We start from the raw sequence: 53,081 nt of genomic DNA, 5'->3' as shown, positions 1-53,081 counted from the left end.
TGTTGTAACGACATGTTTCTAGTTTAAAATTATTTGCGCCAAAGATACAAAAAGTTAAGGAAAATTTTTCTTCCGTAATGATCAGAAATACTGTTTAAAGAATGGCTTTAAAGAATTCTTTTTGCATGCAGATAAGCTTTATTCCAGTATTTTTCTTTCAATGATGAGATGATAACGCCTTTTGTTGTGGAAGCGTGAATAAATTTTACTTCGCCGTCATTTCCGATATCATGAACGATTCCTACATGGGAAACTCTTGTCCCGCCGGCTGTTGCAAAGAATAAAAGATCTCCGGGCTTTACTTCTCGGATATCTATCGTGTTTCCGGTTTCGGCCTGGTCTGATGATCTGCGCGGAAGTTTATAGTCGTTTTCTTCAAAAACCTTTACGGCAAATCCGGAGCAGTCAAATCCTGAAGAGGTACTTCCTCCGAACTTGTATGGTGCGCCCAGATATTTTTCGGCGTCTTTAAGGATTTCGTTAATAGATTTTGAAACTTTGCCGTTGAATTTCGAGTCCAGGTTTCTGAGGCTTTCGGTATTTGAGATAGCTTTGCTTCCGGGGCTTTTATTTGAAGCCACTTTTTTCGAACTTCCACATGAAACGGTAAGTAAAGATACAATGAGCAACGAATGAATTGTTTTACAATTTAAAATTTTATAATTCAGACACTTCTTCATATTTCTTTGTTTTACGGGCAAACTGATTACAAATATAAATAAATTATGTTTTTCTTATCTTCATTTTGTGGTATGAAATTGATAAAACCTGGCAGAAATAAAAAAAGCTATTCGTCTGAATAGCTTTTATATTTTGAGTGATTGTATTAATTGGATGTTTTTTCACCTTTCCATGTTCCGGATCTGGTAGGCGTCGGAACTGCATTTACCCAGGTTCCGTTTCCTTTTTTATCCCTGGTAAGTGTTCCCTTAAATTCTCCGTCCGCAGGAGAACCGATTGTAGCATTGAGTTCGCCGGATTCGGTAAGAGTTCCTGAAATGTAATAATTTTCCGTAGTCTGTTCAGAATCCAGTGTTCCGGTTACTTTACCGTCGCTTGCCACAACGATGTTCCAGCTTCCTTTTTCTGTTCCCGAATAGGTTCCGGCCCAGGTGCCGATGAAGTCGTAGATGGTATCTTCATCTTTGCAGCCGATGAATAAAAAAGCGGTGAATACAAGTAAAAATAATTTCTTCATAGTCTTTGTTTTATAAACAAATATGGAGAATACGGGTTTTTTAATGAAATTCCTTATCTCCTGATTAATAATTGGTTGTATTTTGATTTTCTTGTAAAAATAGTCAGTTTTTGCCTGCTTTTCTTCTATTTTTAATTATTTCCAAAGATAATAAAATATCTGGAATGAACTATTGTTGCTGGAAAAAAATAGTAATTTCCTTATTATTATTAAAGTTGGACGGATTTTATTATTCTAATAATTTTAATTTCCATTGATTATTTTAAAATCCCTGAAAAATTGACAGTTAGCTGTAATTGTCATTTTCTTCTCAAATAAAATTTAACAAAATGTTTGCACATATAGTTTAAATAGTTATTTTTGTACCGCTTTAAAAACAGCAATATGGGGAATTAGCTCATCTGGCTAGAGCGTTAGACTGGCAGTCTAAAGGTGACGGGTTCGATCCCCGTATTCTCCACAGCAATTAAAAAAACGCACATTATTTAATGTGCGTTTTGCTTTTTATATGGTTTTTTACTTTTCAGTAAAAATTATTTCCATCCTCCGCCAAGAGCCTGATAAAGCTCAACGGCAGCTCTCATTTTACTGTATTCTGCATTGGTAATATTCAGTTCTGCATTCAGTGAGTTTACGCTGGCATTCAATACTTCGAGGTAATTGGCCATTCCGTAGTTTACCAGTTCCTGAGAATATTCAACAGAGTTTTTGTAAGCATTCAGCTCCTTTTGTTTTAATTCAATAAAAGAATCCTGCACAGAGAATACTCTTATGGCATCAGAAACTTCTTTTCCAGCCGTAAGAACCGCTTTTCTGAAATTCAGATACGCTGTTTCCTGGTTGGCAAGACTTACATCATAATTGGTTCTGATAGCTCTTCTGTTTAAAATAGGCTGTGCCAGACCGGCCACAACATTGGCGAACAATGAGTTTACACTGAATAAATGGTCAATATCTACCGACTGCACTCCCCCGCTTCCGGTTAGTCTTAAAGTAGGATAAAACTGTGCCTTCGCAGAATTGGTTAGCTCAAAAGCATTGATCAGATTGTACTCCGCTCTCATCACATCAGGACGGTTGGCCAAAAGTTGTGCCGGATATCCAAGCTTAACATCAATTGGCAGGCTCTGGCCTTCCAGTGTGGATCTTTCTATAGTATGCGAAGGTTCTCCCATCAGAAGGCTTATGGTATTTTCCAAAAGCTGGATCTGGGTATCGATATCGATCAATAAAGATTTTGCATTAAAGACCAATGCTTCACTCTGCTGTACGGCAACTTCGGTTAAGGTTCCTGCAGTTTTTAAAGCTCTCGTTGTTTCAAGATTTCTTTCGCGCACCGCAATGGTTTCATTGATGATTCTTTTCTGTGCATCAAAAGTAAGAAGCTGATAATAAGCCGAAGCTACGGATGCTACTAAATCACTTTTTACGGCTTTATGTGCTGCAATGGTTCCAAGATAAGCGGCATACTGCGCTTTTTCCTGTGATTTCAGTCTTCCCCAGATGTCTGCTTCCCAGCCGATGCTTGCTGTGATATCAAACTGATTCACATATCTTCTTTCCCCGATAATCTGTCCGAACTGTGTGTTGATAGACTGGGTCTGAAAAGTATAGTTTGGACCTACAGATAAAGTTGGCTGATAAGCCGCTTTGCTTTGTTTCAGATATGCTTCTGCAGAAGCTATACTTTGTAAGGCAATTCTTATGTCAAGATTGTTTTCCAACGCTTTAGAAATGTGTCTCTGAAGGATAGGGTCCGTAAAGATTTCTTTCCAGGAAACATTGGCGATATTGGTGCTGTCTGAAGGAAGCATGTCTGTGCGGTACAGTTTTTCATCGACCACATTATTGGGTCTGTTGTATTCTTTTCTGGCCATGCAAGATGATACAACTGCCAGAAGTACCACTGAAAAAGAGAGTCCTTTTATAATATTTAAAATATTCTTCATTATTTGAAGTTTAAGGTTTAAAGTTCAGGGCCACCGATCAGTATTAAACTTTTAATCTGAAAACCCTGAACATGCTTAATTATTCTGCTAAATTGATGTCCTCTTGTTTAATAGGTTTCACTTTCTCCTGCAGGTATTCGAAAATAACATATAGTACAGGAATAACGAAAAGCCCTAAAATAGTACCTATCAATAAACCGATTGCCGCTCCTGTAGCGATGGATCTGTTACCAACGGCCCCGATTCCGCTTGCTAATACCAATGGTAAAAGTCCGAAGATAAATGCAAATGAAGTCATCAGGATAGGTCTTAACCTTGCTTTTGCAGCGTTAATAGCAGACATGACGATTGTTTCCCCATGATGTCTTCGCTGAACGGCAAATTCCACAATTAAGATGGCATTTTTCGCTAAAAGCCCCACCAACATAATCAATGCAATCTGGAAATAAATATTGTTTTCCAGTCCCATGATTTTCTGCCCGAAATATGCTCCCATTACCCCAAGAGGAAGAGATATTACCACAATCAGCGGAAGAATATAACTTTCATATTGTGCCGAAAGAATGAAGTAAACGAAGATCAAACTTAAAGCGAAGATAAGCACGGTCTGAGATCCGGAATTCAATTCCTCTCTGGTCAATCCGGTAAACTCAACATCATAATTCTGGTTTAATGTTTCTTTTGCTACCTCCTGAACGGCTGTAATTGCATCCCCGGAACTAAATCCTGCGGAATTGGCTCCCGTTATTTTTACGGAGGTAAACAAGTTATAACGGCTTACCGACTGCGGTCCGTATGCTTTATTTAAAGTAACGAACTGGGAAATAGGAGACATTGCTCCTGATCCTGTTTTTACATACAGTTCATTCAGGTTTTCAATTTTCTGTCTGTTTTCAGGAAGAGCCTGCACCATTACCCTGAACTGTTTTCCGTACTTCGTAAAATCTGCAGTATAAATTCCTCCGATGTACCCTTGCATGGTTGCAAGAATGTCACTTACAGAGACGCCAAGCTGTTTGGCCAAAGGAACGTTAATCTGCATTTCATATTGCGGATATTTTGTGTTGAATGAAGTCTGTGCAAATTCAATTTCAGGTCTTTGCATCAGCTTCCCGATAAATTCATTCGTTTTATTATCCAGGTCAACATATTCGCCTCCTGATTTATCCAGAAGAACCATCTCGAAACCGGCGCTGCTCCCGAATCCGGGTACACTCGGTGGCTGGAAGAATACTACTTTGGCATCCGGAACAGCTCCCGTAATCCCGAACAGTCTTTTAGTAATGTCTTCTGATGTCTGCCCATCCTTTTTCCTTTCATCAAAAGGTTTCAGCTTCACGAAGGCAAGACCGTTATTACTTCCGTTTCCGGAAAGGAATCCTCTACCGGTTGAAATGGTAACGTTTTGAACCCCCGGAACTTTTAAGGCTTTTGCCTGAAGCGTTTTCAAAGCGTTGTACGTTCTTTCCATGGAAGCGCCCGGAGGAAGCTGAACATCGGTAAAGATAATCCCTCTGTCTTCCGTCGGTACGAAACCTTTTTTCATCGTGGTACTTGCCCAGTATAAAATTCCTCCTGTAACGGCAAAGATGATCAGGGTAACCCATTTATGTCTTAAAAGGAAAATAAATCCTCTTCCGTAACGTTCTGTGGTTGTTCTGAAAGCAATATTAAACTTATAGAAAAACTTCTGTATAAAATTTAAATTCTTATATTCCGTATGATGTGCATCGTGAGGCTTTAAGAATAAAGAACATAAAACCGGACTTAAAGTCAAGGCATTAATTGCAGAAATAATAATCGCTACAATAAGCGTAATCCCGAACTGCTGGTAGAAAACTCCGGTAGGTCCCGTAATGAAAGTTACCGGAATAAATACGGATGCCATTACTAAGGTAATTGAAATAATAGCTCCCGTAATTTCATCCATCGCCTCAACGGTTGCCTTTTTCGCATCGGAAATTCCGTTTTCCATTTTGGCATGAACGGCCTCGACGACGACGATGGCGTCATCCACCACAATACCAATAGCGAGAACCAATGCGAAGAGCGTTAATAAGTTTAAGGAATATCCGAATAAATTCAGGAAGAAAAACGCACCCACAATGGAAACCGGAACTGCAATAGCAGGAATAAGCGTTGATCTGAAATCCTGAAGGAAAATATACACTACAATAAATACAAGAATGAATGCTTCAATCAATGTATGAACTACTTTGTCAATTGACGCTTCAAGGAATTCATTGGTGTCAAAGTTAAACGTATATTTAATCCCTTCCGGAAAAGTTCCTTCTGCAGATTTCAGGTATGATTTGATATTTTTAATGATTTCCTGAGCATTAGAACCCGGCGTCTGGAAAATCCCCATACTGATGGAAGGATAGTTTCCGTTTTCACCGATTCCGGTATAAGACTGTCCTGCCAATTCTACTTTAGCAACATCTTTCAGCATCAGGTTTTGTCCGTCTCCTAGAGATTTGATGATGATATTATCATACTGTTCTTTTTCGTTGAACTTACCAACATATTTAATGATATATTCAAAAGAGCTTCCGCTGTTCTGTCCGATAGAACCGGCTGCCGCTTCTCTACTCTGTTCATTGATGGCATTGGTAACATCAGTTGGAGTAATGCTGTAGGCCGCCATTTTTGCAGGATCCAGCCATACTCTCATGGAATAGTTTTTACCCCCGAAAACGTTGGCATCACCTACTCCATTAATCCTTTTTAAATTCGGAATAACATTGATATTTAAAAAGTTCTGAAGATATACATCATCTAGGTCTTTATTTTCAGAATAGAAAGACATATACATCAAAGCACTGGTCTGCTGTTTCTGGGTAACAACTCCTGAACGTGTCACCTCACTTGGAAGCAATGGAGTTGCTCTTGTTACTCGGTTCTGAACGTTTACTGCTGCGATATCAGGATCAATTCCCTGTTTAAAAAACACCTGGATATTGGCTGAACCGTCATTTCCTGCACTGGAAGTGATATAATCCATACCTTCTACCCCGTTTATCTGTTCTTCCAAAGGAACGACTACACTTTTCATTACAGTTTCCGCATTGGCTCCGGTATAGTTGGCCGTAACACTTACGGTTGGGGGAGCAATGTCCGGATACTGTGTCACCGGAAGTGCAGTAAGTCCCAGTACCCCGAGAATCACAATCAAAATTGAGATTACGGTAGATAAAACCGGTCTGTTTATAAAATTTTTAATCATTTTTTAGAATTTCGGTTTTATAGATTGAACAAGACTATCCATTTTTACAGGTTGCTTTTTAACAGCAGTTCCTGGCTTAAGTCCACCGATTCCTGCTGCAATTACCGTTTCTCCTTTATTAACACCGGATTTTATCAGTGCCATATTATCAATTCTGTCGATCACATTGACAACAACATTTCTTGCAGTGTCGCTCTTATCAACTTTATATACGTAGACAATTCCCTGCTGTTCGTAAGTAGCGCTTTCCGGTACAACCAGTACGTTGTCATAATGTTGAGGAAATCTTATGGTTCCACTGTTTCCGTTACTAAGGAGCTTTTGGGCATTGGTGAAGGAAACCCTGAATTGTATTGTCCCTGTTGTAGGATCAATTTGTCCTGTAATGGCTTCTATTCTTCCTTTTTCAGGATAAATACTTCCATTGGCTAATTGTAGCTCTACCATGGGAAGATTTTTAATTTTTTCCGGCATGGTAGCCCCTACAGATTTTTCAAGAAAATCAAAATATTCCTTCTCGTTCATTGAAAAGTATGCGTAGATTTCTGAAGTGTCTGAAATGGTGGTTAAAGGCGTCTGATCTGATGGTCCGACAAGACTTCCAACCTTTAAAGGAAGTTTACCGATTACTCCTGAAATAGGAGCGCGGATAATGGAATATTGGATATTGGCTTCTACTCCTTTATAATTGGCCACCGCCTGGCTTTTAGCCGCCTGAGCCTGTTTCAGCTGTGCCTGAGCCTGGGCTAAATTTGCCTGAGCAGTCTGTAACTGTACATTACTGATGATATTTTTCTGCACCAGGGGTTTCAGTTTATTTACCTCTACGTTTGCTGCACTTACAGCAGCCTGAGCAGCGGCAATGTTAGATTCGGCAGCACCGATTCCTGCTTTTGAAGCTGCTGCATTTTCGTTCAGGATATTGGTTTCAAGCCGGAATAAAGGCTGTCCTTTGGTTACGTACTGTCCTTCGTCTACCAAAACCTGTGTGATATATCCCTGGATTTTGGCACGTACATCATTGTTTACCTTACCCTGGATGGTAGCCGGAAAAGTCTGATAACCCACTATATTTTTCGCTTCCACGTTTACAACAGGATACGGTTTCGGGCCGTCCTGCTTAGGAGCTTCTTTTTTGCAGGCCACTAAGGAAAGGGCAGCAAGAGAAAGTATAACTAGCTTATTATTCATTTTATAGTTTATTAAGAGATTCCTGAATATTTATTATATTTTTATTTAAAAGCGCTTTATAAGCTTCTATTTTTTCATCGTAACCATTATGATTTTTCTTAAAATGGTCCAGGTCGTCTAAAAGTTTTAATTCGTCTTTCATTTTCTGTACTATTTTTTCAAATCTGATTTTTTTATAGCCGTCATTGATGAAAAAATACCGTTTGCGTTCGTCCATCTTGTTGTGGTCAATAATCAGTTCAGCATTTAATAAAAGCGAAATACTTGTTGATACGGAACTTTTACTGGCCGAAAATACTTCCACAAATTCATCAAAAGGAATACCTACTTTATCATAATCGAATAACAGGTAAGCATATATTTTTGATGCCAGAGGAGGTATATTGAAAACTGTGCCATAGAATTTTACAGCATCCTGGAAAATTTTCTCATCAATTTCTATACTCTTATGCATTGTATATAAATTTTGAGCAAAAATAAAAATTAGTTCTGAACTAAACGAACAAACCTGATAGAGTTTATAAATTTTACTTTTTTTAAAAAATCAATGAAGTTGGATTTAACTTTTCCTTTAAATTATAATCTTCTCAAATGCTTTCCTGATTCCGCCAGCCAGATAAACTTCCCCGCAATAAGTGTAGCCTTTGCTTTCAAGAATTTTCAGCATGGCCATGTTATCGAAATTGGTATCTACTTTAATGCTCTGAATTCCATGAGATTTTGTAAATTCTTCAATATGGTCAAATAGTTTTTTTGTCATTCCCTGCCCGGCAAATTTTTCATCCACCGCTACTCTGTGGACCACAACGAATTCTCCATTGCTCAGCCATGCTCCTTCAATTGTACTGTAAGCCGGTTCGTCATTTAAAATAAGAGCAGCATATACTGCAATTTCTCCGTCTACGGTCATAACATATCCAAACCCTTTTTCTATATCACTTTCCACGGTAGTACTGTTGGGATATCCCTGTTGCCATTGGTCGCTCCCGTCTTTTCTTCTTCTTTCTATCGCCTGCTGTAAAATGTCCCAGATAACTTCTCTGTCCGTCATTTCCGCTTTTCTTAATTGGGTTTCTGAATTCATTATTGTGAAAAATTTTAATTAATAAGATTATTTTGTTTTAAATATGCTACTTCGTAAACGCTAAATTATGATGCTTAGACTGACACTGCATGAATAATTAATTATTCAATGTTTGCTGATGGTTTTGAACTATTATTATTCAGTTGTGATGTAACCAAAAAAAACCGAAAACTAATTGGTATTAATTTTCGGTTCGAAGTAGTAAAATTTAAAATTATGAAATTGTTTTATTGATTTTCATTTTGCTGGAGATAGGCATCAATTACTTCAAATGCTTTTTTTTCATCTTCCAGTTTTACCAATACTTTCAGCGACGTTGCCGTAGGCGTAGTTGTAAAAGTAAGGTAGTTGTTTTCTACGGCATTGGTAATGTTCGCATCATCCAGTTTGGATTTAATCAGCTGAATTTCTGCAGGTTTATCACTTTCAAAAACGGATACTCTTGTACTTCTTTCCATGTTCTGTTACGTTTGAGTATCTAAATTTATGACATTTTTTTTAAAATTACAAATCCGTAATTTAAATTTTATTAATGTTATTCTCAATTTTATCCAGTGCAAGCCTGATTTCCTCCCTGGTCACATTAAGATGTGGTCTGAAACGCAACGACTGATCTCCGCAGGCCAGAATAATCATTCCGTCTTTCCAGAGCTCGTCTCTCAGAGTATTTCTTTGCTCATGAGTGACAAGGTCAACAGCACACATTAATCCTCTTCCTCTTGCGTTGGTTAGTTTTTCAGGATATTTTTCGGCAAGGCTTTTTAAGCCTTCAAGAAGGTAATCGCCCATAACTCTTGCATTTTCAACAAGATTTTCCTTCTCAATAACTTCCATTACCAGCTGGAAACGGAGCATGTCTATAAAATTACCTCCGAAAGTAGAATTGATTCTCGAGCTTTCACGGAAAACATTATCAGGAACTTCATCAAACTTTTCTTTATTGGCCAAAATACCGCAAACCTGCGTTTTTTTCCCGAAAGAGATGATATCCGGTTTTGCGGTGAAGTGTTGAAATGCCCACATTTTCCCGGTAATTCCAATTCCTGTCTGCACTTCATCAAAAATAAGAAGAACTTCATTTTCATCGCATATTCTTCTTAATCCTGATAAAAATTCATCCCTGAAATGGTTGTCTCCACCTTCTGCCTGGATCGGTTCTATGATGATACATGCCACTTTATTCGGATTCATTAAAATAGCTTCTTCAATATTTAAGAGAGCCAGCCTTTCGTTTTTAATTGTTTCCTCCAGGTTTTCTTCCGTTATCGGGAAGGTAAGTTTAGGATTCAGGATTCTTGGCCATTCGAACATCGGAAAATACTGATATTTCCTTGGATCTGAAGTATTTGTAAGACTTAATGTATATCCGCTTCTTCCGTGGAATGCCTGTCTGAAATGAATACATATTCCAGCTTCTATATCAAGTCCTTTTTCAAAATTCTTGCGTGTTTTCCAGTCGAAGCAAGCTTTCATGGCATTTTCAACAGCCAATGCTCCGCCTTCAATAAAGAAAGCATACTGCAATTCTTCAGGGATCACTACTCTTTCGAAAACTTCCAGGAAATGAGCATATTCTTCAGAATATACATCAGCCAGTGTCGGTTTGTTCACTGCCATTTTTCCCAGCCATTCAGATTTTTCCATGAGGTAAGGATGATTGTAACCGATGGATGCTGAGGCAAACATGGAAAACATATCCAGATATTCTTTATTGGTGAGTTTATCGTAAAGCCATGATCCGTGCGATTTTTCGATATCCATTACGAAATCGAATCCATCGGCCAGAACGTGCTTTCCTACTATTTCTTTTACTTTGTTTACTTGTATGTCAATTGTTTCCATTTTAATTAATCTTAGGGTTGATTAAATAAGTTAATGATGTTGAAACAAAGAGATTTATGTTATTTAAAAGTTGACAATTTTTAATTTTTAAATCTCTGAATTTCTAAATATTTTTATATTAAAGGTCAAACTTGATTCCCTGTGCCAGAGGAAGGTTTGTTGTATAGTTGATGGTATTTGTCTGTCTTCTCATATAATATTTCCAGACGTCTGAACCGGATTCTCTTCCGCCGCCGGTTTCCTTTTCTCCACCGAATGCACCACCGATTTCCGCACCGGATGTTCCGATATTTACATTGGCAATACCGCAGTCTGAACCTGCATGCGAAAGAAATAATTCTGCCTCTCTTAAATTCTGCGTCATGATTGCAGAGGATAAACCTTGCGGAACATCATTCTGAATGGCGATGGCTTCTTCTAATGTTTTATACTTGATAAGATATAAAATCGGGGCAAAAGTTTCGTGCTGAACGATTTCGTAAGAATTTTTTACTTCTGCGATACATGGTTTCACGTAGCATCCGGATTCATAGCCTTTTCCTTTCAGTACTTCTCCTTCCACAATGAATTTTGCGCCTTGTTTTTTACCTTTTTTAATAGCTTCCTGGTACATGTTTACGGCATCTGTATCAATAAGAGGCCCTACATGATTGGATTCGTCTAAAGGATTTCCGATTTTAAGCTGTCCGTATGCTTTTACCAAACGATTTTTCACTTCATCATAAACACTTTCGTGGATGATCAATCTTCTTGTTGAAGTACATCTTTGTCCGGCTGTACCCACCGCTCCGAAAACAGCTCCGATAATTGACATATTGATGTCCGCATCCTGAGTAATGATAATCGCATTATTTCCTCCCAGCTCCAGGATAGATTTTCCGAATCTTTGGGCAACATTTGCAGAAACCATTCTCCCTACTCTTGTAGAACCGGTAAATGAGATTAAGGCTACTCTTTTATCATCAACCAGTTTTTGTCCGATTTCATGATCTGCAACCAAAACACTTGAAATTCCTTCGGGAAGATTGTTTTCCTTTAAAACTTCATTCATGATATTCTGGCAGGCAATTGCACAAAGCGGTGTTTTTTCTGATGGTTTCCAAATGGTGACGTTTCCGCAGATCCATGCTAAAGCAGTATTCCACGACCATACGGCAACCGGAAAATTAAAAGCGGTAATAATCCCGACGATTCCCAGTGGATGATATTGTTCATACATTCTGTGCCCCGGTCTTTCGGAGTGCATGGTATAACCGTGAAGCTGTCTTGAAACCCCCACTGCAAAATCGCAGATATCGATCATTTCCTGAACTTCGCCTAAGCCTTCCTGCAGGGATTTTCCCATTTCATAAGAAACAAGTTTACCAAGATCGTTTTTGTACTGTCTTAATTTCTGGCCAAGCTGCCTTACGATTTCCCCTCTTTTGGGTGCAGGAATGAGCCTGAATTCTTTAAAAGCATTTTGCGCAGCTTCAAGAACTTTTTCGTAATCAGATGTTCCGGAAGTTTTCACTTTTGCAATTAGATTTCCGTCTACCGGAGAATAGCTTTCTATGGTTTGCCCTGATGCAAAGTATTTTCCGCCTGTTGAAGTCCCCTTATTTTCATTCTTAATTCCTAGATTTTTGAGCGTGTTTTCAATCCCAAAATCTTTTACTTTTTTAGACATAAAAATTTTACTTTTCGTTTTCCCTAAAGTTAAAAATATTAAACGAACTGCAAAATTTAAATTTTTTTAACGGATTTTTTATTTGGACTAATTATAAACATGACTATATTTGTATGGTAATCTTTTGACACACAGAAATGGAAAGCTCTCAGGAAAATAATTCGAAGTTTAAAAAATGGTTTAAGCGTGTTGGATGGGCAGGATTTGCCTTCTTTACCATTAAAGGGCTGATTTGGCTGGTAATATTTTACTTTGGGGCAGATACGCTTCAAAGTTGTATAAAATAAAAAGCCGAGAAATTTTCTCGGCTTTTGTTTGTTTGTATCATCTTATTCTTTTTTCTTCCTCCCGGAATGGAGCAAGCTTTGATGAAGCAGAAACTCAATTTGTCCGTTTACACTTCTGAATTCATCATTGGCCCACTTTTCAAGAAGCTTATAGGTAGACTCATCAATCCTTAAAACAAAAGATTTTTTGCCTTTATTTTCGGAAGTGTTATGAGTTTTTTCTGATTTCATTCTTGTTAACTTTTTCTGACGTTTGTATAAACAAAATTCTGATCTTGATTTAATTATAAAGTGTCCCGGCATTTAAAATAGGTGTTGCCGCTTTTTCACCACACAAAACAACCATTAAGTTGCTCACCATTGCGGCTTTTCTTTCGTCATCGAGCTCCACAATATTTTCTTCGGAAAGTTTCTTTAATGCTAAATCTACCATTCCTACGGCTCCTTCCACAATTTTGGTTCTTGCCGCAACAATAGCTGTAGCCTGTTGCCTCTGAAGCATGGCGCCTGCAATCTCCGATGCATAGGCAAGATGGGAAATTCTAGCTTCCTGGATAATAATTCCTGCTTTTGAAAGACGCTCTGTAAGTTCTTGTTCCAAAATGGCATTGATTTTTTCCCCGCCTTCTCTTAATGTAATCGGTGCATGATCGTCCTCCAGGTTGTCATAAGGAAAACTCATTGCCAAATGACGTACCGCAGCTTCGCTCTGCATTTTTACAAAATCAGAATAACGTTCAACATCAAAAGCGGCTTTGTAAGTATCGCCAACTTTCCATACGATAACGACAGCAATTTCGATGGGATTTCCCATTTTGTCATTTACTTTCAGTGTCTGGCCCTGTAAATTTTCGGAACGAAGACTGATTCTTTGGGAAGAATATAAAGGATTAATGAAAAACAAACCGTTATCTTTTACGGTGCCGACATATTTCCCGAAAAAGTTCAGTACTCTTGAATGGTTCGGCTGAATTATCATCAGGCCTTTCAGGAAGAAACAGAATACAATAAAGGCAACTATTGAAAGAACAACAAATGTGATATTCTCATCAACTCCTATTGCGAACAGGTAAATTGAAGCAATGAAAAGTCCAAGACAGATTACTAAAGTAATATATCCGGACATCGGTTTAAGGATTTTTTCCATGATATTGATTTTTAATTTTGATATTAATTTGATATCATAAAGATATGATTTTTTTTACATTAAAATTATTTATTTTAAATTTTTTTGATTTGAATTAAAGAAACAAAAGTTCAGGCTTGGAATCTGAATGCTAAAATTTTAATACAATCCGTAAAATCCCTAAAACTTGCGCGAATCAGACATTTGTCCTTCGGTTTAAATTAAATAGTCAGTATAAAAAAATCCCTGAAAAATTAATTTCAGGGATGGTATGAATGATAAATTTTAAACTTATTTTTTATTTAAGATTCTAAACTTGTAATACGAAACGGCTGATAAGAGTGCCATTGTTCCAAGTCCGATATATACCCAAGCCGGAACCGGAACAGGATCTCCTGCTGCATAAGAGTGAAGTCCGCTCAGGTAATAATTTACTCCGAAATATGTCATTACCATCGAACAGAATGCAAACATTGTTGCCACGTGGAACGCCCATCTGCTTCGTAAACCAGGAACCAATCTCATGTGTAGAACAAACGCATACACCATAATGGAAATGAAAGCCCATGTTTCTTTCGGGTCCCAGCTCCAGTATCTTCCCCACGATTCATTGGCCCAGATTCCTCCCAGGAAGTTTCCTACCGTTAATGCAAATAAACCTATTGTTAAAGACATTTCAGAAACAATCACCAGTTCTTTCAAAGTTGTATCGTGGTGTAATTTGTAAGTTCCTTTATTTGAAATGATATAAAATACAAGGCTGATCACGGCAATAATCATCGACAGGGCAAAGAATCCGTAGCTGGATGTAATAATGGCTACGTGTACAATTAGCCAGTACGATTTCAGTACAGGAACCAGCGGTGTAATCTGTGGATCAAGAGCCGAACCGCCGTGCGCAAATCCCATCATGATAACTGCAACCATAAATCCGGCTGCCGGAATCAAGGCGTTTGAATTTCTATATAATAATAGTCCTGCTGTAATTCCCACCCACGAAATGAAAATAATCGCTTCATATCCGTTACTCCATGGTGCATGTCCGGAAATATACCATCTTGCCACCAGTCCAAGGAAATGGAAGAAATACCCTATAGCTCCGATTACAATAATCGCTTTAATGGTTTTGTTTAAGACTTTATTCGGTTTGAATAATTCTACAAATCCCAGTAGTAAAAGAAGTCCGCCGATGATGGTGTAGAAAATCAATAGTTTGAAATTGATATTCACCTTATTCATGAAAACTTCAAGCTCAACTTTGGATTTGGCAGGAACGACTGCCTTACCCCACTTCTGCTGATAGTCCGAAAGTTTTGTAAGCTCTGCATCCGCTCTTTTCCAGTCACCGGTTTGTTGGGCAACAAGAACTTCCGCAAGATATGGTCCCATTACCTGCTGAGATTCTGTATCTGGTTCAAACTTTTGATTTAGCCAGGAGTGCCATGTATGATTAGGATCGTTTTTCACAGGAACAATTCTCATAAACTGTCCTGAGAATATTTCCTGGAATACCTGTACTCTTTCATTAACGGCAATTACCTCTTTGTCATAATTGGTCTGCTCGGAAGCTTTTTTACGGAAGGCTGTATTATAATCCTTTTCCAACACATAATGAAGATTTCCGTTGGCATCAGAAGGAATAAGATTTAATAAACTGGTATATCCGTCCTCATCTGCTTTTGTTTTTTCTTTCAGGGCGTCTCCACCTTTTGTTCCTACTTTTATTAAAGGAACTGCAATCCAGTTATCAGGATTTGTATTGATTGATAAAAACCATTGGTTAGCAGAAAGTGATTTTCCATCAGTCCCTTTAAATTCATCTCTTTTGTAAAGCTTTCTTAAAACATCCAGTGCCTGTGTATTGAGAGGGACAATTCTTCCTTCAAAATTCTGAACCAAAAGATACCCGAATTTATCGGCATGTTCTGCACTGATTTTGTTTTGTGCGATAATTTCATCAGCGGAAACGCTTCTGATTTTTGTATGAGATTCGGAAGGAGCTGCAGAACCTGATTGGGCCGGAGCAACTTCAGCATCATGATTATGCTGTTCTCCCTCTGTGTGGATATGTTCCCTGCTGCCGTCAGTAGTGCCGTGGGTCTCTATTTTTTGAGCATTCAGTCCGAAACTTAATAGTATTAATAATATGGTTACTACCCTTTTCTTGTTGACATCTTTCAGCATTTTATTAAGCTTCCAGAAATGAGTTCCTTTCCAGAAGAACATAAAGAACATTCCACCAAATAAGAACGTGTAGCCAATGTAAGAAATCAGGGTACCCCAGAAATCATGATTTACGGAAAGTACCGTCCCCATTCTGTCCGGATCAAAACTCGACTGGAAGAATCGGTAGCCTTTATGATTGAGAACGTGGTTCATATAAATTTTAAATGGGGTCTGCTTGCCTTCATCAATGATTTTAATATGGCTTTCATAAGCACTTGGAGATGAGCTTCCAGGATAGGTTTCCATTACGAAATCATCGAGTTTAAGTGAGAAAGGCGTATTGTAAATTTTCGGACCAAAACCAATCATGATATTCAATCCGTCCATTGTAACCTGTTTGTAGGCATTCGGATTTCCTTTTTCAACTGAAAGGTCTACCAGCTGCTTTGTTTTCGGACCCTGAATTTCAACAGTGAGCATATCAGGCACAGCCTGATCTTTTTTTCTGTCGCCTTCAATTGCCATTAATTTTCCTTTTTTAAGACCTTCAGGAACAACCAGCTTTAATTCATTAATTGAATATAAACTTCTTAAAGCCAATGGCTGGAATTCGTCTTTTACTGTACTTCCTGTAGCCTGAGTGGCCATGGTCATATAGCTCGCCTCAACCGGTGTTTTGATGAATAACTTTCCGCCTTCATTTTTAAATTCAACCGCACCTTCAATGGCTCTGTTGAAAGTCACCAACGTTCCATTGATTGATTTTGTTTCTCCGGGTTTAATGAAAATATTCTGTCTTCCGGTTTGTCCTGTTGATACCAAATGAAGATATTCGGCGCCATTAGGGTCAGCCACGAGACTATCTTTTTTTCTTTGAACATACTCTTTTGCAATGACTTTCACTTCTTTTCCATGGAAATCATAGGTAGCCTGTAAATCTTTGTGTAATGGAGACATTAGATACGGAATATCCTGATAATTAAGAACATCACCTTTTTCCTCAATCTGAATTTTAAGGAAGTTTTTATCCGTTACAATTTCATTGGAGGTTTCTCCTTCCCGGATGTGCATTGTCCCTTCAAAACTGATATATCTTGTAATGGCACCACCAATAAATATCAGTACAAAGGCAAGGTGAAAAACCAGCACCGGCCATTTTTCTCTCTTCCAGAGTCTGTATCTTCCAATATTTCCTATGAAATTGAGAATAAGCAGAAGCATGATTAATTCAAACCACCATGCCTCATAAATTAAAGCTTTTGCTGTTGGAGTTCCGTAGTCATTTTCTAAGAACGTTGCATATGCCATCGCAAATGCGTACACCAGTAACAACACAGCCATTGTTCTGGTCGAGATAAGAATATCCTGGAGCTTCTTCATGTTATATATACTTGATACGCAAAAATAAGGATGATAAACTACAATGCCGTGAAAAAAAGCTGTTTTTTATCACTTTGCCATTGATAAGTGTTATTTTTAACCGTTCTTAATAATATTAAACAGGCTGATAAAAATATAATAATTAAGAATTTTTTAATGACAGTTTAATTTGTTATTTAGAGATTATAATAATTTTATTTAAATTAATGGGTGGTATCTGCTAGAACAGCGCATTGGCAACAACACTCTTTACAAAAACTTTAATGAAAAAAATTAAATCAAAATTGAATTATTTTAAATATTTTAGTTTCTGTAAACCGGAATCACGTTGATAATTTTCCGACAAATAAATAATAATATTCTTCCCGGTAATACACCAGTTTTAATGTTGAAAAACATTAAATTTGCCACAGTACATTATGGATAAAAACACACAAAAAAAACAACAGGAATTGCCTGAAAAAGGCAGATTTTTATCGAAGCCGAGAGTATTCTTCGGGCTTACCTTCATTCTTTTTTCCGTGGTTCTCACCTTTTCATTTGTTTCCTATCTGATGAATTGGAAGGCAGACCAGAGTCAGGCCGGAACCATGCTGGATAAAAGCATTAAATCTTCCAACCTCTTCGGAAAGCTGGGCGACTGGCTCGGAAATATTTTCATTTTCGAAAGTATTGGCGTGGCTTCTTTCATCATTGCTTTTCTGTTTTTAGTTTTCGGAACGATTATTCTTAAAAAGAAAATGTTTAAACCGTGGAAAACTGTTGGACATTCCTTGTTTTTTATTTGCTGGCTTCCTATTTTATTCGGAGCTATTACAAAGGGTCAGGGTGTTCTGAGCGGTGTGTACGGGTATCAGATTATGGATTCCCTGAATACAATTATTGGCTCTTATGGTCTTTGGCTGGTTTTAATTTCAAGCATTGCATTATATTTTATTTTAGAATTCAATCTTCGTCCGAGTTCTATCAAATCTAAGCTGAATGATCTCAATGAAAATACTATTGGGAGGGTAAAATCCATGATGCCAAGTTCTGATGAAAATTTTGAGGCGGATGATGAACTCATTGAAGAAGCTGAAAATGCAGAGAATATTCCTTCCAAAATTACCGTTACGGAAACCGTAAAGCCTGTTAAATCGGAACATGTACCGGTTGCTGCTGAAGTTGAAGCGATCGTAACCCCAAACAAAACATCTTTTGAAGATGATAAAAATGATTTTTCACAACCATTACACGTAGATCTGAGTCCGAAGCCTTCTGTTCCAATGTCAAGTCCTGAACAGGCTTTTGACATCAAACTGGCGGCTTCAACAGCAATTGTGGCTGAAGATGATATTAAATTTAAAGTAGAAGTTGCTCCTGTAGTGGATATTTTGGATGATTCCGACAGGAAATCCCAGGAACTGGTAGAAAAACACGGACTGTACGATCATAAATTAGATTTAGCTAATTTCCAGATGCCGACTGTTGATCTTTTAAAGGATTACGGAAATGAGGAAATTTCTATTAATAAAGAAGAACTGGAAGAAAACAAAAATAAAATTGTCGGACTGCTTAAAAATTTCAATGTAGGCATTGCTGAAATCAAGGCTACGATTGGTCCGACAGTAACTTTGTATGAAATTGTTCCGGAAGCGGGAATCCGTGTTGCGGCGATAAAAAAACTTCAGGATGATATCGCCCTGAATCTTTCCGCACTGGGAATCCGGATTATTGCTCCGATGCCGGGTAAAGGAACCATCGGGATTGAAGTTCCAAGAAAAAATCCTACCATGGTTTCTATGCGTTCGGTAATTGCATCCCAGAAATTCCAGAATACGGATATGGATCTTCCTGTGGTTTTCGGGAAAACGATTTCCAACGAAATTTTCATGGCAGACCTTTCCAAAATGCCTCACCTCTTAATGGCAGGTGCAACGGGACAGGGAAAATCCGTGGGTATCAACGCAATTCTTACCTCACTTTTATATAAGAAACATCCGAGTGAATTGAAATTCATAATGGTAGATCCTAAAAAGGTGGAACTTTCATTATATTCAAAAATAGAAAGACATTATCTGGCGAAACTTCCGGATGCAGAGGAAGCCATTATTACCGATACCAATAAGGTAATCAATACCCTGAATTCTCTTTGTATTGAGATGGATACAAGATATGATCTTCTGAAAAATGCATTCTGTAAAAATTTAAAAGAATACAATAAAAAATTCTCGGAAAGAAAACTGAATCCTGAAAACGGACACCGTTATTTACCTTATATTGTTCTGGTTGTTGATGAGTTTGCAGATCTTATCATGACTGCCGGGAAAGAAGTTGAACTTCCGATTGCAAGACTGGCGCAGCTTGCCAGAGCAGTGGGAATTCACTTAATTGTTGCCACCCAAAGACCATCCGTAAACGTAATTACGGGTATGATTAAGGCCAACTTCCCGGCTAGAGCAGCTTTCAGGGTAATTTCAAGTGTAGATTCCAGAACGATTCTGGATTCTCCGGGTGCAGATCAGCTGATTGGTAAGGGAGATATGCTGTATTTTAACGGAAATGAAATTTTAAGACTTCAGTGTGCATTTGTAGATACACCGGAAGTAGAAAGACTTGCTGAATATATCGGTGAACAAAAAGGATATGCTTCAGCATTTATTCTTCCTGAATATGTTTCCGAAGATTCTGCAAGTACGGTAGGAGCTTTCGACCCTAATGAGAAAGATGCTTTGTTTGAAGAAGCGGCAAGAATTATTGTTTCTACACAGCAGGGTTCTACTTCTATGCTTCAAAGGCAATTAAAGCTTGGCTACAACAGAGCTGGGAGAATTATGGACCAACTGGAAGCAAGCGGAATTGTAGGCGGATTTAACGGTGCTAAAGCCAGAGAGGTTCTCATTAGTGATCTTCATTCGCTTGAACAGTTTTTGGATGATTTAAAAGGATAACCTGAGAAAATTCTAAAATATTGTCCACCATTTCTATTTGTAATGATAAAAAACAGCAGCATTCTTTGGAACAGTTTTTGAAAGATCTGCGCAGTTAATGCCCAGCGGTGGTTTAACTTCTAACACTAAAGTAAGTCTAAAGATTAAAGATTTAAATAAAAATGAAAAATATTATTTCAAAAATTATAGTAAGCGGTATGGTTGTGGGTGCAGTAGGAATTACTAATGCCCAGAAGATTGATGCTAAGGCTAAAAAAATACTGGATGATATTACGGCAAACTATAATTCCAAGAAGAATTCTTATTTTAAATTTTCTTTCGGAACAGGAACAAACGGGCAGGTTTCAAAGACGGAACCGGGAATTTATTATGCTGCCGGAGATAAGTATAAGTTAAAGATCATGGAAACGGAACAGATCTTTGATGGCAACAAAATCTACAATATCAATACGGAAGATATGGAAGTAACCGTTGCAAAACCAAACGGAAGCGGGTCTATGTTCTCCCCTATCAACTATCTTTCAACGTATAGAAATGATTATAACGTAACCTATAACGGAAAGAAAAACGTGAATGGTGTAAATGCCGATTTTATCAAACTGACACCGGTAAAATCAAATGGAATACAGCATGTCTACATCTTTGTAGATTCGGCAAAAAAACAGATGGTAAAGCTTGAACAGCACGGAACCAATAAAGATGTTGCGGTAATTGCCATTAAAGAGTATAAAGAAAATCAGACTCTGGATCCGGGAATGTTTGTTTTCGATAAAAGTAAATACAAAAATTACCTGATTACCGAACTTTAAAAATAACATCTGTGAAACTTAAAATGCTTTTAATACCCGTTTTATCATTTTAAAGGCTCGCCGTTTTACAGATTATAAAAATTTCATAAAATATAAAGGCTGCAAAGGAAACTTTGTGGCTTTTTCATTAATTTTGGCACATGTTAAAAATTCTTGACCGATATATCATAAAAACCTTCTTCGGACCGTTTTTCTTTATATTCAGCGTGTTGTTTTTCATATTTATTGTAAATATCATCTGGGTTCAGCTGGGGCAATTTATGGGAAAAGGACTCAGTACCTGGCAGATTTTAAAACTTCTCTTTTATCTTGGAGTAAGCGTTATCAGTATGGTATTACCGCTTACAATTCTTCTTGCAAGTATCATGTCGTTCGGAGAATTTGGGGAGCGGTACGAACTTGCCGCCATGAAAGCGGCGGGAATTTCCCTTACAAGAGTAATGCTGCCTTTATTGGGAGTAACGGTTGTTCTATCGATCATGCTTTATTTTTTCTCCAATAATATTATCCCGGATTTTCAGAGGAAGGCCAAAAATATGCTCTTCAATATTGCACAGACCAAACCCGCGCTTAACTTCACACCCGGACAGTTTATCGATCAGATTCCCGGATACATGGTGAAATTTGATAAAATAACAGGAGAAAACGGTGAAAATATTGAAGGCGTTTTTATTCATAAGAAAGCGACAACCTATGATAATCAACAGTCGATTGTTGCAGAAAAAGGAAAATTCGTACCGGCTGCCAATAAAAATTATCTTAAACTCATTCTTTACAACGGATACGTGTATGAAGATAACTTTGCGGGGAAAGCAGAAAATGTGCGTCTAAAACAACCTGATCAGGCTATAAAATTTGATTCGCTAACCTCCCATTTTGATGTAAGTGAAATCATTAATAAAGCGATAGAAGAAGAAAGAATTACGGACGATTACCGGTTTCAGACATTTAACCAGCTTAATAAAACCATCGATCAGACCAAAAAGGATAACAACAAATTCTTTACAAATGTTAATAATGATGTTCTGGGCCAGACCAATTCGGTGATCACATACATGGACACTAAACAGAACAGGTCGAAAGCAAAACCAAAGCAGCTTTTAAAGCTTGATACTTTAAAAAATGACAAAAAACTGGAGATTATTAATAATGCGTATACCCGCCTTGAAAACTTGAAAGGTACTGTTGATGGTAAAAATAACGAAATTGATCCAGTTGTTAAATATTATGGAAAAGTGGTGATCTATCAGCAAAGGATTGTTACCTATTCATTCACCTGTATTATTTTCTTCCTGATCGGTGCGAGTCTCGGATCTATCATCAGAAAAGGAGGAATGGGACTGCCCGTGATTATTGCCATTGTTATTTTCATTATATTTTATGTCATTAACGTAGGTGTGGAAAATATGGCCTGGTCTGGTAAAGTAAATCCTTATCTTGCAGCCTGGATTCCTAATCTTGTTTTATTTCCGTTCGGGATCTGGATGACTTATAAGGCACTTACCGATTCGCAATTATTTGATGCGGAAAAATATAAGACATTCTTTAAACCCGTCACGAAGCTGTTCGTTAAAAATCAGGAACATAAAAGATATCAGTAATAATAGAAAGGTCCGGAATTTTCCGATCTTTTCTTTTCAGCATAGGCAGATTGCCATAGCATGTTTTTTGTACTAATGAGGCAATCAAAACCATTTAAATATGAAAATTATATTGATGAGCCTAAGCTTTTTGATGATCATTTCCTGTAAGAAAGAAGCAACGGAAACAATTGATAAAAAACGTTCTGAAGAGCAGTTAGTAAAAAAAGATACCCCGTTGAAATCAGGAAATGACACCATAAAGACCATTGATGATATAAAAAATGAGTATGCTAATCTCAACAGTATGCTTAGGTCAAAAAAACTGGATTCTACCCGATTTACTTATAATTGTGATGAAAGAGAAGGTGAAGTCACTTTATATTTCGAAAATAAAAAACTTGCAGTTGTAAAGGATTTTTATGCAGAACACAGTCACTTTTCCTCATCTACAACTTATTTTGTGAAAAATAATCAGGTGTTTTTTATTTTCAATGATGAAACGGTTTGGAATTTTGATGACGGAGGAACTCCTGAAAAGCCCGAAACCAAAGACGATATTAAAGAAAAAAGAATTTATATTCTAAATAATAAAGCGGTTCAGTGTTTCGAGAAAAATTATACGGTACGTTCCAAGGGAAATAATACAGATCCTGAAAAAATATCTAATAAAGAAATAAAATGCGATGTTGCAGAACTTATGAAAAAATATCAGCTTATTCTAAAAAATAAAAACACAAGAGGCGAAATACAATGCTTATAAGGTGTATTGATTTACTTTCTGATTTATCTCATATAAAACAGGTTCGCATAAGATTGTATATCATTTTATGAATACATACTTTTGTGTAAATTTATTCAAATAAAAGTGAAATGTATAAAAAAATTCTGGCGCTGTCTGTAGCAGGTTTATTACTTTTTTCATGTTCTGACACAGAAATGGCAGACTCCAATCCTACAGAAACACAAATAAAAAACGATCCCGCTTTAACCAGTTTAGGGCTTAAAATAACAGCAGATAAATCCGGTGTTAATATTTTTGAAAATATTGATTTTAAACTTTCTCAAAAAAATCAATCAACCTATTTTGGAATACTTGCAGATTATCTTGATGTGCTGACCTTTAAAATTTCAAATACTGAAGGAGAAAAAATTATCTTTGAGAAAACACAAAATGGAAATTCCGTGACCACAAGCTTTAATTATCATTTTTATTATCTTGGCAATTATACGGTGAGCATTGAAGGTTTTAAGGACGGGAAGAAAATATATACTGACCAGACTTCTGTAAATGTTACCGACAATAATGATTTTTTAGCAGTGAACTGGAACGGTTTTACGGCGACAGATATGGCAACAGGATATAACAATATTCTGCAGAAAAATACGCTAGGCTTTTTCAACGGTTTTGAAAATTAGCATCCTTATGTTTTACTAACTAATATTTGGGATAATATGTACAGTTATACTGATACGCAGATTAAGCAGATGGATAAGGAATACCTTTATAATTATCTGGCCAAATATTATTCAGCACCTACATATTCCGAGGGGAATACAGATATGAAAGACCGATATACTCAGAATTTTAAAAAATCGATTAAAAATGATATCCCCGTACATATCTGGATCACTACAAAAAGTAAGATTGCTCTGATGAAGCAGTATTCTTCTACTGATCCGTCGTTATTCATAGGCTATATTGTAATTGCAGAGCCCAATAATTAATTAATAACACATCAAAACAAAAAGCGGCCTAAAAGCCGCTTTATTTATTTAAAAACTGAAAATTACACTTTCATAATTTCAGCCTCTTTTGTTTTAAGATGTTCATCACAAATTTTCACATATTTATCGGTAAGAACCTGGATATCAGCTTCGATGCCTTTAATTACATCTTCAGAAACACCATCCAGCTTTTTAAGCTCTTTCAGACCGTTTTGTCTTGCATTTCTTACTACAACTTTCGTATCTTCAGTTTCAGATTTGGCCTGTTTTGCCAGCTCTCTTCTTCTCTCCTCCGTTAACGGCGGAACATTAAGAATAATATTGATCCCGTTATTGGAAGGAGCAAAACCAAGATTAGAATTAATGATGGCTTTCTCAATATCATTAATTGCTTTAGCATCCCAAGGTTGAATAGAAATCGTCATGGCATCCGGAATAGAAACATTGGCTACCTGGTTGATGGGAGTCAATGCCCCGTAATATTCTACCATTACATCCTGAACCATATTTGTAGACGCACGTCCCGCTCTGATTCTTTGAAATGCATGATCCAGGTGCTTAACAGCCGCTTCCATATCGTGTTGCACAGACTCTACTATAAGATCTAATTCTTCCATTATATAATAAAAATTTGATAAGTTACACATAACTAAATAGCATCTGATTATCAGTAAATTATGATTCTGTAAACATATGAAAAATGCCTTTTTTTTACTGTTTTTTTACTATTTTTTACTGTTGCCAAAGATAGTAAAATATCTGGAAAACTCTGTGTTTGTTGAAATTTTTAAACTTAGGCTCTTGATAAAATTATATTGGTGAAGTTTTAAAATAAAAATAGAGCCATAAAATAGTTTTGCTTATTTTTAGTCAATAATTATCTATGAATCAAGAATTATTAAAAAAATACTTCTTTCAAATGACTGGAGAAGAAATCATCGAACTTTTCTCGTACATAATTCCAAAACAGGAGCAATTGGAGGTGAAAGATTTTACAACAGGTAAATACGTTTATGGTTTAAGCGGTTTGGCTAAATTGCTAGGGGTTGGAAAAACAAAAGCACAACAAATTAAAAATTCGGGAATTCTGGATAAAGCAATTATTCAAAATGGACGAAAGATTATAGTTGATGCGGAATTGGCGCTGAAACTTTTAAATGAAAAAAAACTGAAATAGTTTTTCTTCCTACCACTCCCCGCTTCCTTCGTATTTGGTGGACATGGAGGATTTAAGATCTTCGATAGTTCTTTTAATTTTTATGCGTGTTTGTTCTTTTATATCATTCCACGCTTTGTTATTTGCACCTCCCCTGCTCGGCTTGGGTGCTTCTGTATCTTCAGTTAGTAATCCGTAGCTAATCGGTGCGCTACCTCCTACATAACTTCCTGTGTGCCTGAACGAGTGAAATACATATTTATACCTTCCATCTTTAACATAAATGTTTATCTTGTAATAAACATCACCAATAACAGCCCCTACACCAAAATACAACCTTTTTGTATTGTAATTCATTGAACCATTACCTGAAAGTTCTCCTGTAGCTCGATCTTCAGTTGCAATAACGTATTTTTCATCATTATATGTTTTGCCTATCCAAGACCTCGCACGATTAAACAATTCGTTTTTAGTTACTGTTGAATCAACCCTGACAACTTCTTCAAATTTAAATTCTTGAGAAAGTAAAAAGATTGAAAATAACAAAGATAAAAATATCAGTAATTTTTTCATTTTTAAAATTTAGTCGTTTAGTTTATTTGAAATTGTTATATTTAGTAGTTTGCTTACAACGAAAGTTTTATAGAAAATTTGTTTTTCGTCCTTAAATATAGATTGGTATGCAATATTTTCGAGATCGTTCGTATCTCTCAATTTTTGTAAAAGATCTGGATATGTCACAGTATTTTCTGAAATAAGTTTATTCAAATCACGATAATAGCCTTCAACATAATCATACTTTCTACTCTTATACATTTGTGAGCTTATTGAATACCATATCTCACTAGATTTTTCACCGTTAAGTAACATCATATCGATTTCAGTTATCTTATTACTGTCAACCTCAGTTTCAATATTTAGCGAGTAGTCTGTAAATTCATACACCCTGTTTTCAATTCCAAATTTAGATTCTTTATATAATGGTGATTTATCCATAAATTTTTCCATTAGATCGGGACTTTTTCCTATAAATGAAGCATAGTTTTGTATATCTTGAAAAGTCTGCCCAGATAACATAGCTGCAAAACATATCGTTGTGATAAGAAATATTTTCATAAATATTAATTTTCCGGCAATTTACAAATTTCTCCAGTTCATTATTACGGATTCCCGTATAATAAAAATATACCATATTTTGAAATATCTCTTTCCAGAATAATTTATTTTTTTATATTTGAAACAGAATTATTGTTGCATAAAACTATCGATAATAATAAAATACTATTTTTACAATGAATTTAAAACCTATTCATTATGAAAGCGAAAATTTTATTATTGACAGCTATAGCTGCAGCAATTATTTATTCTTGTTCGTCCGAAAGAGATGAAGAAGTAAAAAATCAAGTATCACAAAAAGTGGACTTAAAACTAAAAACTAATAGCAACAAAGGTGAAACCTCGAAAATCGGAGATACGATTGATGCGCCCAATCATCAAACTATTATCTTAGATCCGGGTACGGGGATTGATCCAGAACCAACAAACCCAACGAACCCAAATGACCCAGAAATCGTTCATCCAGGAGATGTTAAACCTCCAAAACCTTAAATTAAAATACAGACCAATATCAGCACTGGGAACAATCCTTGTGCTGTTGGTTTCTTTATTTCCATTTTCTAATAATATTCTTGAATGGATATTTCCCCAACTAAAACAAACTTATATTAATGTAGCGGATTCTTATGCTTCAACTGTAATATGGTGTTTAAGCATGTGCATTCAAGCTTCTTTTCTTATAGTAATACATTTTATGCGGCCTTATATTGTGTCGTATATCTTTCCCCTTTTTACTTCTATTTACTCATCAGCTTTTTACGTGTATTATTTATTTGGAGTAAGACCAAATGAGGATTTTTGGTTCTTCTTATATATAAGCATTTCAGTAATTATAGTAACTACCATTATATATGCTTTGAGTATTAATCTTAAAATGCAAAAAGACCGTGATCTTTTAGTGAGAAGATCCGTTGAAGCTATTACTGGAAAATATTAAGGCGGAAACAAATGAAGAAAGATTACCAAAACATCAAAAGATTAATTGAAAGGAATGAATATTTCTATCAAAAAAAATCAATAACAAATATCGAATATGCTGGCAACAACCTCCTGTTTGTTGATATGCTTGATAAGATCCTGAACGAAGATCAGAGAAAGATTGTAAGGGATTTCCTTATTGATGAATTCAGCTTGCCCAAGTTTAGATTGAGCATTCAAATTTTAAAAGCAGCATCTAATTAGTGCTGCTTTTTTTATTATCAATTTCTTTTATTTCAGGTTTCACTTTGTCAATCTCAAAGAATGCGATGATTGATTTTAGATAAAGAGCATCCCTCTCTTGATAAATTTCAATTTTCTGTTCCAGGTTCTCAATCTTATTTAGAAGAATTTCCATCTGTTCATCATGAGGTTTGTTTTTAATAATTGAAGCATTATTATCATCTTCATTCTTTTGCTCATCATTATTACCCACAATCATTTCGCCTTCGCCATGAAGCAACCAAATTTTATTTAATTTTGGAAAAACAGGATGTATTCTACCATCAAATATTTTATCACTTATTGAATTTCTAATATTATTTACATATCCATTAGACAAATTTGTCATTTTTTCAAATTTACTCTGAGATAAGTTCTCAGCATTAATAAAAATCATCAGTCTTTCCTTTACCGATAACTTCTCTGTATTTTCTAAATTCATTTTAGGCGGTTGTGTATTGAATTGCAAATAAACCAAAATACTTTCCTCTAAAAAACCGTGATAATACGGTTTTAATTACGATTAATTATCTTTTAATTATAGACGTAAAATAATTACACTGATTTTCAGATAGTTAGATTTTATTTCTAATTATACCGAAAAAAAGTCTGTAAATAATTTTGTTTTACAGAGAATATTTCTAACTTTGCTATATCAAAATGATTAAACGTTATGAAAAATCAAACAAATATAGTAAAACCGCGCAAAATTCGCCCTGAAGTTTTCCAGAAGATTCTTAGCGATTACGATTTAAGAAAGAAGATAGCTGATGAAACTGATAATCGTGAGACTGCAGTTTACAACTGGGCATACCGTGAATCAGATAAAGTTCTAAACTATTTCGTGATTAATGTAATTAAGAAACATACGGGTTGGCCGGATTCTAAAATTTTCCAGAAATCAAAAACAAAAACTCAAGCAGTTAAGTGCTAAAAATAAAGCAGCTATCCGGAGGCAACCGAATAACTGCGGGGTATTAACATAATAACAAGGTTAACATGGCAAATTTAAATAAAAATAACGCACAAACAATCTGGGGACGAAAAATTATAAGGGTTTCTCTTAACAGAACATATTTCTGGGGGATGAAGAAAACTATTTTGAAAGGGCATTTTTTGTTGGAAGACGGTGTTTTCATTCAGATCAAATCTGGGCAGTACTTAATTTCCATTGAAGACAAATACAGAGGTGTGGTGTTGAAGTCCTCCCCTAGTTACAAAATAATTAAAAGACTTATCGCAATTGAATTTAAAACATTCAGAAAAGGAAGTAAAGCTTCTTTGATTGACAAGATTCCTGATCTAAGACTGAAGATAAAAGAAAGAATTGACAATTGCAAAAGATCAAACTTACTAAAACACGCGTCATGAATGATCCAAATTATATAGCAGCCAAAGCATTATTGAACCTACTACCCGACTCCCTCGCTGCCAAATTATGTAAACAAAAGCTTGCAGGCATTGAGAACAGAAAGCAAACCAGCAGGGAGCGGGTTAAAAAATACAAAGATTGGCTCGACACCAAATAGTTCAACCATAAACAAAACATCAAAATGAAAAATCTCTTAATCTTTATTTTACTTATAAACACAGTGTATGTGCTTATAGTTTCAGGAAATCCGGATTTAACGGTTTTTATCGCACCAATAGCGGTTTATATAGTTTCTATTTTCTTACTGGCAAACCGCAGAGAATTTCTTAACCTATTTAAAGAACCTAATCATGAATAAGCTGCACAAATTAAGATCCTGGAAAATGTGGGTTATCGAAAACAGGAAAGACTCTTTGAAGACCCAGCGAGAAATATTTCTAAAAACTCAACACAGTAAGCTATGAATATCTCAGAACAATTTCTCACGGAAAACGGCTTCCAGAAAAAACAGAGTGACGAGACCTATTTTGAAAGTGTATTGAACAGCTCGGAGCCACAGACTACAATATATGTTTATCCAGATCAGGTGAGTATGCAGGTTGGAGGATCAGGACCGGAAAGACCGCTAAAGGTATTTAACGAAAATCAGCTATTACAATTTATTCAAACCCTTCAATCAGTATTATGACACATTCAGTGACAATAAAAATAGAAAATCATTCCGGGATCTGGTATGTAAATCACAAACGACTCGGACACGATAAACTTTCCGAAATGGAAATAGTAGCCCTTAACGAATTTATTAAAGAATTTAAAAATCAATAATCATGAATACATTAGAAATTATCAAAATCAATCCAACCGAATACGGTATCGAAGAAAAACAAGCAAACGAATTAGTCGGGAATCTTCCTCAGATTAAAGCAGAAAGAGATATTCTTTCACAACAATATAATGAAGTTGTTTTACTTGATATTGAAGCACCTGAAACATCGAAAAGAGCCAGAGAATTAAGGCTTAGTATCAGAGATAACCGTACAAAAGGTATTGATACTTGGCATAAAACAACAAAAGACTTTTTCTTGAAAGGTGGTCAGTTCGTTGATGCAATCAAAAGACAGGAAGTAGCAGTTAACCAGAGAATGGAAGAAAATCTGGAAAACATCGAAAAGTATTTCGAAAACAAAGAAAAAGAGCGTAAAGCGAAATTAAATGCTGAGCGTATTTCCGAATTAGAGCCTTACAATGCATTTGTACCAATGGGTTTAAACTTTGGTGACCTTTCGGATGAAGAATATTCAAAAGTCCTTAACGGTGCAAAACTTCAATTCGAGCAACAGCAAGAAGAGGAACGAAAAGCAGAAGCGGAAAGGATTGAAAAACAAAGATTAGAATCTCTTCATAGAGAAAGAAGAGAAAAGATCTTGCCTTATTGGGAATACACGGAAGATAAAAGCGCTGTGTATGATCTTTCCGTTTTAAGTGAACAAGCTTTTGAAGATCTACTACAAGATTCAATCAAGAAGAAATCCCAATACGAGGCCAAGCAGGAGGAGATTCGAAAAGAAAACGAACGCCTTGCCTCCGAAAAGAAAGCTTTGGAAGAAAAAGCGGCGAAAGAAAAAGCAGAGGCTGAAGCGAAGGCTGCTAAAGAGAGAGCAGAACAGGACGCAAAACTTAAAGCTGAACAACAGGCAAAAGCCAAAGTTGAAGCTGAATTACAAGCAAAAAAAGATGCAGAAGCGAAAGCTGAGCAGGAAAGAATTGCCGAAGAAAAAAGAAAGAAAGTTGAAGCTGATAAACTCGCAAAAGCACCAATTAAAAAACAGCTTAACGTTTGGGTTTCATCTTTTGAATTACCTACTGCAAACATAGAAAACGAAAAAGCCGATTTAATCAAAGCGAAGTTTGAAGCATTTAAGAAATGGGCTCTATCTGAAATTGAATCAATGTAAAAAATGCTTAACGAATTTATAAAAGAATTTAAAAATCAATAATCATGAAACAAAGTGTAAAAACTGTATTCTATTGTGAGTATTGCAATAAGCATTATTTACACCGAGGATTCGCTAACCGACACGAGGAATTCTGCTCCAAGAATCCTAAAAACAAGAAACCTTGTTATGATTGTAAGCATTTTGACAGTGTTGATGTTGAAGTTTTCGTAGATGGAGGTGAACACTATAAAGATGATTACAGAATGAGTAAATGCTTTCATTGTTCCTTAAAGGTATTGAATTTTTGGACTCTTTCTGCTCAAAGAAAAGGATTAGACAAGCGCTACGATAATGAAATGGAATATATGCCTGATAAATGCAGTGAATTTGAGGACAAATATGAATACTGGAACTCCTTAACCGAAAACTTTCCAATATGAACGATTTATCACGCGGCCGGAACAACGCCAATTCCCGGCAAGCCTTCCAAAACATTGCCGGCACAATAGAGAGTATGAGAGTAAAGGTTTTAGACAAAATCGACGGACTTAAATGCACAGCGGAAATCGCTGAAGAACTTGGAGTTCCGATTCATACTATCTCAGGACGTTTTTCGGAGCTTAAAGCAAATCACAAAATAAGACAAATTTCAAATAAGAAAATTAAGCGAAGTTCATTCGCGGTTTACATCAAAATCAATAGTTAAAAAAAATGGAAAAACAATCTAAAACTCATTTCAGAAAAGTTTACAAATCCGATCACCTCGGAGTGGCCGACTTGGAAGACTATCTGGAAGAAGGAAGAAGGCTTGTTTTCAAAATACGAGAAGTTAAACAGGAGTTGGGGGTAACGGTAGCAGGAAAAAAGGGAAATTTCAATATAGCATATTTTGAAGAAAACATCAAGCCATTAGTATTAAATGCTACTAACGCAGCTGTTCTAAAAACATTCTCCGGATCATCATTCGTTGAAGATTGGAAAGGACTTCTCATTGAATTATACATCGATAGCACAGTTAAAATGAAGGGCGATGTTGTAGGAGGTGTTAGAATCGTAAAAAAGCAGCCTATCATCGATAAGGATCTTACAGACGAAATAAATGCATGTAAAGAAGTTTCCGAACTCGGAGCCTTATTTTCAAAAATGTCAAAGGAACAACAGCAGAAATATAAAGTATTAGTAACCGAAAAGAAAAAAGAGCTAGAAAATGTTAAGAGTGCATGATTTCTCAAATTACAAATTTCGCCCGCATGCAATTGGAAAAATAATGAAAGGCTTACCAAAACCTTTAACGCCAAATCAACAGGAAACATTAACTGCATTGCTGGAAAAAAGAAGATTGGGTATAATAACCGATAAGCAAACTGTAACTCTAGGCGATCTTATAAAAAAAAGAGATGCAAAGCCGGTTCTGTCTGATGGCGCAAAGACCTACCTGACAACTATTTTCAAAGAGCATGTTTTCAACAGGACTAAAGAAATTCAGAGCAAATATTTATCAAAGGGAATTTCAGTTGAAGATGAAAACATTAATCAATACAACGAAGTAAAAGGAACTTTCCTTATAAAAAATGAGGTCCGATATGAAAATGAATGGTTTTCCGGAGAAATGGATATTGAAGAAGACGATGAAATTATTGATTTTAAGAGTTCTTGGGACTACTCCACTTTTCCGCTGTTTGATGATGAAGTTCCAAACGAAGATTACGAAGATCAGTTACAGGCTTACATGGATTTAAGACCACATATCAAAAAAGCCAAATTAGTTTACGGACTTGTTGATACACCTGACGACTTAATCATTGACGAAAAAAGAAGGATTGCATGGAAACTCGGTTTTATAGATGGACTTCCTGAAGAACTCGATCAAGAGATAACAAAAAATATGACCTACGCTGATATTCCAAAAGAAGCAAGGATTAAAGAGTTTATTATTTACCGGAACGAAAAAAGAATTCAGCAAATCAAAGACATGATTGTTTTAGCCAGGGATTATCTGAATTCACTTAATACAACATTAGCACAACACTTACAATTAATTTAAAAACAATAAATATTATGAGCCAATTATTATACGGTAGTTTAAACTACGATGCATTATTAAAAGCTGTTAAATCCGGTAGAGTAAAAGTTTTCAAAACTGAATCCGGTGTTCGATTAATTAATATCAATGTTTGGGTGAACGACGAACCGGACAAATATGATAACGACGCTTCAATTCAGGTTCAGCTTAAAGATGAATTTAAAGAAGAGAAAGCGGATTACGTTGGAAACCTACGAAAATATGTCAAAAAAGAACTCAAAGAAGGTTCATCTGAAGACTTCAACGACGACGACGATCTTCCTTTCTAAATTATCATCAGAAATCAAAAGCAATACAAAATGAAAAATCACAACCTTCCACAGCATGTAAAAACACAAATCGAACAAATCAAAGCAAACTTACTTCCGCAGGCTTTAATCCCCAACAGCAGACTTTACAGGAAAGCCAATCTTATCGAAGCTGAAGCAGTTCTGGAATATGCTAAATCCTTGAAAAGACCTGTTTGCAGAATTCCTTCATCAGAATGTCACTTTTCAAAAACTCACACGCCTGTAACCCGTGTTGAAATAGATCCTGATCTTATTCATGTAAGCGAAGTATCTGCAAAAGTAGGAGTTCAAAAAAGCACTATTTCCGGATATGTGCAAAAAGGTAAAATTCAAGGTGTAAAAATCAACGGCAAACTTTACCTCCGGGAATCCGAAGTCGTTCGACTAAAATCAATTTTACGAGCAAAAGCTATAAACATCGATTAGAAAGATTCAAGAATACAAGAAACAAAAATTAAAATGACAAAAAATACAGTTTTATCAATTTTTAAAATTGAGGATATACTTGAATTACCTTCTGCTATTTCAATGCTATTAGAAGAGGATTTTGACCAAAGAAATGACATTTATAAGCAATTGCTTGATGCTAACAATAATGATTTATCCTACGACTGGTTTCAAGAGTTGTATGAAGATGACTTCGCGCAGAGAAAACAAGACAAACAAGATTTTACACCGAACTCGGTTGGAGTATTACTGTCTCAAATAACAGGTTGTGAACCAGGAAGAATTTATGAACCGACTGCTGGAAATGGTTCTTTACTTATCGCAAATTGGTGGTATAGGAAAAACAATTCAGTAAACTTCAATACTTCAGACTATCCTATCGAGTGTTGGGATCTCTCCAATAGATCGTTACCGATATTGTTATTAAACCTATCAATACGGAATATACAAGGAAATGTTTTCCACGGAAATGTTTTATCAAAAGAAATAAGAGCAACATACCTGCTTACAAGTGATATAAAATTTTCAAAAATAAATAAATTATGAATATAGATAAAGTTTTTTTAGAATGGTGCAAACATAAAGAAAGATATGTTAAAAAATCAACATTTTCAGCATATGTTTTACTTTATGAAAACCATATTAAAAGTGAGTTTAAAAATCATATTAATGTATCTGAACTTGAAGTTCAAGAATTTACACATAAAAAACTTGAGCAAGGATTAAGTCAAAAGAGTATAAAAGACATATTGATTGTTTTTAAAATGATACTAAGATTCGGAGTGAAGTACAATCTCATGAAAGTTAGTACCGATTGGAATATTCAATATCCTACCCAGCGTATAACTGAAAAAATGGAAGTTCTTAGTCGTCAAGATCAAAAAAAAATAATGGATTATATAAAGGAACATTTTACTTTCCGAAATATAGGAATCTTTATATCTCTTTCAACCGGAATGCGTATTGGAGAAGTATGTTCATTGACATGGGAGGATATTGATACTGAAAACCAAGTTATTATTATTCGCAAAACAATACAGCGCATATATGTGATTGATAGAGAGAACAACACAAGAAAAACAGAAGTTTTAATTGATACACCAAAAACTAAAAACTCTTGCCGCGAAATACCAATGACAAAAGACTTGTACACTATTCTTAAACCGATGAAAAAGTTAATGAATCCTGAATTTTATGTTTTAACAAATGATGAAAAGCCAACAGAGCCGAGGTCTTACAGAAGCTACTATAAAAATTTCATGCAAAAACTTAATCTTCCCGCAATAAAATTCCACGGTTTAAGACACAGTTTTGCCACAAGATGTATTGAAGGTAATGCGGATTATAAAACAGTTAGTGTTTTACTTGGTCATTCCAACATTAGCACCACTCTAAACCTTTATGTGCATCCCACTGATGAACAGAAACGTACTGTTATTAATAACGTATTTAAAAAACTATGATTTCTGATTCTATTTACAATGAAATAATAGCTTACACAAAAGCATTTATTCATAACAAGGCCGGATCTAGCGATAAAATAGAGGCAATTGAAATTGTACACAATCTTATTGTTGATGAAAAATTTTCTGCAGATAATTGGAAGCATTTAGTTCAAAAATATTACTTCCAGATTATTAAGGATCTTCGTATTGAATATGTTGACATCGAAGATATAAATCATAAGGTCATTCACAAAACCGAAGATTTGTGGAGATGTGAAAAATGCGGATGCGATCAGCCAAAGAGTCTTTTCCGATTGAGCTGGCGACTTTGCGATAAATGTTATAGAGACGGAAGAAAAGATAAAACCCGCGAGATAAACAGAAAATCCAAAGCTAAAAACAAAGATAAATATCAACTGAAAGTAAAGCAATGGAGACTTGAAAACAAAGAACATATTTCTAATTACATGAAAATTTATAGAACAGAAAATAAGGATCACTTATCATCTTATATCAAAAAGTACAAGAGCGAAAACAAAGAAAAAATAAAATTGAAAAGTCGAGAATATTATTTAAAAACAAAAAAATGAAAACAGTTATAGCAAATCCTCCTTTTTCAGCATCATGGAATCCGGAGTTATTTAAGGATGATGAGAGATTCTCAGACTATGGAAAACAAGCACCCAAAAGTAAAGCCGATTACGCTTTTATTCAAGATATGATTCATCATTTGGATGAAAACGGAATTATGGCTGTCGTAATGCCACACGGCGTTCTGTTCCGTGGTGCCGCCGAATTGGTGATTAGAAAATATCTGATTAAGGATAAAAATTATTTGGATGCTGTGATCGGTTTACCTGCCAATATTTTCTTCGGAACCAGTATTCCGACCTGTATTTTAGTCTTTAAAAAATGTCGTGAAGCAGATGAAGATATTTTATTCGTAGATGCCAGCAAAGAGTTTGAAAAACAGAAAAATCAAAATGTGTTGCTCAATACTCATATCAATAAAATTGTTGATACTTACCAAAACCGTACGGTAACTGAAAGATTCAGCCACAAAGCGACATTGCAGGAAGTAGCAGATAATGAATACAACCTGAATATTCCACGATATGTGGACACCTTCCAAAAGGAAGAAGATATTAATATTCAGGTTGTAATGGCTGAAATCAAAGAATTAGAAACTAAACGTTCTGACCTTGATTCAGAAATTGAAGTGTATTTGAAAGAACTCGGTCTAGTCATTTAAGTTTTGACTCTAAGCAAATTTACAAAAAATGTTATTTAATACCAACGATAATGAAAGTAAAAGACTTAGCAATAGATCAAGTAGTAATCAAAATAAAGTAAAAATGGATTTAAATAACGGCTACCACCTAGGAAAGGACAATGCGGGCTTTATTGTCTGGAACAATAAAGATATTAAAAGGCTGCAGTCCAAAGACTTTAAAGATGCTGTTATTGAATCTAAACTAATTCTTAAAAACGTCAATATAAATGGAAAATAAAATTGTAAAAGTTGTTCTGGAAGATGGCAAAACAATAGAATATAAAGAACAAAGCATAGAACATTTCCGGAAAACAGGACAGTCTGAAAACTGGGTAAAGCATCAATTCTTCAATCAGTACACCAACTGGGAAAAGAATATTCTTACATACTTTCAATTAGATATTGAAGAATACGCAAAAGATGAATATGATTTAATTGATGAAGATGAAAGAAAAGATATTAGCGACTTTGATGATGATGATATTTTGGAGGCCGCCGAATACAGAGGAATTCTTCCGGAAAGCGTAGAACTGGAAAATGAAAATATCATGAACGAAGATTTTGTAAGCAGATTCGTAACAATCATAGATCGTGGAAACATTTCTGAAATTGAAAATACTTTGGAATTCCTTGAATTCAAATACAAAATATCATGAAAGCATTTACAGCAAACCCAAGAGTCAGAGGATTTACCTCAAACGACAACGCTGAACGATATAAGCTCCATAAAAAAATAAGGAGCAAAGAGGTGAATTGTAAAATCAATGCTAGATCGAGAACTATTTTAATTCCGATTGAAACAGAAGATGTAGACCCTTTGCTACTGCAATTGTCAACGCTATACGGTTACAAAATACAAACTGAAGCGTTTTCTGAATAAATCTCCCCCACCCTAATGAGTGATGTTAGAACGGGTGGGTAACACAATACAGGTTTTGACCTGGTAAAGATTTGAAAATTTACAATTAAAAAGTTATGGGAAGACAAATTAAATCCGGTTTGGAATATTTCCCATTCGATACGAAGTTCTTTAACAATATAAAGGTTAGAAAATTAATAAAATACCAGGGCGGTAGATCAATTGTTATATATGCTTGCCTGCTTTGTAATATCTACGAAAAAGGGTATTACATGTTGTGGGATGACGAGATTCCATTCTTAGTTTCGGAAAAAACGGGCTTTGAAGAGGGTTATATAAAAGAAGTGATTAAGTGCTGCTTTAGTGTTGGATTATTCGACAAAAATCTTTACGAAAAATTTAAAGTTGTCACATCGAAAGGAATACAAAAACGGTATGATACAATTTGTAAAATATCAAAAAGGAAAAATCAAATTGAAGAGTTTTCACTAATAAACTCGGAAGAAATGCCGATTTCCTCGGAAGAAATAAGCATAAACTCGGAAGAAACACAAATAAACCCCGAAGAAAGTGCACAAAGTAAAGTAAAGAAAAGTAAAGTAAATAAAATAAAAGAAGTAAAAGAAAAGTTTGCCCCTCCCACCCTTGACGAAGTACTATCTTATTTTGATGAAAAAGGATATACGGCAGAAGTAGCAAAAAAAGCTTATGACTACTATCATGTAGGTAAATGGATTGACAGTAAAGGAAATCCTGTGAAAAACTGGAAACAAAAAATGATTTCAGTATGGATGAAACCAGAACATTTAAAAGTTAAACCATTGACAACTGAATTAAACCCCAAAAGAAAAAGATTATGAATGGCTTAATACCTCCGAATTCTGTAGATTTTGAAAAGCTGGTAATAGGCACCTGCTTAATTGACCAAAGAGGTTTAAAAGAGGTATTCCGCGTGATCGGAGACAATCAGGAAGTGTTCTACAATCCAAAACACAGAGAGATATACCGTTCAATGTACTTTTTAGCCTCAAAAAACGATCCGGTTGACATGATGACTGTTATACGTCAGTTAAAAAAAACAGGTGAATTAAACAATGCGGGAGGAGATCAATATATTATTGATTTAACGATGGGTGTAAGTTCATCTGCTCATATCGAGTATCATGTGCGGGTAATATGGGAAAAGTACATTCTGAGGAAGGTTATCGAAATGGCCGATTTTATGAAATTGAGGGCTTTCGACGATAAAACAGACGTTTTTTCAGTACTTGACTATACAGAAAAGCAGGTTACACAGATCAATTCCTACTTATCAGGCCAAAAGCCAATTAAAAGCTTTTTTGATGTGCATCAGGAGTTTATTGAATACGTGAAATCAGAAACTATTCCGGGTGTTCCGATACCTTTTAAAAAGCTTCAGGAAGAAAATCAGGGTTGGCAGAATTCGGATCTTATCATTATCGCAGCTCGTCCGGCAATGGGAAAAACGGCATTAGCATTGAAACTCGCAAAACATGCTGCAAAGAATGATTTTCCTATTCATTTTTTCTCTTTGGAAATGGCAAATATTCAACTTCACAAAAGACTTGTAGCCGATGAATTGGAAATATCATCCAACCGGATTCGGAAAAAGACTTTCACGGAAAATGATATTCAGAAAGTTTATTCCAATGCCGACTTTGAACACCTGCCTTTTTACTACGATGATTCAATTTTTGTCTGGGAAGAAATAAAAGCAAGAGCAAGACAAGTGCACGAGGAAAAGAAAACAAAAATGATAATCATTGACTACCTGCAGTTGATTACTACAAAGCAAAAATTTTCGACAATTGACAGAGTAACTTTTGTTTCCAGGGAACTTAAAATGCTGGCCAAAGAATTAAACATTCCTGTTATAGCCCTTTCGCAGTTAAGCCGAGAAGTTGAAAAAAGACCAGGAAAGAAACCGCAGCTATCAGACCTGCGAGAATCCGGAGCCATCGAACAGGATGCAGATATTATCATTTTTCCATACAGGCCGGAATATTACGGAATAGAAACGTGGCCCGACGAAGATGAAGAACTTTCGACAAAAGATCAGGCAATGCTGATCACAGCGAAGAATAGACATTGTGGAGACAGTGAAGTGATTATAGGATGGAAGCCGGAATATCAAAGATTCCACGATTTAGAAGAAACAAACTTTGAATACAGAAAAAATGAATACACCGCAACCGCAGAAGAAGCTTTCGGAAAACCAGACGACCTACCCTTCTAGTCCGATGGAATTAATTCAAAGGATCGCAGAAAGTAAAACGGAATGGCTTAAAGATTTTATTGAATCCCAGAAGCCAAAACCAAAAGATAAAACAGTAGCTGAAGCATATAAAGAATTAATCAAAAAAACATCATGAAAATACTACACATAACAGTTGAACTGGATAGATCCTTATGGCTTGGTGACGCGGTTGATAATTGCATAGAACTGGCGAAAGTTCACCAATGTATCGTAAAATTTGATTTCAACGGAATCCAGTTAGAAGTAACACAGAAAAGTAAAAAGACAAAGGTTGTAGAACAGTATAACGAAATCAAGCAAAATAATTTTAAACCATTATCTGCCATATGAAATCACTAGAAATCAAATACGAAAAGAAATACCTACTTGTAGAACCGGAAGGACCAGCGTATGTTACCGAGACGGATTCGAAAGTTTTTATTCAGGAACTTTATTCTCACAATTCAGCCTACCGTGAAGGGCAATTAAAGTTTATCTGCATGGGTGATCAATTTGAGAAGGACCAGAAAATAACAAAAGAGAAAGGCTCCATATTCGGACAGATATTAACAGTAATGGGTTTTGACTGTTTCATGAAGGCAATTGAGAAGGCGGGGTTTTATTGGGGTGAGAATCCGATAGGAAAAGAACCAGAAGACATTCCGGATTTAGGTGAGTTTACAGTAATGATGCGCAAAAAGCACAAAAGCTGGAAGGCGGCCGAATCCCGCACCTTCAATCCTTCTAAAACAAGAATATACGAAATACTGGGTTAATCCTATTTCCTGATAAACCCAATAGATGTAAAGTTTCCCTTTTCGTCTTTGGTGAAGATTTCCTGAGAATTATCCGGTTGTTTTTCCGGAAAAAGATCACGAATATCAATTTCAAGCGCAGCGGCGATAGCTTCCAGAGTTTGTAAACTCGGATTCTTATCATAACCAGAAATTGTATTTTTTTTCTTACCTAATTTCTCGGCAAGTTCGGTTCTGGATGAACCATGTTTCTTTAAAACTTCATCAAGATTCCACATAGTAAGTTCGTATTAACAAGTACAAATTTAAGGTTTTCCGTATAATGTTCGGTTATATATAAAACTTTAACAAATTATTAACATTTTATATTTGTTCGGTTATATATGAATATTATACATTTGTAGTACGGTTAACGCCGAATATTTTAAAACTAAATAGAATGAAATCAAATAGGCTATCAATATTAGAAAACTCTTTAGCGAAGAAAGAAGCAGAACTTCAAAGACGGTTCGACGTTCACTTTTCTGACGTGAAGAGAGCTAACGGGCAACCGATGAATGATAAAAGAAATGGTCAGGCAACTTTCAACCGATGGGAAAAGCAGAACGAAGCTATCCGAAATCAAAAAGCTAGCATTGAAAAAACAAAGGCAGCCATTGAAAAGGAAAAATGCAAAATAGCTAATGTAGAAGGACAGTATATTCCTCAAGAATTACAAACACTAATCGAAGACGGCAAAATTACACAGTGGAGAAAATTCCCTAATCGGTTCTTTGTTGTTGGTGTAGAAAAGGCGCGTCTGATTTGGATGGAAAAAGAAAAGTATATCACGTATCAATATTTGAAAGAGATTCCAAATCAAGAGCAATACGCAATATTTAGAGACATTTTCAATGAATTGAATAGAACTTTAAATAAAAAATAAACCTCACAAAGGGCGTAACATTAAAATGCCTTGCGCCTTAACCCAGAAGGCTGGCTAAAACACAGCGAGATTGCCGCGGTTGCCTTTTGTGAGATCCGATATGAAGCCGCATAAATTTCGCACGGGCGTGGGTACTACGATAGTGCCGTTTTAAAATAATTTAATAAACAAACATATGAAACCATTTAATATAATTTACAACTGGAAACACAGAGAAGGACATACTGTATATGAAAATTTTAATAAGGAGCCAATTTTTGCCAATAATGAAGATGAAGCGATTTCAAGGTTTATTCATATTAATCCAACACTTGGTCAATACATCAAAAAGGATAGTGACGGCGATTATATATACGGCAGTCCTTCAGTTTTCTTTCAATGGAATGGACATCTCAAAAATCATCAAGTAAGAGCTGTAGAATTTTAAAATCTTAAAAATTAATTATATGGAAACACCTTCAAATTTTTGCTCATATCCTTGGAGCTCAGTATTTCAAAAAACAGAAAACGAAATTGTAGCGCAAAATATCATGAAGATATTACAAAGAACTGGCGATACCTTCAGATCATTATCGTGGGAAGAGTACGAAACAGAGCGCCAAAAAGATAAGAACTTCTCTATTGCAGAGAAAAAATACTTTAATGAGGTTCTTCATTATTGTGAATCTGCCGAAAAAGCAAAAACATTTAGTGAAAGCTGGAATAAGCTTTAAAAGGCTTTTTAATAAGTAAAAACAAAGTTATGAGCAAAATAGACGAAATTTTAAAAAAACATTGTCCAAGCATGGACAATTTATTCCTTGATAAACAAGGTCGTGAATTTCGAGATCGTGTACTTGAAGCAATGAAAGAGTATGCCATCGAAGTTGCTAAGGCTACTTTAGAGAAAGCGAGTGCATTAATGTACGAATACAACAAAGACAGCAATCCGCAGGAAGCTAGTGATTTGATCGAAAACCCTGATAACATAACCCTTTTATAAAAATAAGAAACAATGGATAAAGATCTAGAACAATTACTAAGTGAAATTAATTTTTACCAAAATTCAGATGTTGATTATGACAATTTCGACAAAATTAAAGGATTTGATTCTATGGAATTAGGTGGTAAAATAGAAATCTTCTGGAAAGACAGAGAAGAAACTGACAAAGGTTACATTTTCAACCTTCCTCACCAGGATTCCGATGAATATGACGTGTGCGTCCACGTAACTGATGTAGATAACTCAGAGGGTATGGGAGATGCACCAGATGAATATCATCATTTATATCATTTGGTTTCTTTAGAAAGAATTGACAAAATAGAAATTTTATAATTTGTCTGGTTATTAGTTTTCACCGGCTTACGGGTCGGGGGTTTTAAAAAAAAATCACATCATGAATAAACTCGAACAACTCTACGAATCACTAAGCGAAAAGCTCGCAGCACTTCACAACCTGGAAGAAAAGCCAATTTATTACTGTAACTGGGTGAAGAGAAAAATTAAACTAGAATATCAACTAATAAGAATTAAGTATCATGGGTAAAACAAAATTTGTAAAGGTAGCGGTAGAAGAGAGACTTCCGAGATTCGGATGGGTAATTGCAGAAGCTGAAAATGCTGAAATTTCTACTGTATTATTTTCGCCAGATTCCAACGAAGATAAATTTAAACTTAAATATAAATTTTTCCTTGAAATAGTCCCCGACCGTGAGGATGAAATGAGGGAGCTGCTGGAAGAATACGTTCAAGCAATTGAAAACGAAACGATCATTGTCAAAGAAAACGAAGATAATGATGGATGGGAAAATTTCGGTGGAAGATTTTACGACAAAGCAAAGAAACTACTTAACGAACTAAAACAATAATTATGAAAGAATACAATATTACTGGATATGCTCATGGGATTATAGTTGATGCATCTTGTGTTAGAGCTGCAAAAAATATATTCAGGAAAAGTTATCCAAAAGAAAAAATATTCTATGCTAAAGAAGCAGGCAGAATAAATCCGAAACACATTTACTAGATCCTAGGTAAACAATCATAACACGGAATCCGGCACCGTTTTCTTTGCCGGAAAATCAAAATTTTATTTCAATGAAAAAACTTTTTTTTGCGAGCATCGTTATGCTTGCCATGCTAACAGCATGCAACAACGCAGAATCAACAACAACTCCGGAAGAGCAGCAAAACCAGACTTTTGCTGGTAAAACAGACGCTATAGAAGGCGATGAAAAAGAAGAGGCGGCCGAAGCTGAAATCATCATTCAGAAAGACATGGAAGCCGGTGGTGGCACTGATACTTCACGGATTCTTTGTCATACGCCTTATGGGAATCCAAGTGGTCACGCCTGTGTAAAAGTAAATAATCATTTATTCAATGTGTCGTGGGAACCGTCTATTTACGGCGGAATCGGTGGTGTTTATCAAAGCGATCCAGATGAAGGAGGTATTAAATTAAATTGGACTTCAACATTAGCAAGTTCTTGCAATTGCCGCTAACAACTATGAGGGCTTCGGCCCTCTTTAATATAAACTTAAAATTATGACACCGAAAGATAAAGCAAAAGATTTATTTGTAAAGCATTTGGAATTAATTCCTGATTCATTAATCCAAAATAATGAAGATGCTGGAATGTTAGCAAGATTAAATGCAATGGTTACAGTTGATGAACTAATAGGGGAATCCTCCGATAAAAGAATTACAATCCGATTTCCTAAATGCAACTTAACCGATGCAGAGTATTTCATTCAAGTAAAACAAGAACTATTAAACCTAAAGTAATGCACACAGAAAAGATCAAGATATTCGACGAGTACGCGAGAACCAAAGGTTTCAACGATTGGAATGATTTGAAATCGGAATGCGATGAAAATCTAATGACTGAAGATGAATTCTTAATATTTATGTTTGAAGCCTGCGATCTAGTCCAAAAGGAACAGCAGAAGAGAATTGCGCAAAAAGCCACAGTGAAACATACAGAATTTAAACCGGAAAAAGTTTCAGGAAGCTCAAGAGCTATTGGTAATGGGTCGCAAGTATTTTCAGTAGATCAATCTTCTATCCTCTCCGAAAACAACCTAATAAAATAAAAACAAAACAATGATAACGGTAAAAGAAAACGAAGTTTATAAACGAGAACGAAAAACGGATTTCACGCTGGTTGAAACAATTACACTAAAACTACCCAAACCGGTCATTTATGAAAAACAAGAATACGACTGGTACATGACTGTTGCTTTAGAAAAAATAGATAAAATAACCAAAGATCGACATCTTTTAACTGCTGAATTAATTTTAGGTTACCGCTGGGCTATACGTGAAGGTTTTAATCATCAGCTCGATACGGCACTGAAAAATACTTATGACTATCCTCGGAATCGAAATACCGTTGATGGTGTAAAATCATACATAAAAACAATAGAAAACAAAGCAAACAATGAATATAGGACAGCTTAAAGAAAAAATAAAAGACTTACCTGATACTATGGAAGTATTTATTGGAGAAAGAGTAACAGAATTCGCTTATGGTTTAGTAAATACTGGCGAGGTAAGAAACATTCGATTCCACTACGCAGATGACGCGGAAGAAGATGAAGAAGGAGAAGATCCATCCGTGCTTGAAGATGTGTTTGTATTAACTGAAGAATAGGAAACAATGAATAAAGAAGAATTAAGAAAAGAAATTTCAAAGTTTGTTCAGGAATGGATGGATGGACACGAAGAAGACACCTTTATAAAAAATGAACATGGTGTTTATTTATATTCCTCAGGACCTGCTTCATTAAACTTAAAATCATTCTTTGAAGATTTATTGGAGGATTTCATCGGAGAAAAGATAGATGAAGATTATCTATTTAGATTAAAAAGCAACTTTAAATAAGTAATTATGAAAAAAATACTTGAAGCATGTAATGATATTCGTCCCGTAACAGTTCCGATATGCGCTTTTATGGCTGGGATATTTTACGCAGAAAAAATATGGATTGGATTTGCCCTATTAACAATAATGGTCATAATGAATATTCCATTTCTTAAAAATAAATCTGATGGACGTAGTAAGACTAACGATAAGTAATATAGGACATTCCTATAGATTTTTGGCTATGGCAATTGCATTTAATTCCCCGTTTATTGAAGATTATAAACAAAGTCATTTGTATTATTTAGAAACATATAAAAAACTTACAGGCAAGGACTTTATTTTTCCTAAAGGAATTAAAAAATTAATTTAATTAATATCATTATGAAAGAAGAATTAAAAGCATCTGATTTAAGAATAGGTAATATAATTGAAAAGTACGGAAAGCCAATAACCGTTGATTTAGGTATTTTGCAAAAGATTCAAAACGGATCAATTGTATATAAACCTATTAAATTAACTGAGGAACTACTGATAAAATTGGGATTTGATAGGGAAAATACAAGTTGTTTAAGCCTAAGATTATATGATAATTCATACTTGTTTGCTTACCAGCTTGACCATAAGTATTTTGTAAGCGTTTGTGTAGAAGGAATTGACATTGATGATCGTAGCGATGAATTCGATGTGAAATTAGATATTGTCCACTTGCATAAACTGCAAAATTTTTATTTTTCTTTCACATCCGAAGAACTAACCCTAACCGAAACGCCATGCCCCGAGAAAGAATAGCCTTTGCGATTATAGCCCTTTGTATTGCATTGGTCGGAACCGCTTTTGTATTGTTTGTAATGTATTATGCGAAACTTAACGGCAATTAGTATCTTTGCGCCATGGATGCGCAAGGAATAGAAGTAAAAATAATGGAATTGGTTAAAGCCAAACATAAACAAACAGGAGGATGTAATGGACTTAGCTTTTCGGATCTTGATGAACAAATTAACGCTGAATATTCTGAAATCAAAAAAGTATTTGAAAAGCTTTTAGCCGAAAAGAAAATTGTTTACCTGAACCATCTTAACGGCCGATCACTTAGCTTACCAAAATGAAAGCCTCAGATTATTCCGGGGCTTTTAAAATGTTACACCATTTTCTTTCAGTAGATATATTTCCCGGTGGAGAATGTTTTCATTCAAATTTTCATCGTTTACAAGGTTCCAGGCATACTCTAAGTAAGCGAATATTTCTTGGTCGACTAAAGCGGATAGATACACGTATAGTTCCGAACGCTCTTCATTCTCAAAATACTCTTCGTTAAACGTCATCGGGAGCTCAGCTGCTATTTCCCATTTCGTACGGAAATAGCCATCGAACTCAATGTTTTTCTGCACCGCTTCGTACTGCATCAATCCTATTACTGATTCGTAAAAACCTTCCGGATCGTCGGCTGCATCCATTGCCAGATTTTCGAGTATTGCAAATATTCCTGAATCTTCCATATTAAAAAAGTGTTTGTGGTGTTTTGTTTGGCTCTAAGTTCTCCATGAGTAATGGTACATCATAATTCGGGTGTGCAAATTCCATATAATCCGGACTGTTTAACCATTTACTATGATCACGTTCATTCAGCACAACCGGCATTCGTTTTTTAGAGTTGTGAATATCTGCCATGAGTGTATTTGCTTTTGTCGTACAGATGGAGAAAGTAATAATATCATTCCAGACATTGTAGATTCCGGCAAGTGCGAAAGGCTTATCACCATTATCCAGGTGTATTCGGTGAAGCTGCTTTACTTTCCCTTCTGGATCTGGATTGCCGAATTTATCCAGTGATCGCCATTCGTAGAAACCATTTACCAATACCAAACACCTTTTATTTATGCTGTTTTTGTAGCTGTTTTTCGTGTCCAGTTCCTCAATAACCGCATTTAACGTTTTAACCTGAAAAGCCCGATCTTTTGAAAAGAATGGTAGCAATCCCCAGTCACCCATAACGGCAGTATTTGGATTTTCGTCTGTGATTATTGGCAGCGGTTTTTCCACGGTACCTTTTGCCCGGAATCCAGAAATCATTTTTTCAGCGGGAAATTCTTTGAAGTCCGTCTCAACGTTGAATACTTCCCGAATTTGCTTTCTGGTTAGTTTTGCATCTACATAGTAGCACATGATGTATTGATTTGCTCAGCAAAGTACAAATTTTGTGCTATTCAAATCTATGCTTAATGTAATATTCCTCTAAAAGGTTGTAGACAATGTCAATTATTTGGAAAAACCGCTGATCAGAAATGACGCCTTCAATGTCTTTCTTGTTGCTGCCTACTCCTGCGCGTAGCTCTTTATAGATAGGTCGCAATTGTACCTTTATTTCCTCATGTTCGGTATCTTCCCCAAATATCCTTACGACATTACTCAAAGTAAAGTTATTATTGTATTTGTCTCTTCCGTCATGATGGTCTCGTAGCATAAGTGAAATGAATTTCCAATCCATTGCATAAATTTTGCAGCAAATTACAAATTATAACACGACAGAACTTGACGCATTAAAAAAGTTTTCCACAAAAAAATCCCCGGATGAATCCAGGGATCAAAAATTAATAACCATGAAAAACTCAAATAATTCAGCTATATTTTATTGTTGCATTGATAACTCGGCGCGAGAATATCGCTTTAAAATCTGATTTCTTACCCACTGTATTCCATTTTGGTAATTATCATACGCTTCCGCATCATCTTCGTCAACATCCATAAACCACTGCAAATCCTTTCCCACCTTTTCAATTAACATAAGTAAATACAAAGCTCTTTTCTTTGTTAAATTGGTAGGGATGATAAATTCGTTCGCTCCAACGGTATGCAAGGCCTTTAAATAATCAGCAAAATCTATTTTATTTTCTACTTTATCTTTCATAATGAGTTATTTTTTTGCAACAGTAGTTTTATAGGCTAATTTTCTATTTGTATTTGCTGTAATGCGTAAGGGGTGAGTTGATAAATTGAATTATCTTTAATCAAATCTTCAATAGTTGCTTTTGAATTTTTCAAATCGTCTGCCATACATATAAATTCCCCTTTTAATTTTAAAATATTTCCCATTATAGGTATTCTTTCATACGTAAACCCTTCAAACAATTTATTTTCTCCGGTAAACATCGACAGCGTTAAAGGCTGCTTTAGAAACTCAGCGTAATTCCGGATTAATTCAAGTTTAGCCATTTCAGCATCGTACCAATCTATTTGAGATCGATCTAATGTTTGTGTTCGACTTTGCTCCAGTACGAAATCTGATAGGGGGATGAGTGTTTTCATGAATTATGAATTTGTTAAAAGTTTTACATCTGCAGAATTTAACATTAAATCTAGCTTTTCAGAAGTAATAAGCTTAATGAGAAATGTAGATGCCTTTCGCATTTGTTTTTGAATTTCTTCAAGATTTTGCATTGCGGTTTCACTAAATTCTATTATCTTCTCATTTTTATCAAATCTGTGAATACGACTATCATCCATATATTTTCCACATACTTTTTTCCATTTTAGGTCAAGGCTAAAATCTTCTGGAATTTTCTTTGCTTCAAAATAGGAAAATCTGCCATCGCGGTTTTCTTCAATTATTACCCTAAAATCAAAACCGATCATTGAATCCATGTTGTTGCCGAACGAGCTTAATAAAAATTCATTGCCATAACCTAATAATTCCTCTATTCTATTACCATCAGGATCTTTAACAAACTCCCCACATGCTCCAAACGCAATACCTATCTTCAATTTATAATTAGTATTTGAATCAATGTATTTCATGTACGCATTTGAAATTATTTTTTCAATTTCATCAAGTTTTGGTCCTGTTAATTTTGAATGTTCTATACCCAGTGTTTCGCTTATTACGTAAGGTATTGAAGCGCTAAATACACCTTTTGATGAACAATTAAAGTTCACTTCTATTTCAGCTCCGTCGATCAAGTATTTTGTTGTTTTAATCTTCGCCATGATTAACTTAAATGTTTTATTTTACAACACAAAGTTAACTATAAAGATTCAATTAAACAAAGTAAATTCAACATTTATGTATAATTTTTAACAATTATATTACACTTATGTATTATATTTGCAGTATACTTTTTTACAATGCTTAGAGTACAGGAAGTTTTACGAGAAAAAGAGATTAGTCAAATTGATTTAGCCACTAAGATGAAAGTGACTAAGGAGGGGTTAAATAAACAAATAAACGGTAATCCAACCATAAAATCACTAATAAGAATAGCAAAAGCGATTGACGTAGATGTTAGAGAGTTGATAATCCCTACTAAAAATATTGATAAAGAAGAAATTTTCATTAGGAGAAATGATCAGTATATTCCTCTAGGAAAAATAAGTATTGATAAAATTACAGAAAATAAAAATCCCCAGTCATAGACCAGGGAAGTAATTTGAAATCGATTTGATTGAGTATGAGAAATCAATCAGCGTGCCGTTATTTCGCAAAGAACAAATCCGCTTCTGCTTTTCTCCGGCGAATTACCTGAAAACTGTTTTGTAAAATTTAAGCTTGGCTGCTCGGTCAGCGAAGCCGTTTGAATCACCATATTTCGCTGTTTTACGACCGATATTTATCAGATCGCTGATACCGTCCAGATCGTCTTTGTCCGCCAAAATGGAAAGGTTTGAGCGATTCCAGTAATCTAATGCAGCAATAAGTGCATCTGCTTCGTTCAAAAGCAATTCGGGCTTTGAAACATAATCAATCCCTGTTCTGTCTTTCAGAGTTTGATATTCGTTTTTACCGGTGTGCTGCAGAAATCCTCCACCCCTGTATTTCCATCCATCCTCGGAAGCTTCGTTTCCATTACCCATACGGTTGGCATAAACACGGCTTGCTATTGCCTCCGGTTTTCTGGCATACTGATTGGCGGTTGTTGCGTTGAAATACTTCGGGAATACTTTCAGCAGTCTTTCCGCTGAATAGTTCATATTCTCGCGCTTAACGACCAATCCCGATTCGTGATCCAATTGAGCGAAGAAATGAGCCAAACGTAAAGGCGTTTTGATTCCGTTTTTATCTAAAAGCGTTTTATATTTTTTTGATAATTCTAAGGCTGTCATTTTTCAAGTAAATTTTTGATTATAAGTGTTAAGCAAACCCCGGAGGCTACTCCAAGCGTGTACCATGTAAAAGCTAAAGCTATCTTTAGCAGTTCGTCTGTCATTTAAAAATATTTAGTTTCCATTTTGGCAGGCACGACTTCAGCAACGGCCATAAAACCGCTCCGGCAATCATTGCTATAATTACGATCCAAATCATATTCCCGAAGCTTATTCCGGAACGCTCTATGTTCGATGTTCTATAAGTCGTTTCTGTGTTGTGTTGCGTTTTTGTTTGGTAAGTTGTAATTGTTCTTAATTTCACATATTCAGTAGAATGCGTTTTCTGGCTTATATTTTCCTTTTTCTGAGTCAACTCAATACTTGCACTGCCTTTCAGAATTAAATTGCCGTATTGAAGCTCATACGGGTTTCCGTCTGAAGTGATCTTCAGGCTATTATCCAGCAGGAACTGAGAAAAATCGGTTTCCGAAGTAGAACCGGATTGAATATCTGTTTCGGTTTTTCCGGAAGTTTCGGACTTCGATTCCGTTTTTGCCGTTTCTTTTAACACAGACTTTTTTCGGGAACCGCATCCAAACACAAAAAGGATCAGTAAACTAATCCAGATATATTTTTTCATTATTGATTATTTTGTAACGTTTAAAGTAGTAATCATTCCGGTGCAGCAGCCGGTAAATCCAGCCACCGCGAACACTGTCTAATCCTTCAGGAAGCTCAGTAACAGGTTCATTTTGATTTTCGGTTTTTATTCCTTCCTTATTTTGAAGTAGATTTCTTAGCTCCGGTTGCTCAACTTCCTTCCTATGGGAAATCAGCTTTTTTATTTTTAAGAAAACAATCTCCAAAAGGTTTTCATTTTCCTTCTGAATTCTTTTGTTTTCCTCCATGAGCTTTTTATTTTCTTGGGTTTTCTGTTCCAGGACCTTTGCCATTTCAACAACTTTCATTGAATCTTTTTTCTCTTGTGCATTGCCGGCCAGACAGAAAAAACTTATAAGTAAAAAAAGTAAATTCTTCATAGCTTACTGATTTATTATTTTTTTAAGATTTTTATTTAACTTCTTATTGTCCGGAATCGTTTCCCGGCGTATGATCCGGTTAAGTTCGTCCGCCTCTTCAATTTTCTGCTGCAGTGTTTTCTTTAACTGTGAGAAATCCTGCTTCTTTTCCAGTTCATTCTGGCAGCTTACTAAATCAACGTTTTTCTGGATAAGCTCTTTTTTAAGCTGCTCAATCGATACCGAATCGTTTTTCCGCACCGCACGAAAGGATATTATTTCCAATCGGGAATTCTCCCGTCCCTCTTCTTTTCCTTGTCCGTAAAACCACCAGCATCCGGCCCCGGCAATTAGAAAAAGAGTAAAAAAGAGAATTCCGAACCCGTATTTCTTTTGTAAGAACTCCTGAACGAAAGTCATCCGTCCTTCGATTAATTCAGCACTCTCTTTTATATTTTCTTGCATTAATTTTATTTTATACGTACCAATTGGTTAATATTCCCTGTCTGACTTCAATAAAAATATTACTTCCGGCAGCTGTCTGAACTTTAATAGTACCATTGTAGCCGGTTTGACCCTGCACTCTAATTCCTCCATCGGGTATATCTAGAGCCAGGTTTCCGCCTGTGCCATTTTTTGCGCTTAAATAAAGACATGTATTAAAACTACCTGCCTTTTCGTCTCTAACTGTTACAAGTGGTGCTCCAGCACTTCCTACAATCTGGACGAACTTTTTATTTACTGACAGATAATCACCTGTTACAAACCAACCCTGCGGTGATTCCAGACCGTTTCCGGTAATAGTGAAGTAATTCTGTGTTGAAGAATCTCCAAAAGTTCCAGCGTAAGCGTTTATTGTTCCAGTAAAAATTCCGGACGTAGCATAAATCTCACCAGTAATTTTTGCATTTTCAGCAATCATTTTACCGTTGTGCTGAACCCTGAAAGGTGCGGTATTTCGATTTTCGTAGTTTGCGCCCGCTCCAAATCTAACACTCGTGCCCGTGGTATCTCCGGAATCTGTCTTACCAGATACAAAAGCATTTGTAGTTGTTCCATCACCGACTTCGATAACTTCAGACATAAGTACCCCTCCGTCGATCGAAGTAAAACCATCTGATCCGCCAAGAAACTTAATTTTAGCCTTGATTTCTTGTGTGTCAAGGTTGATAGTCATTTGTCCGTCAAGAGATGAAATAATCCCCGTTCTGATAAGTCCACCGTTGATGGTTGTTGTGCCCACTGTGATCGATAATACCCTGATATTATCAACCACGGAATGTAAAACACCAATTAGGAAATAAAAATCATTCGGATCAGGATCAAACTTTATCTGGTCTTTGGTAAAAACTATTTCACCGGTAGTTCCGGTTTTGCTACAAGCAGCATAAACGTATCGGTAATCATCGTCCGGAATCGTTTCTGTATCTTCCGCGATCGTCCATTCTCTATCTAAAGTCTGAGAGTAAACAATACCTGGATTTACCTTAACCTTATTTTTATTGTTTTCAAACATCACATAGAAAACCACTGAGCAGCTTATTTGTTGGGATTTGGCGCCCACAGTAAGCATATTTGTCTCAATCGAGTTCGGCCGGATATTTTCCGGGATGAAATAATCATCAGTATCGAAAACAAGATTCTTTAATTCTTCAGTTGTCTTTAATCCAAGTTTTGAATAATTGATCTGTCCAAGATTGGTAATTGACATTACATTCTTGATCTCTTTTATATCCAAAACCAACTGGGAAGCATAGTTTATCTCGTAAGAATCTGCAATAACGATCTTTGATCGGTATGGGTTCCATTCACCATTCTCTATAAAGTCAATCGTTTCCTGGTTTACCCGTAAAACTTTAT

78 protein-coding genes and 1 tRNA gene (2 of these 79 cut by a window edge) are annotated in these 53,081 nt (G+C 35.7%); 49 read left to right on the top strand and 30 right to left on the bottom strand.

The features are described from left to right. The 3 genes from U9K52_RS10140 to U9K52_RS10130 form a co-directional block, all read right to left on the bottom strand. A protein-coding gene (locus U9K52_RS10140) for a 2,3,4,5-tetrahydropyridine-2,6-dicarboxylate N-succinyltransferase (protein ID WP_248393471.1) crosses the window boundary here: on the bottom strand, positions 1–14 show its beginning. 799 nt of this gene lie to the left of the window's left edge; 14 of the gene's 813 nt are visible here — the first part of the coding sequence; the start codon lies at positions 12–14; its stop codon lies beyond the left edge, outside the window. Between the two features lie 93 nt (positions 15–107). Then, complete coding sequence (locus U9K52_RS10135; RefSeq protein ID WP_248393470.1) at positions 108–680, bottom strand: C40 family peptidase; 573 nt, start codon at positions 678–680, stop codon at positions 108–110. A 146-nt stretch (positions 681–826) separates the two neighbouring features. Then, positions 827–1,198 carry a hypothetical protein gene (locus U9K52_RS10130; RefSeq protein WP_248393469.1) on the bottom strand — a complete coding sequence of 124 codons (372 nt, stop codon included), beginning with the start codon at positions 1,196–1,198 and terminating at the stop codon, positions 827–829. 386 nt (positions 1,199–1,584) lie between these two features. Here U9K52_RS10130 and U9K52_RS10125 point away from each other — a divergent pair. Then, positions 1,585–1,658 (top strand) — tRNA-Ala (locus tag U9K52_RS10125). 73 nt (positions 1,659–1,731) lie between these two features. Here the strand turns inward: U9K52_RS10125 and U9K52_RS10120 are convergent. The 11 genes from U9K52_RS10120 to ccsA all read right to left on the bottom strand — a co-directional run bounded on the left by U9K52_RS10120 (position 1,732) and on the right by ccsA (position 17,118). After that, positions 1,732–3,147: a TolC family protein gene (locus tag U9K52_RS10120; RefSeq protein WP_322926285.1), complete on the bottom strand. Its 1,416-nt coding sequence runs from the start codon at positions 3,145–3,147 to the stop codon at positions 1,732–1,734. A 79-nt stretch (positions 3,148–3,226) separates the two neighbouring features. After that, positions 3,227–6,373 carry an efflux RND transporter permease subunit gene (locus U9K52_RS10115; RefSeq protein WP_263603104.1) on the bottom strand — a complete coding sequence of 1,049 codons (3,147 nt, stop codon included), beginning with the start codon at positions 6,371–6,373 and terminating at the stop codon, positions 3,227–3,229. A gap of 3 nt (positions 6,374–6,376) precedes the next feature. Further along, entirely contained in the window at positions 6,377–7,564 is a 1,188-nt protein-coding gene (locus U9K52_RS10110) for an efflux RND transporter periplasmic adaptor subunit (protein ID WP_322926284.1), read from the bottom strand. Position 7,565: 1 nt separating this feature from the next. Beyond that, positions 7,566–8,018: a transcriptional regulator gene (locus U9K52_RS10105; RefSeq protein WP_248393465.1), complete on the bottom strand. Its 453-nt coding sequence runs from the start codon at positions 8,016–8,018 to the stop codon at positions 7,566–7,568. Between the two features lie 117 nt (positions 8,019–8,135). Then, a complete protein-coding gene (locus U9K52_RS10100; RefSeq protein WP_322926283.1) occupies positions 8,136–8,648 on the bottom strand; it encodes a GNAT family N-acetyltransferase in 513 nt (170 codons plus the stop codon). A gap of 227 nt (positions 8,649–8,875) precedes the next feature. Further along, on the bottom strand, positions 8,876–9,106 hold the full coding sequence (locus U9K52_RS10095; protein ID WP_248393463.1) for a DUF2007 domain-containing protein: 231 nt from the start codon (positions 9,104–9,106) through the stop codon (positions 8,876–8,878). A 61-nt stretch (positions 9,107–9,167) separates the two neighbouring features. Further along, a complete protein-coding gene (gene lat / locus U9K52_RS10090) occupies positions 9,168–10,490 on the bottom strand; it encodes an L-lysine 6-transaminase (RefSeq protein ID WP_263603107.1) in 1,323 nt (440 codons plus the stop codon). Between the two features lie 118 nt (positions 10,491–10,608). Then, positions 10,609–12,159 carry an aldehyde dehydrogenase family protein gene (locus U9K52_RS10085; RefSeq protein WP_263603108.1) on the bottom strand — a complete coding sequence of 517 codons (1,551 nt, stop codon included), beginning with the start codon at positions 12,157–12,159 and terminating at the stop codon, positions 10,609–10,611. A 329-nt stretch (positions 12,160–12,488) separates the two neighbouring features. Next, the gene (locus tag U9K52_RS10080; RefSeq protein WP_263603109.1) at positions 12,489–12,677 is read right to left on the bottom strand and encodes an Arc family DNA binding domain-containing protein; all 189 of its coding nucleotides are present in this window, start codon (positions 12,675–12,677) and stop codon (positions 12,489–12,491) included. 49 nt (positions 12,678–12,726) lie between these two features. Next, a complete protein-coding gene (locus U9K52_RS10075; RefSeq protein ID WP_263603110.1) occupies positions 12,727–13,593 on the bottom strand; it encodes an SPFH domain-containing protein in 867 nt (288 codons plus the stop codon). 270 nt (positions 13,594–13,863) lie between these two features. Then, positions 13,864–17,118: a cytochrome c biogenesis protein CcsA gene (ccsA, locus tag U9K52_RS10070; RefSeq protein WP_322926281.1), complete on the bottom strand. Its 3,255-nt coding sequence runs from the start codon at positions 17,116–17,118 to the stop codon at positions 13,864–13,866. 419 nt (positions 17,119–17,537) lie between these two features. On the opposite strand from ccsA, the gene U9K52_RS10065 reads away from it, so the two are divergent. The 6 genes from U9K52_RS10065 (at position 17,538) to U9K52_RS10040 (ending at position 24,165) form a co-directional block, all read left to right on the top strand. Beyond that, positions 17,538–20,048, top strand: coding sequence for a DNA translocase FtsK (locus U9K52_RS10065; protein WP_322926280.1), 2,511 nt, complete (start codon positions 17,538–17,540; stop codon positions 20,046–20,048). A gap of 161 nt (positions 20,049–20,209) precedes the next feature. Further along, entirely contained in the window at positions 20,210–20,857 is a 648-nt protein-coding gene (locus tag U9K52_RS10060) for an outer membrane lipoprotein carrier protein LolA (protein ID WP_322926278.1), read from the top strand. A 140-nt stretch (positions 20,858–20,997) separates the two neighbouring features. Beyond that, the gene (locus U9K52_RS10055; RefSeq protein ID WP_322926276.1) at positions 20,998–22,458 is read left to right on the top strand and encodes an LptF/LptG family permease; all 1,461 of its coding nucleotides are present in this window, start codon (positions 20,998–21,000) and stop codon (positions 22,456–22,458) included. 100 nt (positions 22,459–22,558) lie between these two features. Then, positions 22,559–23,200, top strand: coding sequence for a hypothetical protein (locus U9K52_RS10050; RefSeq protein ID WP_322926275.1), 642 nt, complete (start codon positions 22,559–22,561; stop codon positions 23,198–23,200). 110 nt (positions 23,201–23,310) lie between these two features. Next, a complete protein-coding gene (locus U9K52_RS10045; RefSeq protein WP_322926273.1) occupies positions 23,311–23,856 on the top strand; it encodes a hypothetical protein in 546 nt (181 codons plus the stop codon). 36 nt (positions 23,857–23,892) lie between these two features. Then, positions 23,893–24,165, top strand: a complete 273-nt coding sequence (locus U9K52_RS10040; protein ID WP_322926271.1) for a hypothetical protein — start codon at positions 23,893–23,895, stop codon at positions 24,163–24,165. Between the two features lie 62 nt (positions 24,166–24,227). Here the strand turns inward: U9K52_RS10040 and frr are convergent, their stop codons facing one another. Further along, positions 24,228–24,782 (bottom strand): ribosome recycling factor, encoded by a 555-nt coding sequence (frr, locus tag U9K52_RS10035; protein ID WP_263603116.1) that lies wholly within the window; start codon positions 24,780–24,782, stop codon positions 24,228–24,230. A 266-nt stretch (positions 24,783–25,048) separates the two neighbouring features. On the opposite strand from frr, the gene U9K52_RS10030 reads away from it, so the two are divergent. Beyond that, positions 25,049–25,342, top strand: a complete 294-nt coding sequence (locus U9K52_RS10030; protein WP_322926270.1) for a DUF3853 family protein — start codon at positions 25,049–25,051, stop codon at positions 25,340–25,342. Between the two features lie 9 nt (positions 25,343–25,351). Here the strand turns inward: U9K52_RS10030 and U9K52_RS10025 are convergent, their stop codons facing one another. Further along, the gene (locus U9K52_RS10025; protein WP_322926267.1) at positions 25,352–25,894 is read right to left on the bottom strand and encodes a DUF4468 domain-containing protein; all 543 of its coding nucleotides are present in this window, start codon (positions 25,892–25,894) and stop codon (positions 25,352–25,354) included. Between the two features lie 9 nt (positions 25,895–25,903). After that, the gene (locus U9K52_RS10020; protein WP_322926265.1) at positions 25,904–26,437 is read right to left on the bottom strand and encodes a hypothetical protein; all 534 of its coding nucleotides are present in this window, start codon (positions 26,435–26,437) and stop codon (positions 25,904–25,906) included. A 198-nt stretch (positions 26,438–26,635) separates the two neighbouring features. Here U9K52_RS10020 and U9K52_RS10015 point away from each other — a divergent pair, with 198 nt between their 5' ends. Continuing rightward, positions 26,636–26,929 carry a hypothetical protein gene (locus tag U9K52_RS10015; RefSeq protein WP_322926263.1) on the top strand — a complete coding sequence of 98 codons (294 nt, stop codon included), beginning with the start codon at positions 26,636–26,638 and terminating at the stop codon, positions 26,927–26,929. Between the two features lie 456 nt (positions 26,930–27,385). Further along, on the top strand, positions 27,386–27,619 hold the full coding sequence (locus U9K52_RS10010; RefSeq protein ID WP_322926262.1) for a hypothetical protein: 234 nt from the start codon (positions 27,386–27,388) through the stop codon (positions 27,617–27,619). Here U9K52_RS10010 and U9K52_RS10005 read toward each other — a convergent pair. Then, positions 27,612–28,079 (bottom strand): hypothetical protein, encoded by a 468-nt coding sequence (locus U9K52_RS10005; protein WP_322926260.1) that lies wholly within the window; start codon positions 28,077–28,079, stop codon positions 27,612–27,614. The genes U9K52_RS10010 and U9K52_RS10005 overlap by 8 nt on opposite strands. 231 nt (positions 28,080–28,310) lie before the next feature. Here U9K52_RS10005 and U9K52_RS10000 point away from each other — a divergent pair, with 231 nt between their 5' ends. The 22 genes from U9K52_RS10000 to U9K52_RS09895 all read left to right on the top strand — a co-directional run bounded on the left by U9K52_RS10000 (position 28,311) and on the right by U9K52_RS09895 (position 40,376). Next, entirely contained in the window at positions 28,311–28,571 is a 261-nt protein-coding gene (locus U9K52_RS10000) for a hypothetical protein (protein ID WP_322926259.1), read from the top strand. A 65-nt stretch (positions 28,572–28,636) separates the two neighbouring features. Beyond that, positions 28,637–29,008 (top strand): hypothetical protein, encoded by a 372-nt coding sequence (locus tag U9K52_RS09995; RefSeq protein WP_322926257.1) that lies wholly within the window; start codon positions 28,637–28,639, stop codon positions 29,006–29,008. Positions 29,009–29,469: 461 nt separating this feature from the next. Then, positions 29,470–29,697 (top strand): hypothetical protein, encoded by a 228-nt coding sequence (locus U9K52_RS09990; protein WP_322926255.1) that lies wholly within the window; start codon positions 29,470–29,472, stop codon positions 29,695–29,697. Continuing rightward, positions 29,694–29,834 carry a hypothetical protein gene (locus U9K52_RS09985; protein WP_322926254.1) on the top strand — a complete coding sequence of 47 codons (141 nt, stop codon included), beginning with the start codon at positions 29,694–29,696 and terminating at the stop codon, positions 29,832–29,834. Before U9K52_RS09990 ends, U9K52_RS09985 begins: the two co-directional genes overlap by 4 nt. 2 nt (positions 29,835–29,836) lie before the next feature. Next, positions 29,837–30,964 (top strand): hypothetical protein, encoded by a 1,128-nt coding sequence (locus U9K52_RS09980; RefSeq protein ID WP_322926252.1) that lies wholly within the window; start codon positions 29,837–29,839, stop codon positions 30,962–30,964. 418 nt (positions 30,965–31,382) lie between these two features. After that, a complete protein-coding gene (locus tag U9K52_RS09975) occupies positions 31,383–31,652 on the top strand; it encodes a hypothetical protein (protein ID WP_322926250.1) in 270 nt (89 codons plus the stop codon). 5 nt (positions 31,653–31,657) lie between these two features. Further along, a complete protein-coding gene (locus tag U9K52_RS09970; protein WP_322926248.1) occupies positions 31,658–32,170 on the top strand; it encodes a hypothetical protein in 513 nt (170 codons plus the stop codon). Positions 32,171–32,213: 43 nt separating this feature from the next. Continuing rightward, entirely contained in the window at positions 32,214–32,990 is a 777-nt protein-coding gene (locus U9K52_RS09965) for a hypothetical protein (protein WP_322926246.1), read from the top strand. Between the two features lie 14 nt (positions 32,991–33,004). Then, positions 33,005–33,298 (top strand): hypothetical protein, encoded by a 294-nt coding sequence (locus U9K52_RS09960; protein WP_322926244.1) that lies wholly within the window; start codon positions 33,005–33,007, stop codon positions 33,296–33,298. A 30-nt stretch (positions 33,299–33,328) separates the two neighbouring features. After that, positions 33,329–33,745 (top strand): helix-turn-helix domain-containing protein, encoded by a 417-nt coding sequence (locus U9K52_RS09955; protein ID WP_322926242.1) that lies wholly within the window; start codon positions 33,329–33,331, stop codon positions 33,743–33,745. 33 nt (positions 33,746–33,778) lie between these two features. Continuing rightward, positions 33,779–34,312, top strand: coding sequence for an N-6 DNA methylase (locus tag U9K52_RS09950; protein ID WP_322926239.1), 534 nt, complete (start codon positions 33,779–33,781; stop codon positions 34,310–34,312). Further along, positions 34,309–35,229: a site-specific integrase gene (locus U9K52_RS09945; protein WP_322926237.1), complete on the top strand. Its 921-nt coding sequence runs from the start codon at positions 34,309–34,311 to the stop codon at positions 35,227–35,229. The genes U9K52_RS09950 and U9K52_RS09945 overlap by 4 nt, the downstream gene beginning before the upstream one ends. Beyond that, positions 35,226–35,801 (top strand): hypothetical protein, encoded by a 576-nt coding sequence (locus U9K52_RS09940; protein WP_322926235.1) that lies wholly within the window; start codon positions 35,226–35,228, stop codon positions 35,799–35,801. Before U9K52_RS09945 ends, U9K52_RS09940 begins: the two co-directional genes overlap by 4 nt. After that, complete coding sequence (locus U9K52_RS09935) at positions 35,798–36,463, top strand: N-6 DNA methylase (protein ID WP_322926232.1); 666 nt, start codon at positions 35,798–35,800, stop codon at positions 36,461–36,463. The genes U9K52_RS09940 and U9K52_RS09935 overlap by 4 nt, the downstream gene beginning before the upstream one ends. A gap of 103 nt (positions 36,464–36,566) precedes the next feature. After that, a complete protein-coding gene (locus tag U9K52_RS09930) occupies positions 36,567–36,722 on the top strand; it encodes a hypothetical protein (RefSeq protein WP_322926230.1) in 156 nt (51 codons plus the stop codon). After that, positions 36,712–37,140, top strand: coding sequence for a hypothetical protein (locus U9K52_RS09925; RefSeq protein WP_322926229.1), 429 nt, complete (start codon positions 36,712–36,714; stop codon positions 37,138–37,140). Before U9K52_RS09930 ends, U9K52_RS09925 begins: the two co-directional genes overlap by 11 nt. Further along, on the top strand, positions 37,137–37,364 hold the full coding sequence (locus tag U9K52_RS09920) for a hypothetical protein (protein ID WP_322926228.1): 228 nt from the start codon (positions 37,137–37,139) through the stop codon (positions 37,362–37,364). Before U9K52_RS09925 ends, U9K52_RS09920 begins: the two co-directional genes overlap by 4 nt. 95 nt (positions 37,365–37,459) lie before the next feature. After that, positions 37,460–38,203 carry a DUF4373 domain-containing protein gene (locus U9K52_RS09915; RefSeq protein WP_322926226.1) on the top strand — a complete coding sequence of 248 codons (744 nt, stop codon included), beginning with the start codon at positions 37,460–37,462 and terminating at the stop codon, positions 38,201–38,203. Then, positions 38,200–39,600: a replicative DNA helicase gene (dnaB, locus tag U9K52_RS09910; protein WP_322926224.1), complete on the top strand. Its 1,401-nt coding sequence runs from the start codon at positions 38,200–38,202 to the stop codon at positions 39,598–39,600. Before U9K52_RS09915 ends, dnaB begins: the two co-directional genes overlap by 4 nt. Then, positions 39,542–39,736, top strand: a complete 195-nt coding sequence (locus U9K52_RS09905) for a hypothetical protein (RefSeq protein ID WP_322926222.1) — start codon at positions 39,542–39,544, stop codon at positions 39,734–39,736. Before dnaB ends, U9K52_RS09905 begins: the two co-directional genes overlap by 59 nt. Further along, complete coding sequence (locus U9K52_RS09900) at positions 39,733–39,951, top strand: hypothetical protein (protein ID WP_322926220.1); 219 nt, start codon at positions 39,733–39,735, stop codon at positions 39,949–39,951. Before U9K52_RS09905 ends, U9K52_RS09900 begins: the two co-directional genes overlap by 4 nt. Next, positions 39,948–40,376 (top strand): hypothetical protein, encoded by a 429-nt coding sequence (locus U9K52_RS09895; RefSeq protein WP_322926218.1) that lies wholly within the window; start codon positions 39,948–39,950, stop codon positions 40,374–40,376. The genes U9K52_RS09900 and U9K52_RS09895 overlap by 4 nt, the downstream gene beginning before the upstream one ends. Positions 40,377–40,378: 2 nt before the next feature. Here U9K52_RS09895 and U9K52_RS09890 read toward each other — a convergent pair whose 3' ends face one another. Next, the gene (locus U9K52_RS09890; RefSeq protein WP_322926216.1) at positions 40,379–40,633 is read right to left on the bottom strand and encodes a helix-turn-helix transcriptional regulator; all 255 of its coding nucleotides are present in this window, start codon (positions 40,631–40,633) and stop codon (positions 40,379–40,381) included. Positions 40,634–40,794: 161 nt separating this feature from the next. On the opposite strand from U9K52_RS09890, the gene U9K52_RS09885 reads away from it, so the two are divergent. The 16 genes from U9K52_RS09885 (at position 40,795) to U9K52_RS09810 (ending at position 46,232) form a co-directional block, all read left to right on the top strand. Continuing rightward, positions 40,795–41,280, top strand: a complete 486-nt coding sequence (locus U9K52_RS09885; RefSeq protein WP_322926215.1) for a hypothetical protein — start codon at positions 40,795–40,797, stop codon at positions 41,278–41,280. Positions 41,281–41,455: 175 nt separating this feature from the next. Then, positions 41,456–41,707, top strand: coding sequence for a hypothetical protein (locus U9K52_RS09880; protein WP_322926214.1), 252 nt, complete (start codon positions 41,456–41,458; stop codon positions 41,705–41,707). Between the two features lie 19 nt (positions 41,708–41,726). Beyond that, a complete protein-coding gene (locus U9K52_RS09875; protein WP_322926213.1) occupies positions 41,727–41,993 on the top strand; it encodes a hypothetical protein in 267 nt (88 codons plus the stop codon). Between the two features lie 29 nt (positions 41,994–42,022). Then, complete coding sequence (locus U9K52_RS09870) at positions 42,023–42,262, top strand: hypothetical protein (RefSeq protein ID WP_322926211.1); 240 nt, start codon at positions 42,023–42,025, stop codon at positions 42,260–42,262. A 12-nt stretch (positions 42,263–42,274) separates the two neighbouring features. Then, a complete protein-coding gene (locus U9K52_RS09865) occupies positions 42,275–42,595 on the top strand; it encodes a hypothetical protein (protein ID WP_322926210.1) in 321 nt (106 codons plus the stop codon). 203 nt (positions 42,596–42,798) lie between these two features. Further along, positions 42,799–43,128, top strand: a complete 330-nt coding sequence (locus U9K52_RS09860) for a hypothetical protein (protein ID WP_322926208.1) — start codon at positions 42,799–42,801, stop codon at positions 43,126–43,128. 2 nt (positions 43,129–43,130) lie between these two features. Continuing rightward, entirely contained in the window at positions 43,131–43,286 is a 156-nt protein-coding gene (locus tag U9K52_RS09855) for a hypothetical protein (RefSeq protein ID WP_322926207.1), read from the top strand. A 71-nt stretch (positions 43,287–43,357) separates the two neighbouring features. Next, positions 43,358–43,762, top strand: a complete 405-nt coding sequence (locus tag U9K52_RS09850) for a hypothetical protein (RefSeq protein ID WP_322926206.1) — start codon at positions 43,358–43,360, stop codon at positions 43,760–43,762. Positions 43,763–43,805: 43 nt separating this feature from the next. After that, a complete protein-coding gene (locus U9K52_RS09845) occupies positions 43,806–44,045 on the top strand; it encodes a hypothetical protein (protein WP_322926204.1) in 240 nt (79 codons plus the stop codon). Beyond that, positions 44,045–44,353, top strand: coding sequence for a hypothetical protein (locus U9K52_RS09840; protein WP_322926203.1), 309 nt, complete (start codon positions 44,045–44,047; stop codon positions 44,351–44,353). Before U9K52_RS09845 ends, U9K52_RS09840 begins: the two co-directional genes overlap by 1 nt. A 10-nt stretch (positions 44,354–44,363) precedes the next feature. Next, positions 44,364–44,720, top strand: a complete 357-nt coding sequence (locus tag U9K52_RS09835; protein WP_322926201.1) for a hypothetical protein — start codon at positions 44,364–44,366, stop codon at positions 44,718–44,720. Continuing rightward, a complete protein-coding gene (locus U9K52_RS09830) occupies positions 44,701–44,913 on the top strand; it encodes a hypothetical protein (protein WP_322926200.1) in 213 nt (70 codons plus the stop codon). The genes U9K52_RS09835 and U9K52_RS09830 overlap by 20 nt, the downstream gene beginning before the upstream one ends. 6 nt (positions 44,914–44,919) lie before the next feature. Continuing rightward, positions 44,920–45,144 carry a hypothetical protein gene (locus U9K52_RS09825; RefSeq protein WP_322926199.1) on the top strand — a complete coding sequence of 75 codons (225 nt, stop codon included), beginning with the start codon at positions 44,920–44,922 and terminating at the stop codon, positions 45,142–45,144. A gap of 6 nt (positions 45,145–45,150) precedes the next feature. Continuing rightward, complete coding sequence (locus U9K52_RS09820; RefSeq protein ID WP_322926198.1) at positions 45,151–45,339, top strand: hypothetical protein; 189 nt, start codon at positions 45,151–45,153, stop codon at positions 45,337–45,339. A 168-nt stretch (positions 45,340–45,507) separates the two neighbouring features. After that, positions 45,508–45,915, top strand: a complete 408-nt coding sequence (locus U9K52_RS09815) for a hypothetical protein (protein ID WP_322926196.1) — start codon at positions 45,508–45,510, stop codon at positions 45,913–45,915. 131 nt (positions 45,916–46,046) lie between these two features. Then, on the top strand, positions 46,047–46,232 hold the full coding sequence (locus U9K52_RS09810) for a hypothetical protein (protein ID WP_322926194.1): 186 nt from the start codon (positions 46,047–46,049) through the stop codon (positions 46,230–46,232). Positions 46,233–46,256: 24 nt separating this feature from the next. Here U9K52_RS09810 and U9K52_RS09805 read toward each other — a convergent pair whose 3' ends face one another. From U9K52_RS09805 to U9K52_RS09780, 6 genes are all read right to left on the bottom strand, one after another. Continuing rightward, a complete protein-coding gene (locus U9K52_RS09805; protein ID WP_322926192.1) occupies positions 46,257–46,622 on the bottom strand; it encodes a hypothetical protein in 366 nt (121 codons plus the stop codon). Between the two features lies 1 nt (position 46,623). Beyond that, positions 46,624–47,289: an SOS response-associated peptidase gene (locus U9K52_RS09800; RefSeq protein ID WP_322926190.1), complete on the bottom strand. Its 666-nt coding sequence runs from the start codon at positions 47,287–47,289 to the stop codon at positions 46,624–46,626. Positions 47,290–47,326: 37 nt separating this feature from the next. Next, positions 47,327–47,587 carry a hypothetical protein gene (locus U9K52_RS09795; protein WP_322926188.1) on the bottom strand — a complete coding sequence of 87 codons (261 nt, stop codon included), beginning with the start codon at positions 47,585–47,587 and terminating at the stop codon, positions 47,327–47,329. A gap of 165 nt (positions 47,588–47,752) precedes the next feature. Next, positions 47,753–48,031, bottom strand: coding sequence for a hypothetical protein (locus tag U9K52_RS09790; RefSeq protein WP_322926187.1), 279 nt, complete (start codon positions 48,029–48,031; stop codon positions 47,753–47,755). A gap of 35 nt (positions 48,032–48,066) precedes the next feature. After that, a complete protein-coding gene (locus U9K52_RS09785; protein ID WP_322926185.1) occupies positions 48,067–48,429 on the bottom strand; it encodes a hypothetical protein in 363 nt (120 codons plus the stop codon). A gap of 3 nt (positions 48,430–48,432) precedes the next feature. Continuing rightward, positions 48,433–49,107 (bottom strand): hypothetical protein, encoded by a 675-nt coding sequence (locus tag U9K52_RS09780; RefSeq protein WP_322926183.1) that lies wholly within the window; start codon positions 49,105–49,107, stop codon positions 48,433–48,435. Positions 49,108–49,245: 138 nt separating this feature from the next. On the opposite strand from U9K52_RS09780, the gene U9K52_RS09775 reads away from it, so the two are divergent. Further along, a complete protein-coding gene (locus tag U9K52_RS09775; RefSeq protein ID WP_322926181.1) occupies positions 49,246–49,533 on the top strand; it encodes a helix-turn-helix transcriptional regulator in 288 nt (95 codons plus the stop codon). 102 nt (positions 49,534–49,635) lie between these two features. Here U9K52_RS09775 and U9K52_RS09770 read toward each other — a convergent pair whose 3' ends face one another. The 5 genes from U9K52_RS09770 to U9K52_RS09750 all read right to left on the bottom strand — a co-directional run. Next, positions 49,636–50,220, bottom strand: a complete 585-nt coding sequence (locus tag U9K52_RS09770) for a hypothetical protein (RefSeq protein ID WP_322926179.1) — start codon at positions 50,218–50,220, stop codon at positions 49,636–49,638. Between the two features lie 100 nt (positions 50,221–50,320). Next, complete coding sequence (locus U9K52_RS09765; protein ID WP_322926178.1) at positions 50,321–50,842, bottom strand: hypothetical protein; 522 nt, start codon at positions 50,840–50,842, stop codon at positions 50,321–50,323. Beyond that, complete coding sequence (locus tag U9K52_RS09760; RefSeq protein ID WP_322926175.1) at positions 50,820–51,242, bottom strand: hypothetical protein; 423 nt, start codon at positions 51,240–51,242, stop codon at positions 50,820–50,822. Before U9K52_RS09760 ends, U9K52_RS09765 begins: the two co-directional genes overlap by 23 nt. Positions 51,243–51,245: 3 nt before the next feature. Next, positions 51,246–51,686, bottom strand: a complete 441-nt coding sequence (locus U9K52_RS09755) for a hypothetical protein (RefSeq protein WP_322926174.1) — start codon at positions 51,684–51,686, stop codon at positions 51,246–51,248. A gap of 10 nt (positions 51,687–51,696) precedes the next feature. Further along, positions 51,697–53,081: the 3' portion of a hypothetical protein gene (locus U9K52_RS09750; RefSeq protein WP_322926173.1), read on the bottom strand. Its footprint extends 1,321 nt past the window's final position; only the last 1,385 of its 2,706 coding nucleotides appear in the window; its start codon lies beyond the right edge, outside the window — the gene reads right to left on this strand; its stop codon occupies positions 51,697–51,699.

The organism is Chryseobacterium sp. MHB01, from assembly GCF_034651565.1.
Lineage (GTDB): Bacteria > Bacteroidota > Bacteroidia > Flavobacteriales > Weeksellaceae > Chryseobacterium > Chryseobacterium nepalense.
The sequence above is the reverse complement of the archived record's forward strand: the minus strand, read 5'-3'. Positions and strand labels throughout refer to the sequence as shown.

What these genes read in the sequence shown, in the direction of transcription:
- U9K52_RS09895 (WP_322926218.1), top strand. Translation starts at nt 39,948, where the DNA reads ATGAAATCACTAGAAATCAAATACGAAAAGAAATACCTACTTGTAGAA.
- U9K52_RS10135 (WP_248393470.1), bottom strand. Translation starts at nt 680, where the DNA reads ATGAAGAAGTGTCTGAATTATAAAATTTTAAATTGTAAAACAATTCAT.
- U9K52_RS09980 (WP_322926252.1), top strand. Translation starts at nt 29,837, where the DNA reads ATGAATACATTAGAAATTATCAAAATCAATCCAACCGAATACGGTATC.
- U9K52_RS09785 (WP_322926185.1), bottom strand. Translation starts at nt 48,429, where the DNA reads ATGAAAACACTCATCCCCCTATCAGATTTCGTACTGGAGCAAAGTCGA.
- U9K52_RS09865 (WP_322926210.1), top strand. Translation starts at nt 42,275, where the DNA reads ATGGATAAAGATCTAGAACAATTACTAAGTGAAATTAATTTTTACCAA.
- ccsA (WP_322926281.1), bottom strand. Translation starts at nt 17,118, where the DNA reads ATGAAGAAGCTCCAGGATATTCTTATCTCGACCAGAACAATGGCTGTG.
- U9K52_RS09825 (WP_322926199.1), top strand. Translation starts at nt 44,920, where the DNA reads ATGAATAAAGAAGAATTAAGAAAAGAAATTTCAAAGTTTGTTCAGGAA.
- U9K52_RS10050 (WP_322926275.1), top strand. Translation starts at nt 22,559, where the DNA reads ATGAAAATTATATTGATGAGCCTAAGCTTTTTGATGATCATTTCCTGT.
- U9K52_RS09765 (WP_322926178.1), bottom strand. Translation starts at nt 50,842, where the DNA reads ATGAAAAAATATATCTGGATTAGTTTACTGATCCTTTTTGTGTTTGGA.
- U9K52_RS09790 (WP_322926187.1), bottom strand. Translation starts at nt 48,031, where the DNA reads ATGAAAGATAAAGTAGAAAATAAAATAGATTTTGCTGATTATTTAAAG.
- U9K52_RS09960 (WP_322926244.1), top strand. Translation starts at nt 33,005, where the DNA reads ATGAGCCAATTATTATACGGTAGTTTAAACTACGATGCATTATTAAAA.
- U9K52_RS09770 (WP_322926179.1), bottom strand. Translation starts at nt 50,220, where the DNA reads ATGACAGCCTTAGAATTATCAAAAAAATATAAAACGCTTTTAGATAAA.
- U9K52_RS09875 (WP_322926213.1), top strand. Translation starts at nt 41,727, where the DNA reads ATGGAAACACCTTCAAATTTTTGCTCATATCCTTGGAGCTCAGTATTT.
- U9K52_RS10080 (WP_263603109.1), bottom strand. Translation starts at nt 12,677, where the DNA reads ATGAAATCAGAAAAAACTCATAACACTTCCGAAAATAAAGGCAAAAAA.
- U9K52_RS09965 (WP_322926246.1), top strand. Translation starts at nt 32,214, where the DNA reads ATGAAAGGCTTACCAAAACCTTTAACGCCAAATCAACAGGAAACATTA.
- U9K52_RS10060 (WP_322926278.1), top strand. Translation starts at nt 20,210, where the DNA reads ATGAAAAATATTATTTCAAAAATTATAGTAAGCGGTATGGTTGTGGGT.
- U9K52_RS10030 (WP_322926270.1), top strand. Translation starts at nt 25,049, where the DNA reads ATGAATCAAGAATTATTAAAAAAATACTTCTTTCAAATGACTGGAGAA.
- U9K52_RS09810 (WP_322926194.1), top strand. Translation starts at nt 46,047, where the DNA reads ATGGAATTGGTTAAAGCCAAACATAAACAAACAGGAGGATGTAATGGA.
- U9K52_RS09935 (WP_322926232.1), top strand. Translation starts at nt 35,798, where the DNA reads ATGAAAACAGTTATAGCAAATCCTCCTTTTTCAGCATCATGGAATCCG.
- U9K52_RS09930 (WP_322926230.1), top strand. Translation starts at nt 36,567, where the DNA reads ATGGATTTAAATAACGGCTACCACCTAGGAAAGGACAATGCGGGCTTT.
- U9K52_RS09860 (WP_322926208.1), top strand. Translation starts at nt 42,799, where the DNA reads ATGGGTAAAACAAAATTTGTAAAGGTAGCGGTAGAAGAGAGACTTCCG.
- U9K52_RS10120 (WP_322926285.1), bottom strand. Translation starts at nt 3,147, where the DNA reads ATGAAGAATATTTTAAATATTATAAAAGGACTCTCTTTTTCAGTGGTA.
- U9K52_RS10110 (WP_322926284.1), bottom strand. Translation starts at nt 7,564, where the DNA reads ATGAATAATAAGCTAGTTATACTTTCTCTTGCTGCCCTTTCCTTAGTG.
- U9K52_RS09905 (WP_322926222.1), top strand. Translation starts at nt 39,542, where the DNA reads ATGAATACACCGCAACCGCAGAAGAAGCTTTCGGAAAACCAGACGACC.
- lat (WP_263603107.1), bottom strand. Translation starts at nt 10,490, where the DNA reads ATGGAAACAATTGACATACAAGTAAACAAAGTAAAAGAAATAGTAGGA.
- U9K52_RS09925 (WP_322926229.1), top strand. Translation starts at nt 36,712, where the DNA reads ATGGAAAATAAAATTGTAAAAGTTGTTCTGGAAGATGGCAAAACAATA.
- U9K52_RS09835 (WP_322926201.1), top strand. Translation starts at nt 44,364, where the DNA reads ATGATAACGGTAAAAGAAAACGAAGTTTATAAACGAGAACGAAAAACG.
- U9K52_RS09970 (WP_322926248.1), top strand. Translation starts at nt 31,658, where the DNA reads ATGGAAAAACAATCTAAAACTCATTTCAGAAAAGTTTACAAATCCGAT.
- U9K52_RS09805 (WP_322926192.1), bottom strand. Translation starts at nt 46,622, where the DNA reads ATGGAAGATTCAGGAATATTTGCAATACTCGAAAATCTGGCAATGGAT.
- U9K52_RS10130 (WP_248393469.1), bottom strand. Translation starts at nt 1,198, where the DNA reads ATGAAGAAATTATTTTTACTTGTATTCACCGCTTTTTTATTCATCGGC.
- U9K52_RS09920 (WP_322926228.1), top strand. Translation starts at nt 37,137, where the DNA reads ATGAAAGCATTTACAGCAAACCCAAGAGTCAGAGGATTTACCTCAAAC.
- U9K52_RS10040 (WP_322926271.1), top strand. Translation starts at nt 23,893, where the DNA reads ATGTACAGTTATACTGATACGCAGATTAAGCAGATGGATAAGGAATAC.
- U9K52_RS09840 (WP_322926203.1), top strand. Translation starts at nt 44,045, where the DNA reads ATGCACACAGAAAAGATCAAGATATTCGACGAGTACGCGAGAACCAAA.
- U9K52_RS09940 (WP_322926235.1), top strand. Translation starts at nt 35,226, where the DNA reads ATGATTTCTGATTCTATTTACAATGAAATAATAGCTTACACAAAAGCA.
- U9K52_RS09950 (WP_322926239.1), top strand. Translation starts at nt 33,779, where the DNA reads ATGACAAAAAATACAGTTTTATCAATTTTTAAAATTGAGGATATACTT.
- U9K52_RS09780 (WP_322926183.1), bottom strand. Translation starts at nt 49,107, where the DNA reads ATGGCGAAGATTAAAACAACAAAATACTTGATCGACGGAGCTGAAATA.
- U9K52_RS10105 (WP_248393465.1), bottom strand. Translation starts at nt 8,018, where the DNA reads ATGCATAAGAGTATAGAAATTGATGAGAAAATTTTCCAGGATGCTGTA.
- frr (WP_263603116.1), bottom strand. Translation starts at nt 24,782, where the DNA reads ATGGAAGAATTAGATCTTATAGTAGAGTCTGTGCAACACGATATGGAA.
- U9K52_RS10065 (WP_322926280.1), top strand. Translation starts at nt 17,538, where the DNA reads ATGGATAAAAACACACAAAAAAAACAACAGGAATTGCCTGAAAAAGGC.
- U9K52_RS10000 (WP_322926259.1), top strand. Translation starts at nt 28,311, where the DNA reads ATGAAAAATCAAACAAATATAGTAAAACCGCGCAAAATTCGCCCTGAA.
- U9K52_RS09900 (WP_322926220.1), top strand. Translation starts at nt 39,733, where the DNA reads ATGAAAATACTACACATAACAGTTGAACTGGATAGATCCTTATGGCTT.
- U9K52_RS09995 (WP_322926257.1), top strand. Translation starts at nt 28,637, where the DNA reads ATGGCAAATTTAAATAAAAATAACGCACAAACAATCTGGGGACGAAAA.
- U9K52_RS10025 (WP_322926267.1), bottom strand. Translation starts at nt 25,894, where the DNA reads ATGAAAAAATTACTGATATTTTTATCTTTGTTATTTTCAATCTTTTTA.
- U9K52_RS09795 (WP_322926188.1), bottom strand. Translation starts at nt 47,587, where the DNA reads ATGCTACGAGACCATCATGACGGAAGAGACAAATACAATAATAACTTT.
- U9K52_RS10045 (WP_322926273.1), top strand. Translation starts at nt 23,311, where the DNA reads ATGTATAAAAAAATTCTGGCGCTGTCTGTAGCAGGTTTATTACTTTTT.
- U9K52_RS09880 (WP_322926214.1), top strand. Translation starts at nt 41,456, where the DNA reads ATGAAACCATTTAATATAATTTACAACTGGAAACACAGAGAAGGACAT.
- U9K52_RS09870 (WP_322926211.1), top strand. Translation starts at nt 42,023, where the DNA reads ATGAGCAAAATAGACGAAATTTTAAAAAAACATTGTCCAAGCATGGAC.
- U9K52_RS09855 (WP_322926207.1), top strand. Translation starts at nt 43,131, where the DNA reads ATGAAAGAATACAATATTACTGGATATGCTCATGGGATTATAGTTGAT.
- U9K52_RS09955 (WP_322926242.1), top strand. Translation starts at nt 33,329, where the DNA reads ATGAAAAATCACAACCTTCCACAGCATGTAAAAACACAAATCGAACAA.
- U9K52_RS10100 (WP_322926283.1), bottom strand. Translation starts at nt 8,648, where the DNA reads ATGAATTCAGAAACCCAATTAAGAAAAGCGGAAATGACGGACAGAGAA.
- U9K52_RS09820 (WP_322926198.1), top strand. Translation starts at nt 45,151, where the DNA reads ATGAAAAAAATACTTGAAGCATGTAATGATATTCGTCCCGTAACAGTT.
- U9K52_RS10075 (WP_263603110.1), bottom strand. Translation starts at nt 13,593, where the DNA reads ATGGAAAAAATCCTTAAACCGATGTCCGGATATATTACTTTAGTAATC.
- U9K52_RS10010 (WP_322926262.1), top strand. Translation starts at nt 27,386, where the DNA reads ATGAAGAAAGATTACCAAAACATCAAAAGATTAATTGAAAGGAATGAA.
- U9K52_RS09885 (WP_322926215.1), top strand. Translation starts at nt 40,795, where the DNA reads ATGAAATCAAATAGGCTATCAATATTAGAAAACTCTTTAGCGAAGAAA.
- U9K52_RS09850 (WP_322926206.1), top strand. Translation starts at nt 43,358, where the DNA reads ATGAAAAAACTTTTTTTTGCGAGCATCGTTATGCTTGCCATGCTAACA.
- U9K52_RS10085 (WP_263603108.1), bottom strand. Translation starts at nt 12,159, where the DNA reads ATGTCTAAAAAAGTAAAAGATTTTGGGATTGAAAACACGCTCAAAAAT.
- U9K52_RS09915 (WP_322926226.1), top strand. Translation starts at nt 37,460, where the DNA reads ATGGGAAGACAAATTAAATCCGGTTTGGAATATTTCCCATTCGATACG.
- U9K52_RS09890 (WP_322926216.1), bottom strand. Translation starts at nt 40,633, where the DNA reads ATGTGGAATCTTGATGAAGTTTTAAAGAAACATGGTTCATCCAGAACC.
- U9K52_RS09830 (WP_322926200.1), top strand. Translation starts at nt 44,701, where the DNA reads ATGAATATAGGACAGCTTAAAGAAAAAATAAAAGACTTACCTGATACT.
- U9K52_RS09760 (WP_322926175.1), bottom strand. Translation starts at nt 51,242, where the DNA reads ATGAAGAATTTACTTTTTTTACTTATAAGTTTTTTCTGTCTGGCCGGC.
- U9K52_RS09975 (WP_322926250.1), top strand. Translation starts at nt 31,383, where the DNA reads ATGAACGATTTATCACGCGGCCGGAACAACGCCAATTCCCGGCAAGCC.
- U9K52_RS10015 (WP_322926263.1), top strand. Translation starts at nt 26,636, where the DNA reads ATGAAAGCGAAAATTTTATTATTGACAGCTATAGCTGCAGCAATTATT.
- U9K52_RS09815 (WP_322926196.1), top strand. Translation starts at nt 45,508, where the DNA reads ATGAAAGAAGAATTAAAAGCATCTGATTTAAGAATAGGTAATATAATT.
- U9K52_RS09985 (WP_322926254.1), top strand. Translation starts at nt 29,694, where the DNA reads ATGACACATTCAGTGACAATAAAAATAGAAAATCATTCCGGGATCTGG.
- U9K52_RS10005 (WP_322926260.1), bottom strand. Translation starts at nt 28,079, where the DNA reads ATGAATTTAGAAAATACAGAGAAGTTATCGGTAAAGGAAAGACTGATG.
- U9K52_RS09755 (WP_322926174.1), bottom strand. Translation starts at nt 51,686, where the DNA reads ATGCAAGAAAATATAAAAGAGAGTGCTGAATTAATCGAAGGACGGATG.
- U9K52_RS10095 (WP_248393463.1), bottom strand. Translation starts at nt 9,106, where the DNA reads ATGGAAAGAAGTACAAGAGTATCCGTTTTTGAAAGTGATAAACCTGCA.
- U9K52_RS09800 (WP_322926190.1), bottom strand. Translation starts at nt 47,289, where the DNA reads ATGTGCTACTATGTAGATGCAAAACTAACCAGAAAGCAAATTCGGGAA.
- U9K52_RS09845 (WP_322926204.1), top strand. Translation starts at nt 43,806, where the DNA reads ATGACACCGAAAGATAAAGCAAAAGATTTATTTGTAAAGCATTTGGAA.
- dnaB (WP_322926224.1), top strand. Translation starts at nt 38,200, where the DNA reads ATGAATGGCTTAATACCTCCGAATTCTGTAGATTTTGAAAAGCTGGTA.
- U9K52_RS10055 (WP_322926276.1), top strand. Translation starts at nt 20,998, where the DNA reads ATGTTAAAAATTCTTGACCGATATATCATAAAAACCTTCTTCGGACCG.
- U9K52_RS09990 (WP_322926255.1), top strand. Translation starts at nt 29,470, where the DNA reads ATGAATATCTCAGAACAATTTCTCACGGAAAACGGCTTCCAGAAAAAA.
- U9K52_RS09775 (WP_322926181.1), top strand. Translation starts at nt 49,246, where the DNA reads ATGCTTAGAGTACAGGAAGTTTTACGAGAAAAAGAGATTAGTCAAATT.
- U9K52_RS10115 (WP_263603104.1), bottom strand. Translation starts at nt 6,373, where the DNA reads ATGATTAAAAATTTTATAAACAGACCGGTTTTATCTACCGTAATCTCA.
- U9K52_RS10020 (WP_322926265.1), bottom strand. Translation starts at nt 26,437, where the DNA reads ATGAAAATATTTCTTATCACAACGATATGTTTTGCAGCTATGTTATCT.
- U9K52_RS09945 (WP_322926237.1), top strand. Translation starts at nt 34,309, where the DNA reads ATGAATATAGATAAAGTTTTTTTAGAATGGTGCAAACATAAAGAAAGA.